Below are 57,671 nucleotides of genomic sequence, written 5' to 3' on the forward strand. Positions count from 1 at the left end.
AAAAGCGACTTTAAAAGCTCAAAATGAAGCATTTGTATATGATGTGGAATATAAAATGGGCAACGGTACAGGAACATGGAAAGAAGCACGTCTAACAGACGAGCTAGTAAGTGTCCTGGAAGTAAAAGGAGCGAAGCTAGTAGATTCAGAGGGTAAAGAAATAAAAACAGGTAAGATGAATATTGAAGGGAACAAAGTAGAATTTGTTTTCGATAAAAAGGATGACAGCTACTTGTATTTAGCTGGACAGACATTCACGTTAAAGATTGATGCAAAAATCAAAGATGGTGTAAAAGCGGAAGAATTAGCGCCATACCTTGAAAAAGATGGCGTGCCAAATACAGGTGAATTACATATCGGTGGCGATAAACCATTGGTTTCAAATGAAGTATATGTAGTTCCACCAACTGAAAAGCAACCAGAACCGGTTAAACCAGAAGAACCAAAACAACCAGAGTCAAAACCAGAACCACAAAAGGTAGAACAGCCTAAGCAAAAAGTATTACCACAAACAAATGAAGAAACAACATTTATTCCATATGTATTGGCAGCGGTCTTCATCCTTACGGGTGTTGGTTTATATCTAATTGGTCGTAAAAGACGCATGAATCAGTAAAATCAGAAAGCATTCTTAGAGTGCTTTCTTTTTTTATATAAAAAATATATACAACAAAGATAGGAAAAGGAGGCATATTGATGGCTAAATCAAGAGGTAAAAATGAGAAACCGCTATATCATGAGGCGGTTTCTTATATTTTAGAAAAGAAAGGTCGTACCTATGAAGAGTGGGAAAGGGAAATTGTAAATGGTATTTGTGTTTCTGTTTTAGCGGGTGAAAACGTTGAATGGAGAAACAAAATGCTAGAACAAGTATCCATTGAAATGATTGCAGCTGATATTGAAAAAAGAAAACAATCTCAAGACAATAAGCAATCAAACAGTAGTCACAGCCAAAGTGACATGAAACCACAAGGGAATTAAGAGAGGGGAAAATAGATTATGGAATTTCTAGATTACTTTTACTTTAGCATCTTACAACATTTAGTTTACAATGACATTTTTGATTCAATTGGAAACATTTTTAAAGCTTGGAGTGGTAGATTGCAAACCATTACTGTTTGGATTGCAGGATTTTGTGTAATTGTTACAGGTATAATGTTTATTTTCGGAGAAGGACCGAGCCGTACAGCTAAGAAGTGGCTTATTTATATTGTTGCAGGTTGTATTATTGTATGGGGTGCAGCGGAATTCGTACAAACAGTACAAGGTGTATCAGGTGGCGGATTCTAAGCCGAAATATCATTCGAAAAGAGCAGGTGAAAATCTGCTCTTTTTATTTTATAGGTGAGAAAGGATGTATGAAATGTATCAAATTCAATTTGCGAACAAACAATCATTCAGTGATATGGTTAAGTTTTTGAAGAAAAACAAAGCAAAACCAGGTAAAGAATTGCCATTATTGGAAGCGGAACGAGTGATCCAGCAATTCCATCAAGAACATAATATGACTGGTATAGTCGTTGTAACGATTGATTCTGAAGAACTGGAATATACGTATGATTTTAGTCTACGTGTAGAAGAAGATCAGTCATTTTCTTTATTAGAGGCGTTTGAGGAAGTGTTGGCGACAGAGGGGGAATCAGATAGAGCAGTAATGATTCGAAACGGATTGGTCCAAACTTATCAAATGGAGCAGAATCCTCCTCAAAAAACTGGTTTCTTTCAAAAGCTATTTGGTTCAGGAAAAAAGAAACAAGAAGAGTCTTCTGTTGCATCTGATGGGTTAGAAGTGGCTGCTACAACACCAGATTTAGATGATTTTGATGAGCAAACAAAGTTTGACGATCAGGTCATTGATAATGAGATAGAAGCTCTTGATAAAGAGGTTGATGAAGTATCTGATGAGGAAGAAGAGGACTATGATGAAAATGAAGAAGAGGATTATGATGAAATAGAAAACGATCTTCCTTCTGGTGTTCAAAAAAGTGAAGAGTCTCAAGGTACTATTCAGAAAAATATTAAAGAAGAGAATATGCAAGTAGAAAAACATGTTCCTCATTCAGAAATCGTCTTTATGGATTATAACCAATATTTAAGTCTACAAGAAGTCGAAAAGAAAAAAGAACGATATGATGATCGTTTTACAGAAGAGTATTTGTTGAGTTTAGTGGGGTTAGGAAAAGAAACAGAAATGACGTCTTTAAAACGGTGCCAAGTACAATATGCAAAACAAATCTTGAATAGTAAAAAATTCATTTTGATCCAGGATCAGTATTATCAGGAGTTAGAAAATGCGACAGATGAACAACGTCTATTTTTAGAGCAAGAATATAAGAAAGCCATTTTAAGAGATTTTGAGAAAGAAGCGGAAGTAGAACTACAGCCTGTATTTAAATCTCTAATACAGAAAATGGTGGTTGAAACGAGCCAGTATAAAGAAAGTGAAGAAAAAGAGGTACAACAGAAGCAAGCTGCATTCAAAGAGAAACAAAACCTAGCTCTAGAAACATTCAAATTAGAGCAGGAAACGAATTATCAAGGATTTGCGTCTCAATTAGAGGAACGTAAAAACACTCTTGTTCAGGCAAAGAAGGACGTTTTACAGAAAGATATGGAGTTACAGAAGAAAAAAGCGTTGTCCGATAAAGTATATGAATTGAAACGAAATACACAAACAGATCTAGTTGATAAGCGAAATGCTATTTTATCTCAACATGTAAATACAATTGAATCCTTAATGCATGAAGCATTTGGATTACAGCAACAAGCATTAAAAGAGATAGAGGTAAATATCAAGGAACAAACACCTAACTGGATGCAAGAAATTAAAGATGAAAAAGAAGCGAAATTGCATGAGAAAGAACTACAAATTAAAGAAAAAGAGCTTTCTTTGGAAGAAAAGAAATTTTTGGAGAAGTCAAAAGGAACTGTAACTGAAAAAGAAATGCAAATTGCTGATCTTCAAGAAAGATTGAAAAAAAGCCAACGAAAGTTAGAAGAGATTGAGACGAAAGTGCAATCGAATATGGGGTTCTATCCAATGTATCAACAACCAATGTATCAACAACCGATGTATCATTCATCTCAACAGAATATGCATGTGCCGGTACAACAAGTTCCAGGAGAAATGGGGACACAACCCGTTAAAAAGAAAAGAAAAGGTTTTATAGGATGGTTATTTAATTAATCGTAAGCATTAATGTATAGTGGGCAAAGCAAATTTTATTCGTAAGTTGGTGATAGATGATGGCTTTGGAATTTTCGAAGAACATTTTTAAAAGAAAAAAGTATTTAAGACATGATTATAAAATTGAAGGGGAAGAATTACCAGGAGAAAAAACAAGGATAAATAAGAAAGCTTTATGTATTTCATTTCTAGTGGTAGTGGTTCCCTTGTTTGCTGTCAATTTTATGGTGAGTTTGTATCAAACGATTGTAACAAGTCTTTCCAAACAAGGAGTGAATGTCAAGATAACTCAAGTGTTGGATGCAGATTGGGTGGAATACGTTTCATTAGAACAAGCCTTTTCTCCTGTACTTTCAATAAAAACATATGGGTTTCTATTGATGTTATTAGGGCTAATTTCCGCATTAGCTTATTCCAAATTTAATTATAAGAGTGATGAAAACGTAGTTTGGGATCAGAAAGGGGATAATCGCACTTTAACGATTCAAGAGATAAAAGACCGTTATCCTGCCATTGCTGAAAGTGGAGAAAGATTTAAAGGATATGGTGGTGTTCCTGTTTCACATTATCAGGACAAATATTATATCGATACAACAACAGTAAATACAGCGATTATTGGTATTTCTCGTTCTGGTAAAGGAGAAATTATTGTAGTTCCATTGATGGATATTTTAAGTAGAGCGCTCATTCAATCTAGTATGGTCGTCAACGATCCCAAGGGCGAACTGTATAGTGCAGCGAAAGCGACCTTAGAAAAACGGGGTTATGATGTTGAAGTCCTCAATATTTTAGAACCATTACAAGGAATGTCCTATAATCCATTACAATTAGCAATTGATGCCTGGGTAAATGGAGATATACAAGAAGCTGTAAAACGAGTTAATACGTTAACGTTCTCCTTATATAATAATCCAAATGCGGGACAGAATTCTTATTTTTACGATACAGCACAGAAGGCTGTGAGTGCTATTATATTGGCTATCATGGAATACTGTGTGAAGAACAATTGTGTTGAAAAGATTACAATGGCAAATGTTTTGCAGATGTTAAATGAATTAGGAGCCTTTAATTATAAAGAAAATCCGGAGACTGATTTATTTTCAAAGAACGCTCTTGATGAATTCTTTGAAAGTCTGCCACAAGGTAACGTTGCGAAAATGCAGTTCGGATCAACGAACTTTGCCGGTGATAATTCAAAGGGTTCTATTTTATCTACTGCCAATGATGGTCTACAGATGTTTGCGGATGAAATGTTTGCAAAAATGACTTCAAAATCTAGTTTGGATTTAAAACAATTAGGATTCCCTAAAAATCTATTCTTCCAATTAGATGATACTTTATTAAATAAACGAGTGACCGTTTCTTTTCACAAGAATAATGATGAAAAGACTGAAATTGCTAGTTATAGATTAAAAGTGAAAGCATTGGGAATGTGTAATTTGAATTTTGATGACACATTAGAAAGTGGAGATTTATTACTGATTCGCTTCCAGGATGACGATACAAAATATCGAGTTTTATATGAATTGGATTTTGAAATAAAAAAAGATGAACAAGGAAATATCGTTTATCAGAAAAAAGAAGGCAATGAAGATAAGCCTGAGTACAAACGGGAAGTTATATTGCGAATGAAAGCTAATACTTTTCCTAAAAAACCAAGAGCGAAAATGATGTACTCTGATAAACCGACCGCAGTCTTTATGATTATCCCTGATTTTGATAAATCAAACCATGCATTAGCCAGTATTTTCATCAAACAATTGTATACAGAGTTATCGATGAATTGTAGTTATAGAAAAGGAGATAAGAAGTGTTTTAGAAGAGTTCACTTTTTACTTGATGAGTTTGGGAATATGCCGCCGATAGAAGATATGGGTGGTATTTTAACCGTATGTGCAGGGCGGAATATGTTATTTAACCTGGTTCTTCAGTCTTATTCTCAAATTGAAAAACTATATGATAAGCAAGCTGAAGAGATTAAGGAAAACTGTCAAAATCACATTTACATTAAGTCAGGTAATGACAAAACACTTGAAGAGCTTTCAAAACGTGCAGGTCATAAAACAATTATGGGAAGGTCTTCAAATGAAGGACATGTTGATTTGGATAATAAAGTGACAAAGAGTGCGGATCAGCAGCGACTTATTCCTCCTGAACGATTACGTGAATTTATCGAGGGAGAAACACTCGTGTTTAGTGAATTATATCGGCGAGATTTAAAGAGAAGAAAAGTAAGACCACGTCCAATATTTAATACACAAGACACGAACATGCCGTTTCGTTGGCAATTCTTATCAAAATTATTCGATACATCGAATGATTTGAATGATATCGATATCCAATCTGAACATACAAGATTAGATTTAACGTCCTTGTATTTAAACTTCATAGATTTTCTTGTGAGTGATGCAGCTCTTCATGAATATCAGAAGAGACTTGCAGCAGATACAGGAAGACAACAAGTAGATAAACAAGAAGAACAGGAAGAAAGTCTCGAAGAGATTATAAGTACACTAATTCTTCAGATTAAAAATAAGAATAATCAAGATGATTCATTAGAAGTTAGAAAACGCCTGGCGATGATGTTAAAAGCGTTTAGGAAAGACCGTAAGATGTTTAAAAAAGAAGAAGTGCAATATGTAATGGAACAAACCTCTAGTGAGGAAATGAAAAAGCAGTTACAAGCATTATTAAGACACCTATAGAAAGGAGATTGTTAGAATTGAAGTCAAAAATACAAAAGTGGAATACAAAACATAAATATTTGTTTGGTATTGTAATGTTGACATTTGTTTTAGTTGGTTCATTTTTTATCGCCTCTCCAACTTATGCCTGGACTTGGAAAGATTTATTTGATTGGGGTTTAGATGAAGAAGAAACGAAACAAGCCATGAAGTTTTTGAATAATGACTGGATTGTGTATTCAACGGTAATTGGTGCTATATGGCAGTCAATGATAGGGGCTTTTATTAAAGGGCTATTGATAATCGTAGGTATGCTGGAAGGATTGATTCCGAAGACTTTTTCTTTGTTTGATGTCCTAAATGATGTGGGGTTAAATCAATTTACACAATCTATGATTAAAGGATTGTTTGTTGGAATCTTTACGTTGATTATTACCTGGTTAGGGATTCGTACCATGATTATGCATAAACCTCCTAAATTTAAGTCGGTCGTGATTAACGTGATTATGATGGTGGTTCTTGTGGGTGGATTAAATGAAATTATGGCGCAAATGCAAAAATTATCAGTGGATTTTTATAATGCATCAACGGAAGGCCAAAAATATGAGGATGGTTTAGCATGGAAGCTAGTAAAAGATAATACAGCTGACATTATGTATTTAAGCCAAAACAGTTTTGATCCAATTAAATCAAAAGATACACTTAAAACGGAAAAGAATGCTTTAACAAAAGAAATGTTTTTAAATGCGAGTTTAGGTGATTTGGTAACGCCTGAGGTTGTAAAGAAAATTGAAGAGAAAATTGATGGAGAAGGTGGTCCCGGAGAAACTAAATTTTTGAAATATAAATTAACAAATGATGGGAAAAGTGAAACTCTAGAAAAAATAGAAGATAGTTCCTTTGATATTTTTAAAAAGGTTACGGATACAGGATACAAACGATATCCAATGAATTCTTTTACGATTATTTGTGCGTTGCTTTCTTTAGGGATTGCCTATGCTTTTACATTATTTGTATTCGTTATAACAATCTTTGAGCTTGTTATGAAAAAAGTAGTTGCGCCACTTGTTTTTATTACAGATATAGAAAGTGGACAAAAAACGAAAATGGTATTGGAGGATATATTTAAAGGATTCTTGTTAATCGCTTTTACAGGAATATCAATGCGAATATATACTATCCTGGTTACTTATGTAGGAAATGCTGATTTAGGTATGGTTCTTTACATCATATCGATGATGGCACTTACTACGTTACTGATAAAAGGTTCTGAATCGATTTTAAGGTACTTTGGTGTAGACGTTGGACTAAAAGATGGAAAGAATCATTTGCTTGGTGCATGGGCTGCCATGAAAGGTGCACAAGGATTAGGAAAAGGTGCAATGAACTTAGGGCGTAATGCGAAGGAAAAGTTACAAGGTAATCAACAGTCTAGAGAGGAAACGCCAAAACGTTCAGAAGGTGATGGTACAGCTTCTGGAGAAGCGGCAGCGACTACTCCGAGTCGAAGTGGTATTGCAAGACGTATAGGTACAGCAACAGGGTATGCAGCGAACCGTGGAGCAGGAGGTATGATGAAAGATGCTGGTAATAAGGCGTTGAGTAGTGCTAATGAGATGTTTGATTCAGGGAAATCAAAAGTATCTGATGCTGCGAACAATGTAAAAGATAATGTGAAAGGAACAGTAAGTGACTTTAAAGAGGGACAGAATCAAGGTCGTCAAACTGCTCAACAACATGCTGATCGTGATACATTGAATCAAATTGGTAAAGATGTCATGCAAAATGCAAATCAAGGAAATGATAAAGCTGCTGATATTCAAAATGCGAACCCTCATACAAGTAAAATGGGTGGAACGGATACAAATGGATCTGAATTAAAAGGTACCAGTGAAGATGTTCAAAAAGATATTAACTTACAAAAGCAATTAAGAGATAATGGGTTAGATATGAATCAAGGTTCAGATACAAACGGTAAACCAGGTACAGAGCAAATGCAAAAAGATATAGCGCTACAAGAGAAAGTGAACAGCACAGGCTCTGCTGAAGCGCCAGGAAAAGAAATGAGACCAGGTACAGAACAAATGCAAAGAGACATCGCACTACAAGAGAAGTTAAATAATAGCGGAAATGCGAATGTCCCAGGAACAGAGAATAGAGCTGGTACAGAGCAAGTTCAGAAAGACATAGCGCTACAAGAGAAGCTAAATAATAGTGGAAAAGCAAATGTCCCAGGAACAGAGAATAGAGCTGGTACAGAGCAAGTTCAGAAAGACATAGCGCTACAAGAGAAGCTAAATAATAGTGGGAAAGCAAATGTCCCAGGAACAGAAAGTAAAGGCGGTACAGAGCAAATACAAAAAGAAGTTGCAATGCAAGAACAATTAAGAAGTAATGGAACAGTGAATCCGCCAGGAACAGATATGAGGGTACAGTCACAAGAAGTTCAAAAAGAAGTGAATGTAAGAGATCATGTGAAAAATGAAGGGGCTGCGGTTAGTCCTGGGAATGATATGAAAGGTACAAATCAAACGATTAATCGAGATGTAGAAGTGAAAAATAATGTGAAAGACGGAGGGACAGTGGATTCTCCAATTAGAGGCACATCACAAACGATTCACAGAGACGTAGAAATGAAGAATAATGTAAAAGATGGTGAAACGGTAGATTCTCCAATTAGAGGCACATCACAAACGATTCACAGAGACGTAGAAGTGAAGAATAATGTAAAAGATGGTGAAACGGTAGATTCGCCAGTTAGAGGAACATCGCAAACGGTTCATAGAGACGTAGAAGTGAAGAATAATATAAATGATGGAGGAACAGTGGATTCTCCAATTAGAGGCACATCACAAACGGTTCATAGAGACGTAGAAGTGAAGAATAATATAAATGATGGAGGAACAGTGGATTCTCCAATTAGAGGCACATCACAAACGGTTCATAGAGATGTTCAAGTAAAAGAACAAGTTCATGAAAATACAGCGTCACAACGCAATGGTGTACCAACATTTAAGCGGAGAGGAACAGCAAAGAGCCGCTTTGATCAATTAAATGATTAAGAAGGACGGTGGTGTTAAAAAATGAGTGGGATAGTCATTCGTAAAAAGAAGAAACAGAAAAAAACATATAAGTATTTATCGGTTCTTCTTATAGGAGCAGGTATTTTGAGTCTGGGCTATCCTTTTATGAAGGATAGCCTTGTTAGTTATATAGCGGAAAGTAAGATGAAAGAAATACAGGCAAATCATCAGGAAGCCCAGGGGAGTCATGAGATTCCCCAAAAGAATCAAGAAGATGGACAAGGTGTAAGTGATGAAGAGAAGAAAGAAAAAGGTCTACAAAAAAAGCAATCAGTGACGAAAGAGAAAGTAACATATAATTTTGAAGATGTAACGCCAATTACAATGAAGGATATTGTAATGGCTGCGAACAAGAAAATGTCTGTAGTAGCAACTATTAAAGTACCTAGTGTGAAAATGAATCTTCCTATCATGGAAGGTGTATCGAATAGCGCTATGTCGGTTGGAGCTGGCACATTAAAGCCGACTCAAGAAATAGGAAAAGGAAACTATGCGATGGCATCGCATCATATGAACAACCCTAAATTATTATTTAGCCCCTTAGATCGTGTGAAAAAAGGGGCTTCTATTTATTTATCAAATGGTCAAGAAACGTATGAGTATGTTGTTGTGGAGAAAAGAATTATTGACGCTAGGGAAGTTGATATCATTGAAGATAAAGAGGGGAAGAACCTGGTTACTCTAATTACATGTAATGCGAATGGTAAAAAGCGATTAATGGTAGTAGGAGAATTGAGAGGATAGGAATCTATTCTCCCTTTTTTCTTAAAAATAAATCTTTATTAAAAGTAAGAAAGGAAGCGGTAGTATGTTGAAGTTAGGAAAAGCTGAAAGAATGGTTGAAGTAGAAACAGAGGAGCTTCAGGAACACGAATTAAATAATGTAAATACTTTGGTAGTTGGTTCACCAGGAACAGGGAAAGATCTTACTGTAACCGTTCCTAATATCCTTTTTGAAGAAAATAAGAATATATTTGTGTTTGATGCAAATAATGAATTGGCTAACCTTCATGCATATAAAGGTTTGGATGAATATAAGGAAAAGCAAGGATACAAGATATGGCGCTATGACCTTATGGAAGAAGGATTGTTGGATAAAATCAAACATATTTTGACGACTCAAGATAGTGAAAAACACTTTGTTCATATCCATTTTAAACAAGAAGTATTCACAGTGTACGATCGCAGGTATAAGGAATTGATAGAACATCAGAATAAGATTAAAGAACTTGTATATCAAGTCACAAGTCAAATTCGTTTGAGTAATGATTATAGAGCAAAAAGAGGGTTTCGTCTTTTTCTTATGAATGCTGATAATTATCATTCAAATAATATATCCGAATGTTTCACTACATTTCCAGCGCATAACATTGGAATAACAATGAGCGTAAGTTCTATAAAAAATGTTGATGAAACACTTTTAGCAAATACTGTTTATCTTGTTTTGAAAGCGCAAAAAGATAAAGCGGAAGCAAATAAGATTGCGAAACAATTAAAATATCATCATCTTAATTGTTATGGGGCAGACTTTACTCCATCTAAATACGGAAACACTTCAATCCCAACGCCTTTAACAGCTGATATGTTACTAGAGTTACCTGATTATATGGCACTAGTATGTAGAAAACCTTTTAAAAGTAACGTAAGATCATGGGATTGTTGGAATCGCTTGGTTGAGACCTATAATGCTACAGAAATATTGAAAGGGGAAGGCTAAAATGACAGGTGCTGAAAATGAATTTCTAAAAGATGTAAAAAGAAAAGATGTTATGAAAAAAGAAATGTTGGCTCTTTATGATACAGGTAAATTAAAGGAGCTTGCTTGTGAAAAGTACGAATCTACAGGTATACATCCTGCAGGTCAAAAAATGAGAAATACTATCATAGAATTCTTAGAGAACAGTGAGTATAAAGAATTAATGTTAACTTATGAAAAGTGGAAGGAGTTTGCGGAAAACTATGATACATGGATGGAATGTAGAAAAGAATTAATTGAAAAAATTTTATGTTGGTATGATCAAGGTGTAATACTAGCAGTTCATAATAGTTTTTTAGAAATAAAAGAGTTGAAATTACATCCTTATAGTGTAAGAGAATTTATAAAGAACGAACTAGAAAATAGAAGTATAAAAGGAATAGAAGAATTTTATAGCATATGTGTTCAGGTAAGAACATCCCAAGTAATAGATAACTGGTTAAATTATCGCCCAAAGATATCTATAATTGATGAAAATACAAGTGAGGCAGAAAAAGAGATCATTCTCGGCAGAAGCAATCCTATTAAATTTTAAAAGAAGTAGTTCAGTGAACTGCTTCTTTTTTTTATTAGAAAGGAGAGAAGAACATGGGCTTATTAGAGAAAGAAGATGTTCAATCACCTAAGGAAAAAATATTACGGTTGATTGATGCAGAAGGAATAGTAGTAGAAGAGAGTTTTAATTTATCAATAGCTCGTCCTTTTTTGGCGTCTCATTTAATGGAGACGACTTATTCATACGAAAATGGAAAAATAGATAGTGTGTATACAATTCTAGTTCCAAAATTTACGGATTTAACAGAAAAAGAACAGGCAATAGATTTATCTTTTGTTTTGGCACTTTATCGATTACGGAAAGAGAAGCGATGGACAAAATTATTTGTGCTGAATTCTTTCGTATTAACTAAGTTGGCGTGGAAGAAAGCGGAAAAAATTTGTAAAGAAAATGGCATCATTCCAGAGGTGGAAAAGTTTTTGAAGTTATTTAGGAGTAAAGATTGGGACTTCGAAGAGCGAAAAAAACTCGTTTTATATGAATCTTTGATTCCATTTAAAACACTGTATACATGGTTAAAGAGCGTTGTAAAAATATATTTATTTAGTTGGATATTCGTTTTGTTTATATGGGCACTTCACTCATCAGGAGCAATAATGTATTTTCCTTTTTCTAATAATTTGTTTGGAGGGATTGAACAAATGAATGGGCATGATATTGCAGCGATGTCCAGTTCACTATTTATGATGGGAATAACTTTCTATATTTTTATGTCTGTCTTAGGAAGATGTTTTATTGATTGGAGAAATAAATAGGGAATAGTAGAGGTGATTATAGTGAGATTTAATAACGAACAGCAAGAAATGTTTGATGTAGGTGTTGAGCTGTATGAAGGGTATGAAAGAACAGAATTAACAGGTGCTGAGCCATTCTTCGTTGCTGCAAGAAAACAATTATATAAATCAGTTTTAGCATTAGTGGTTTTGACTGAAGAAGAGATTATAAGCACAAGATTTCAAGTAGTTGGTGGTTACGAGGAGCTACTGGCTACTCTACCAGAGGGGCATCCTGCTAGAACGTATTATAAAGGGGTTCAAAATTTAACCCCTAGCATTAAAGCTAGTGTAACGTGTGATTTTAAAATTACACTGAGGCAGTTTTTGAGTTTGATGGATGAAATGCATGAAAAATATAAGATTGATAATAAAAAAGATTAATAGATACAAAGATAGATAGATATCCTGGTGAGGTGAATGTAGAAAGTGAAACGGAATCCTAAAAATACCAAACAAGAAATTAAGCTAACGTTTTTCTACTTATTTGATTTGGGAATAATCGCAGGTATAATGATACTTGCATCGTATTTGTCAAAAATTCTTTTACTCGGTGCTGTGGCTAAAGTTTCATTGTATATTGTGGCGGCTGTTTTAGGTGTCTTTTTATGTATAAGACCTTTTAGTAGCCCTACCAATCGTAATATGAAAGTTATAAAGGATATGTTTAAAATGGATAGAAGGAAATTCGATGCAATAGAAATAACAGAAATCAATAGCATTACACAACAAAATAGTAGAAGTCGAAAAAGAGTAGGATAAAATCCTGCTCTTTTTTTATATAGAAAGGGAAGATGGGTATGCAGAATGGTACGGCAAGGAAAAAAGAAAAGAAAGAAAATATAATTTTTACGGTTTTACCATTTCTTTCACCAGAAAGGAAAGAAACTACATCTGTATTAGATGCCATTCAATATAAAAGAATGGATCGAAAAACAGGAGCGGTTATTGATGTAAGAGATCAATATCAAGCGTTTTTAAAAGTGAAAACGACAGATTTGTTATCCATGCATCAAGATGATTTAACGAGAGTTATGAGCCGACTAACAACTTTATCTAGAGTCTATCATGAACCTTTCAAAGTCATAGGGATGACATATTTGTCCGAAACAACAGAACAACAGGCGTATTGGAAGCGTATGGCGTTACGCTATCGTTCCAGAATGAATAATGGGAATGTAACAGAGGAACAAATACGGCTGCTTAGATACCGTTATAAATTGGCTAATGAGAATTTAATGCGTGTTATATGGGTAGAAAAGAATTTGGAAGAATTCTCTTTCTTTTTTGTGGTCTATGGGAAAAGTGAAAGAGAAATTCAGAAGAATATTGCAGATATGATCCGCTATGGCGGTAGAGAGTTAGAATTGAAGAGATTAAGTATCAAAGAAACGGAAGAATTAATATATAAATTGCACAATATGGAATCGGAAATGTAATAAAGAAAGGAGGAGAAAAATGAGTAAACAACAATCTATAAAACTACAAACAGGAGATAAAGGGATATACCTGGGTATACATTCAAAAATAAACCCTTTAGTAATTGTTCCATCTGATATAGCGAAAGAAGATGCACATGTTAATGGCTTTATGTTAGGAAAGATGGGGAAAGGTAGAAAATTCACATTAAGGGGCGAAAGACAACATGGTTAAGTTATCAAAGAAAGAACAAGAAAGGTATAAAGCAGAAGGATATGATTTGAATTTTATTTCAAGGGTGCAGCCGCAAGGTGGCATTAAATTTAATGAGCGCTATATTGCTACAGGTGATTGCTATGTAGCTTGTTTATATGTGTATTCTTTAGCGGAAGATATTAGTCCATTATGGTTAACGCAGTTATTAAATCATAAGAACACAGTCTCTTCCATGGATATTGCGACAGCTAATAAAGAAGAAATATTAAAGGATATTAATCGTTCTATTGGTGAATTAAAAGATCGTGGGGAATCAGAACGAAAAGCGACAGACCGTGATGATGCGTATTGGGAATTAGATAATTTAGTTAGCTTTGCCCGTTCGATTTCACAAAAAGGTGAGGTCGTTAAGTTAGTAAAAACTCGAATCTTTTTCTATGATTCAGTAATGGAACAATTAGAAAAGAGAATACAAGATATTAAGAAAGAGATTGCAGGGAATAATTACAAGTCTCAAGTTTTTGTGTTTAAGCAAAAAGAAGATTGGATTTCATTGTTTGCGAGTTATGATGTACAACGGGAGTATTTTAATGTGTCAGTTGGTAATCCAGTTCCTTCTGAAAATATTGGTTATGGTGTTCCGTTCCATCATCAAGCCCTAAAAGATCCACGTGGGATTTACTTTGGACAAACTTCAACAGGGGGAGCTTTTATATTAGATCCTTTCTTTTCTACACCAACAAGAAAATTCTTTAATGGGTTTGTACTAGGTAAGATGGGATTTGGGAAATCTACACTACTAAAACAATTATTAGAGGGATTAGTTGCGAAAGATTGTTTTATTAGAGGGTTTGATAAAGCCGGGGATTACTATGAAATCGTAAAAGAACAAGGTGGAAGATATGTAGATTTAAGTGGTGGAGAAGCAGAATTTGAAGAAAAAGATCCAAGGCTTGGTGAAGAAATTGAAACAGGATTAATCAATCCATTAGAGATATTTGCGACGATCACAAATAAAGCGGGAACGAAAGTGCTTGAAAGTAAGTCGTTTCAAAACCATTTGTCAAAAGTATCTAATATGTTGCGCTTTTTGAATAAGGAGCTTACAGATACGGCTCTTACAGAGTTCCGCAAGCATTTAAGAGCATTCTATGATAAGTGTAATTTAACACCAGCTAAAGGGCGGAAGATTACAGGGTTAGATCCAAAATCTTATCCGATTATGGAAGAGTTTTATCGTTATCTACATACAGTTCAGTTAGATACAAATGCAACTCCTGAACGTATACGTGATTTTGAGAGAATCAAAAGTCAAGTTGAGGAAATGATTGATCCGAACGCTTATGGAGAAATGTTTAATGGCCATACAACATTCGCTAATTTTGAAGATGAACAAATTGTATTCTTTGATATTGATGGCATTTCAAAATATGATAAGCCTGTTTTTCACTGTCAATTGTTTACGGCATTAACGTTTATTTGGAGTCATGCATTAAAAAATGGGCGTCGAATGAAGTATTTGGATGAAGTAAAAAAGGTATCGATTGAAGACCTTCGATACTTCATGGTTATTTTGGATGAGTGCCATAATGTAATCAATTCAGAAAATGAATTTGCGAATAAATATGTTTTAGAGTTCCAAAGGGAGATGCGTAAGTTTAAAGCAGGTATCTTTTTTGCGACACAATCACCAGGGGATATGTTGCCACCAGAAGGAGTACAATTAACTTCAGCAACATTAAAATCTATTTTTGAGTTAACACAGTATAAAATCTTTTTGAATATGGATAGCTCGGTGTTAAATGTATTGCGTAAGGCAATTGGAACAACATTTACTGAATCTGATTATGAAAAAATGCCTACATTAGAGCAAGGTAACGCAATTGTACAAATTAGTGGTAGTGAAACATATAACGTTATGTTTGATCCAGATAAAGAGCAATTAGAACGCTTTAGAGGTGGTCAATAAAATGAACGATGCTGGTAATTCTATGTTAGAGATGAACAGAAAATTTAAGAAAGCCAAACGTTGGAAATGGATTGCGGGTTTGATAGGTAGCTCAACAGGACTTTTAGTTCTAGGAGCTATCTTTTTTTTGGTCATGTTAATAGGAGTTATTTCTAGTGGGAATCAAAGTTCTACAGGAGGAGGAACTGCTACAGGTGGAGTTGCAACAAACACGAACTTGCCACCGGAAGTGATGAGATGGAAAGACATGGTTGAAAAAGAATGTCAGGCACAAGGTGTACCTGAGTTAGTTCCTTATGTGTTAGCAATTATTATGGTAGAAAGTAATGGTATTTCGGAAAAACTACCTGATATTATGCAGTCAAGTGAATCGCAAGGATGGAAGATGAATACAATTTCTAACCCGAAAGATTCCATTTATTATGGGGTTATGCATTTAAAGGGCGCATTTGACGATGCGAAATTGTTGGGAATTAATGATTTACTAGCTATTGTACAGACATATAACTTTGGACGTAATTATGTACATTGGTTAGCTGCAAACAATAAAACACATTCCTTAGAAACTGCTGATAATTATTCTTTAACAGTTGTTGCACCTGCTGGTGGTAATAGGAATGGCACAACAATTGGATACAATCAACCTGTAGCATTTGCATATAACGGTGGTTATCGTTACATCAATGGCGGTAACTTTTACTATGCTGAAATGGTAAAACAGTACCTAAGTTTTAGTGCAGGAGGAAGTATTCCTGAAGGTTCAGATTTCTTTAAAGGGCTTATGAATGAAGCTGTAAAATACAATGGTAATCCGTATGTATGGGGTGGTAAAAGTGCATCGCAAGGATTTGATTGCAGCGGTTTAACATATTGGTCATATAAAACAATGGGAATTAACATTCCGATGTCTGCAACAACACAGTACGATTTTACACAGCCAGTAGAGTTAAAAGATGCTAGACCAGGAGATTTAATTTTCTTCAGAGGGACATATGGTGGACCAAATCATGTGAGTCATGTTGGAATCTATATTGATCCAAATACGATGTATGATTCCAACAGTAGTGGGATTGGCTATCACACATGGAGTAGCGCATATTGGATGCAACACTTCGCAGGAATTAGAAGAGTACAATAATAAAATTAAAAATTGGAGTGAATAAAATGAATAACTTTACGAAAATTGTCATGGGATTACTAGTAGTTTCCATCGCTTATAACGTGTATTTTGGAATGGAAACAAAAAAAGAAATGGATAATTTTAATGTGAAATTGAAAACGCAAGCTGAAGATAAAGAGAAGACAATTCAAACATTAGAAAATAAATTAGATCAAGCGAAAAGAAAAATGGCTGAAGAAAATAAACCCAAAACAGAAGAAGAAAAACAAGCACCTGTAAATCTTGAAAAGCAATATAAAGATATAACGAATCAATTTATACATGCATACCTCGATTTTTCTGTGAAAAATAAGGATGAAAGAAGAAACAATTTATTAAAGATGACAGAGCAATCTTTAGTAGATCGTATTGCACCAAATACGGAAGATGGTGGTGATCCTGGTTTTAAATCGAAAGTAAATGAAACAGTAATGTTCATTGATAATTCAAATGATATCAATCAAAAATGTTCAGTATTAGTAGATGTGAAATACACAATTGAAGCATTAGAAAATGGAAAAACAGATGTTCATAACTTTATGAAGGTCACATTAGAAAAGAAAGATAACGCAATAAAAGTAGTGGATGTAAGCGTATATCCAGTTAAATAAAGATTGATATAGAAAGGAAACGAGACATGAATCATGCGTATAGATGAAGAGGAATTAAGTCATTTAAAAGCCAGACATGATTATTCGGTAGACGGTGTGTATTTAATTTTAAAGTTGCGAAAGAAAAAAAGAATCTATGAAGAAGTGATTTGTGATTGGTTTGATTACAATAAAGGAACGAATTTTAAATGGTTATTAGTACGTCATTATAACCCAAGAAGTAAAATTCCGAAGTACACAAATTACAAGTTAGATAACATACAAGAGGATGTAAAAATCGTGAAAAAGGCGAATGAAAGAAAGGGTAAGGTCTATGTTTCTTAAAAATAAAGAAAGAAAAGATAAACGAAAATCGCCCAATGCCATTCGAAATATATATGGAATAACGCTATGTAGTTTCTTCGTAGTGTTATTTTTCATTTGTATTTCTCCATTGTTGCGTGGTGCGAATTATGAATTTGAGGAACGGAAATTAAACGAATACCAATTGTTAACGAACGATGTAAAGGCTGCAATTGTTAAGAAAGAATACAATCCAGAAAATAAAACATTACGAATTGATTATGCATTTAAGTCAGATAGTAATAACTCAAAATCATTAAGTAATTTGGATTATAAAGTAGAAAATCGATACATTAAGCAAGAAACAAATGATGTGAAAACAAAAGTAATTCGACCAAGTGATGATTATATAGTCGTTATTAGTACGAACGTTCCAGAAGATTTCGGTGTGATCGCTTCAACGATTAAGCCTGAATATATACATCCAGAATTAGAAAATGATCCAGCCGATTTAAAAGAAAAAGGAATGAAAACATACATTAAAGAAAGTCCAAAAATGTTGAATGAGAAGCTGAAAGTTCAAACTATTACTGCGTATGAAGAGGAATATATTGAACGAACACAAGATATTTTAGACAAAGATATTAAAGAATTAGAGAAAAAAATTCAGCTGAAAACTTCAGCAAACAAACAAATAGCTACGAACAATGAGAAGATAAAAGGCGAAATGGACTTCCAAACAGAAGGTGAAAAAGGAACAACAGGAAACGAAATGAAAGCAAATGAAACGACAATTAATACAAACAAAAAGGAAATTGAAACGTTAAAAGAAGAAATCAAATTAAAAGAAAAGAAGATTGATTTACTAGATGAAAAGAAAAAAACGGTAGATAAAAAGTAAAAAAGGTGAATTCAAAACGCATACAAAACACATACAAACACATACAAAACATATACAAATCACCTTTAAACGCATACAAAACACATACAAATGTGATATCGGAGATATCACATGAATTTATAAAGAAACCCAATAGGCACAGCCTATTTCATCACTTTGGCCACAAAGTGATATCGGGTTTCCTTATGCTCTTTTTATTATTCTAGGGGTTATCTACTAGGATGGGAATTTACTGCAACATAATGGTTAACGAATTTGATCTTAAGAGTTGAGAGAGGAAGATGAAAATGAGTGCAGTATTTAATAAACCGGCTTTATTTACGAAAGTGATTACGCCACCACAAGAGGAGTTCGAAGGTTCAAAAATTAAACCATCAAATTATTTGATACAAAATGCAGATGGAGATAATTTCTTATTGTTTAGAGAAATTAAGAAAGATGAAATTGAAGTTTTTGAGGGTGAGCGAATAATAGAATATGACGGTAAAAGTTACATGATGATTGCAAATTTGCCAGATGAAGAACATGCAATGGCAGCTATTAGATCATATTGGAGAGCAATAAAAGAACTTTGTCAATTGACTGATGACAAACAATCATGTCCTGACTTTCATGATATGTATGTAGAAGAGGCGAAGGAAAAAAATAAAAAGATTGCATACTCATACTCATTTAACTGGTTTGGTTTTACTTACAATGGTTTAAAATCGGATTTTGGTTTTGATGTTACGATTAAGTTTAATACATTTGACTTTGAAGATGCTCGTATTGATGGTGTAACGGATTGTTTATCTGTAATAATTGATTTGCAAGAGGAAAAGTTAATTGTTGAAATTGATAGTAATCCTCTATTTGAAAGTGTTGAAGTTATTGAGTTTTTTATTGATGATACAAACAGTAAATTCTATAAGAAATTAGGCGTAGAAGAAGGAGAAGCACTTATTAAAGAGTATTGCAAACAAGCGAAAGCTAATGAAATTCCTCACATTGAATTAACAGGATCAGCTATAGCGTTTAAATATGTGGATTAATTATAGGGAAATGAAAAGTTCTAAGTAGATTCAAAATGGAGAGCAACAAAAGAGCTTAATCAATTTATTGATTAAGCTCTTTTGTCATTTTAAGTGAATGAAAGAGAAGTGGAAGAACTAAAAAATTAGAATAGGAAAGGATGAGTTATATGTATTGTGAAGAGGAACTTTTTAAAAAAGTTATAGTACCACCGGAAGAAGAATTTAAAGATTTAAAAATTAAACCAGCAAGCTATTTAATTCAACATTTAGGGCTTGAGAATTTTCTTTTACGCAGAGAATTAGAAGCAGGTGAAGATGTTTATCAAGAAGATGACATTATTGTTTATGAAGGAAAAACGTACGTATGGTTAACTAACTTTCCGTCCGAAGAAGATGCAATGAGGGTTATTCGTTTGAATTGGGATGCAATAAAGCAGCTTAACAAATTTGAACAATCGGGGAGTTATATTCAATGATTCTTTGTGACCAGTGCCAAACATATATAAAGAAAAGAATTGTAAAGGCAATAATGAAAATTGCTGTTGCTCCTGGGATTGATTTGAATCTATGTGACGAGCATTTTAAAGAATGGCTCAAAAATTCTCCTGAGGATAACGAGCTATTTTCTAAGGTTGAAGAGTAGAAAATAAGGAAGAAACTTTAAAGAAGGTGTCATGATGGGAATTCATATTAGGAATGCAGATCCTTTCTATATGGGAAAGATATAAAATAGATGCAAGCGTAACAAAAGAGATTAATTCGGTAATGAATTAATCTCTTTTGTTGTGAATAGGGGTGAAAATATGAATGTACTAGTCCGAGGTATTGAGCCAGCTTATATTAAAGAGATTGATAGAAGATGCGAATTAATTAGTACGAAGTTAAATAGAAATTATTCCCGTCAAGAGTATTTAAGAAACTTAATTCAAAATGAAGTAGAACGTTCTTTGTTTGAGTTTAAACAAGATCAGTTCGATACCGCTATTAAAAATTTAAGTATAACTTTGGAGAGACAAACAAATATGTTGCAAGAGTATATAGGTTCAAATCATGAATTGATTCAGGTAATAGCAGAAAAGTAAAAGGAGGATAAAGTAATTGGCTAGAGATCGATATGAACAATTATTTCAGTTTAGAGGAAATAAAGTACACGATGATATTGTGAAGACATATCATAAAAAGTTTCCTCAGTTTTCTAAGGAAGCCGATGTGTTTCGACACGCAATTGTACTGTTAGATGAAGAGATGAGAAAGCAGGATGGACAAGATGATTTGTCTGTTTTAATAAACAAGGTAGCTTTATTAGAAAAAGCAGAGAACAAATCCAGGATGCAAATGGATGTGCTAATACTTTTGATTTTAGAATTACTTTCTCGTTCAGGAAGTGATTTAACATGGGATGATGCAGAACAAGAAATTCGAGATCGGATAGGTTCGGCTGTTACGAAAAAGTCAGAAGTGCGAAATGTAAAAGCAAAGAAACAAGAAAAAGTAGAGAATCATTTTGAGAATAAATTAACGATTAACACAAATAAAGAAGAAGTATTTAATTCTATTCCCACTGAATCGAAGGGGAATATAGCTCTCATTTCAGATAAAGATAAGATTACATTACGAAATGGGATTCCACATAAGAGCGTATGGGTTGATGGTACAGAATACTTTGATGAAATATCTTGGGATCAAATACCTGAACATAGGATTTCTGAATTGGCATAAATGATTGGCGTGAAATGTGAGGGATTAAGTAATGGCTAAACCACCAGGGATAATTTTAACTTCTCAATATACGATACCAAATGCAAAAAGTTTCACGACTTATATTGATTATTGTACGAGAGAGAAAGCACTTTTAAAGACAGATAGAGAATTAACTCCTACTGAATTAAGAGAATTACATCGAGTACAAGAAGCTAAGTATCATGTAGATATGGAAGTTGGAGTCGTACATTCTTCCGGGAAAAATAAAAAAAAATCAGATAAAGAAGGGGAAGCAAAAGTGATTTTGTCTTCCCCTGAATTATTTCAGTCCTCTCAGGACTTTGAAAAATACGTTTCATATATGGGAAGAAGCTATGCACTGAAAAGCAAAAAAAAAATCTCATTAAGTGAAAAAGAAGAATTGGATTTGTTAGAAAAACATATGGCAGATCTTACTCCTGATAAACAAATGGGGGATGGTAAGAAGGAAATTCTTTCAGGTGTTTTCTCAAAAAACAAATCTATTATTACACAAAAAGATTTGTCTGATATTAAAGAAATAGTAGGAGAAGCACAAAAAAATGGCTCGGTTTATTATCAAGATGTTATTTCATTTGATACAGACTTTTTAATTCAAAACAAGTTGTATGATCCACATACTGACACATTAGATGAAAATCGAATTCAAAATGCAAGTCGTAAAATGATGGGACAATTGTTTAAAGATGAACACATTGAAGAGAATAATGGGTTTTGGTTCGCTTCTATTCATCGTAATACGAAACATATTCATATTCACTTTGGTACAGTCGAACATGAGAATAGACGGCAATTGGTTACAACTGAAATAGATGGTTTTGTTTACTACGAACCAAAAGGAAAACGAAAACAAAAAACATTAGATAATATGAAGTCAACATTTGCACATTCTTTAGTGGATCGTACGAATGAGTTAAGCAGAATTTCTACTTTAAGAAATGACTTGGTTCAAGAAATAAAAGGAGAATTAAAAGAATCACGAGAGAAAAAACAGCCAAAAGATGTTGTTTTACTACGTGAAATTTATGCAGGATTACCGAGTAATAAAAAAGATTGGGCTTATGGGAGTAAACGAATGCCTGAAGAAACAAGAAATAAAATCGATCAATTAACAAGCCTATTAATGAAAGATAATCCTATTTTCAAGGAATATAAAGAATCTGTAAAGAATGAGTCTGAGTTTCAAAAAGGTTTATATGGTGATACGGCACGGGACAATAAAGACTATGAAAAGAATCAAATAAGAGATGTGTATAAGCGGATGGGTAATTCTTTATTGAAAGAATTGAAGAAAAAGAAACCTTATGATGAGAATCCTATGTATCGATTTCAACAAAAAAATGAGCAGATAAAGAGCAAGTATGAAAATGAAAAGAGACAAGGAGATAGCGAAAATAAAAGTTTTTCAAAGTATAAACCACCTGTTTTAAGTAAGAAGGATATCCGAAATATAGAGAAACTAATAGACGATGATTTACATAAATGGCGTGCAGAAAGAGATTATGAACGTGTACAACAGCAAATAGCAAGAGAACAAGAAATGGATTATTAAATGTAAAAAGTGTCATAGCGATATGACGCTTTTTATTTTAGGAAGAAGGTTTAATAATGGATAGAAAAGCAATTGGAAAACGAATTAAACAAATTAAAAATTCTCATATTCCACCTTTAAGCTATGTTGAATTAGGGGAAAAGCTGAGAAATAAAGATGGCAATCCAATTTCGAAAGGAACAGTAGATTCCTGAGGGAAGGGGTTTGGGGATTCCGAAGCATGAAGTTATTAAGCAGATTGCACTTATAGGTGGTGTAACAACAGAATGGATTTATACAGGTGAAAATATGCCGAAGTTACTTTGTGTGGATTGTCAGGAGAAATTAATGATTGAAACCAATAACATTTTAGTGTGCCCACAATGCTGTGTGAATTATGAATTAGTTAAACAATGGTTGAGAGATAAATATTAGAAAATAGAAATAACAAAGGAGAAGAGAAAAGATGAAAATGACATATAAAACACCAACCGTTAGAGAATTAAAACAAACCCTGAAATCACTTTTACCAGAAGCAAAGGAATTTGAAGTGGAACTTTCCATGGATGGGAATGCACCAGCAACATTATATACAGGTGCAGAGGTAATGAGTTTAGAATGCATTCTTGAATTAGTTGAGAAACAAGGTTTTAAAGTGAATGATATTGACGGTTGTAATTCAGAGGTAGGGCTTAGAGAGTGTATAGGAATTACCTTGAATAAACCTTTCATTCATGACAAGACAAAGGAAAGTATTGAGGGCATTTTTATTTTAGGAAATCGCTATGAGAAAGAGCTAACGGGTATTCTTTACAGTTTCTTAATTCGTGCAGAAAAAAATTATCCTAATGTTCCTAGAACCATTGATATTGATTTTTCAGTTGATATTGTGGCGGAAAATATAGAAATTGCAAAAACTAGTTTTTTTGAAAAAATAAATTCGTTCAATTTTCCATCAAAGGAAGAAGAAATTCGATTTATTCCGGTGACTTATGATGGAGAATGGGTAGAAATGGAACCGGAAGAGGACGAGGATGAAATAAGGTTTCAAATTGAAGAGTTAACTTTAGAAAAAATAAATAAAATGTTTTTAACCGTAGAAAAGGTATATGAAATATATAAAGAGGCAGATAAGGAATTGCTTATAAAGAAATAATGAGATAGGGGTTTTATTCATGAATACGAAAGTATATTATTCAATCGTTTCAAGTGTGAGATTTAGCCGTAACGAGGAAAATAGGAGATTGATAGAAAATTACATAAAGACAGGAGAACCAAATTTTTTAATAAGAGAGGATGATTATGGAGAGTGCTTTGAGGTTGATTTTGAAAAAACTATAAATGAAGATGTTAATGAGAATTGGTTACTAGAAAACATAAAGGAGTTTGCTAAAAAATATAAAATTACGGAATTTGAAGTGTGGAAAAAATATGAGGGGAATTCTGTTTTTGACAAAGGGTTTGGTATTACTGTAGAGGGTACAATGGATGGCCCAATCATTAAGTTAAAAGAATCGTATTCAGGAACGATAGTTGATTGGAACTTCTCCTGGATCAAGGGTCAAAGAACTTACGAAAAAATATATTTTTAAATTTCGTTTTAATACTAGAAAGGTAGTGTAAAAATGTCTCAAAAAAGTTTATATATGATTGTCCGTGTAGATCAAGTACAGAAGAAGGTTCACCTACAAAAGAATTTGTTTTATAAGCAAGTCGTAGTGAACGTTTCTGAAGAAGATGCAGCAATGTATGAAGGATTATTGGAGGAAACATCAGCAAATGAGAGCTTGCCATTTGTTGAATATGATGAAGAACGAGGTGTGATTGGATAATGGCTTACAAAAAGAAAAACTTTACACCTAAGACAAAAGAGCAAATTCAAGAAGAAACAAAAGAAGTTATGGATAAAGTTCTGGCGGATATTACAAAATACTATACGTCACCAGAAGATATGTTAGAGTTGGCTAATTTCATGTCTAAATTTAGTGATTATTCTCCTAGGAACATGCAATTAATTAAATCTCAGTTCGAACATTCTTATGCATGTGCAAATTATAAAACATTTAAAGATGCAGGTTTTCATGTGAATAAGGGTGAAAAGGCTATGAAAGTATTTCATCCTTATATGAAAGAATTTGTAAGAGATCCGCAAACAAAGGCAGTCATTCCTTTGAAAAATTTAACAGAAGAACAGAAAAGACAAGTGGAAAAGGGTGAGCTGAAGGTACAAAAACAAACAACTTATTATTTAAAAGCTACAGCGTTTGATATTTCGCAAACGAATGCTAAACCTGAAGACTTGCCTAAAATATTTCCTAATCGACAGTTCAACTTTGAAGTGACGGACGAAAATAAAGAACTATTGAAGTTGGGGATTAAAGCCCTGGCGGAAAAAGAGAATATTAAAATTAAGATGATGGGGGATAGAGATGCATTAATAGATGAATTAGGAAATATTCACGGTTCGTATGTTCAGACTATCGATGGTTCTCGCTCTGAGATTGTTATGAACACTCGAAATACTGAAACAACAGAATTATCTGTATCTATACATGAATTAGCACATGCAAAGTTACACAATGTAAAGGTAGATCATTCTGATCATACACCTACAAAAGAATTCGAAGCGGAGTTAACTTCTTATGTTGTATGTAAGCATTATGGTATGGATACTAGTGAAGTAACTGTCCCTTACATTGCTCAATGGACAAAAAATGGACAGGATATAGAAGAGAAAGATAAATCTATAATGCGTGTTCATGAAACAGCAAGTAGCTTTATTAATACCATTGATCAGAAGATTTCTGAACTACAAAGGGAAATGGAAAAGAACATGGAGCAAAGCAAAGGAGAAATCGATGATGTATATTTAGTGCGCTATGGCGCTTTAACGAGTACTGAAGAGGAAATTGTAACTGTGCATGATTTACGTGAAAGAGCAGGTAGAGATAAATCTTATAATGATGTAGAAAACGCTAAGTCTCTAAATGATAAAGAGTATATTGAAGAGTTCAATAAAGTAAATAAAGTAAATTGTATTGCGTTAAATCATAATGAAATTAAGAAACCTATGGTTGTTATCCAATGGTCTGAAGCGGATTTAGAAACAAACAAAGCAATTCCTTTTGGTGAAGCAAATGAAATGATAAGTAAACGAATTGCAGAAATAGATATTGAATCTGAAAAAGCAAGGGAGAAAGGTGAATTTGTTCCTTATGATAAAACTCGCTATCATTTAATTTTACCAAAAGAAATGGATAAAGATTTTCAGCGAATGGAAGTAATCACAATGGATCGATTAGATTTAGGCGATGGCGGATATAAGTCTCCGTATGAGCAAATATTAGATGAAAAAGGATATTTATCAGATGAAGTAAAACGAGCGTTGAAACAAGAAAAAAATAGTTATAATGAACAAACAATAGGTCAATCTAGTCCTGAAAAGCTAAGAGCAGTAGATCATACTGTGATTGGTGAGAATCAACAGGACAAGGTTGACCATTTTTCTTCTAAAGAAACAGAACAAGATGAAGATACGGCTGCTATTGATAAGCAAGAAGCAAGAAGAATGGCACGAATGGTATACATGCAGCAGATGGAGAGATGAAAATAATTAAAGAGGATGAATACAAAAATGGAGAAACACGTTATTAGACTTCATAATAATAAACATGATGCACATTTGATTTTTCATGCAACACCTACAAGAGCACAAGAATTTTATGATCATCAATGGTATATTACGCAAAGTGAAACTGTAATTGGAGTGCCAATTAAAGATGAATGCTATGAAATGCTTATATTAACAACTGAATTAATAAAAGAGGAGGGGTATGATGGTTTATACCTATATTGTAAACGCACTGATAAAAGAACAGGAAAAGAAAGTAATACAGAATTAATAAGACTATACTCTAATGTAAATAAAATTATTGATTCTGATACTATTTTTGATCATATAAAGGAATATGATGAACACGGTATGATTACACCAATTATTAATCAGTAAAAGCACACCTGAAATTTGAAAGGGTGTGTTTTTATTTTGTATCACTAATCGATAAGGAGAAGAGAAAATAATGGATACCTTTGAAGTAGTAACGGACATTTAGCAAAATTTTATCTACAGAAAATGAAAAAAGTGAGGGTGCAGCTGTTGATAATAGGAAAATGATGGCACGTAGGGCGTATATGCAACAATTGGAACGATAAATTCAAGATTCCAAAAGAATGGTGTTAAAAGGAAAGGGAGGAGATTGAGGAATGGCTTCTAACGATTATTTAGATGCGAAAGAAGAAACTAAAGAATTTATGCAAATGGTTCTTAATGATATCAAACGATATTACTCTTCGGTTGAGGGGATGTTGGAGTTAGCTGAATTTATGGATAGATTTAGTAACTATTCAGCTAGAAATATGCAGGTGATTAAATCGCAATTTCCAGAAGCCTATGCTTGTGCAAATTATAAAGCATTTAAAACGGCTGGATTTTCTTTGAAAGATGGGGAAAAAGAAATGAAAGTATTTCATCCTCGCATAAAAGAATATGTGAGAGATCCCGAAACGAAGAAAGAAGTTCTTGTTAAAGATTTAACAGTAGAACAACAAGAACAAGTGAAGACAGGAAAGTTAAAAGTAAAGAAAGATATAAGCTATTATTTAAAAGAAACAGCTTTAGATATTTCGCAAACAAATGCTAACATTGAAGATTTGAAGAAAATATTTCCGAATCGTCAATTTAACTTTGAAGTATCGGATGAAAATAAAGGTTTATTGATAACTGGCCTTCAGACGTTGGTTGAAAAAGAAAAACTTGTGAGTAGGGCGTTAGAACACAATGCTTATGAGTTAGAAATCAATTCTTTAGATGTAGTTATTCGTGAATTAGTACATGAGAGTTTACATGATAAAAAAGGGAAACAAAGTGAAGAGACTCAAAATAGGGATTTTGAAACTCAATTAGCTTCATATATTGTTTGTAATCATTATGGGATAGATATGAATGAAGCTATTGTTCCTTCCATTGATCAATGGATACAAAGTGATCAAGAATTGGAACAGAAAGACGCATCCGTTATGCGTGTACACGAAACCGCAAGAACTTTTATTAATACAGTAGATCAGAAAGTATCTGAATTACAACGAGACATAGAAAAAGAGTTACAGACAGATAAGTTAGGAATAAACAACGATAATGAACAAATAAGAAATTCATCTAATCCTGAAAATCTAATAGAAGAAGAACATAGTGTAAGCGATGAAGAGAAACAGGAAAAGGTTGACCTTCCTCTTTCTCAACTAGAAATTCTAAAAAGCATACAGGAAAAGACAGAACGCTCTGTTTCTGAAAAAATGGGGTTGGATTTAGGTAACCATTGGAACTATGTCTCAGAACAGGCAGGGTTGAATTCGAAAAATCGTTGGGAAGATTATGAAATTCAACTATCAGAAGATGGTCGAGTTTTAGAGGATATTCGCCCTAATATGATTTTGAGTCTGGGTGAATTACACACTATCGTGAATAAGTTTGGGACAAAAGAAGAATCTGAGAATTTAGACGTAATTACAAAAAAACTCGAACCATATTATGAGGCGGAATTGTTGGAAGAGGAATTTTTCAATACACATATTGCAAAAGTTTCAGTAGATCGACAACAAAATATGAAAATAGAATGTGCATCTGAATATGTGAAAGATAATCATGATAACTTCGATTTTAATCATTCAGTATCTGAAGCAATTGATCGTATTAATCAGTCTATTATGGAATCGCATAAGGAAGTAGTATTGCAGCAAGAAACAAATATCAATAATGAACAAATAAGAGGTCAATCTAATCCTGAAAAACTGATAACAGTGGAATTTACTGTGAACGGTGAAGAGAAACAGGGTGAGGTTGACCTTTTTGTATCTAAAAATATAGAGGGGAATGAAGATAAAAGCATGAGTAATCACATTGAGAATGTACCAGGGGAAAACAAACATCTAGTGACAATTGAGGTACTAGATAAAAATATAAAGAATGAAGAAGTAGCGAGTATACACATGATGGATGCAGATACAAAAGAATTTTATGATTTATCGGTTTGGCATGTTGATGAATCAAATCGTAATGATTTATATATTGCTCCAATGGAGCAAAACGGTGAAAGAGATACTGTCTATTTAGAGGACGTTTTAAAGCATGATGTATATGAAAAAGTCCAAGATGCCATTTTTGATGGAAAAGGACATCAGTCCTTTGTTATACACCAAGAGAATGCGAAAGTTAACCTGGATGAGCTTGTAAAAGGGGAACGATATGGCAAGTTAGTTGAAAAGGTGGAGCAAAAAGATTTTAACTTCAAAGACAAAGAGGTAGAGATATATAAAGAAATGAAAAAAGAAGGATACGAGCCGATTAAAGTGATAGAGAAACAACTTGAAGATTCAGGCCTTGTTCATGTTCCATCAAGTGGAAGCAATAAGGAAGACGTATATCGAATGGGAGATGCAAGAACGATAGAAACTGAAAGAAGTGGAGGTACTAATGTGGTGAAAGAAGATAAAGATACACCAGATGTTGATAAAAGATATGTAGGGACTGAAAAAGTATATTCGAAAGAAAATAAACAGGTAGATCAAGGGAAAGAACAAGACCGTGAACAAGCAAGAAGACGGTATATCATGCAACAAATGGGTGGAAGAGATTATTAATTCGTATGGAAAGTAGTGTAGAACATGCAATATAGAACACATTTAACAACAAGTATGGTGGTAGCATTACCTGTCTTGACTTTTACAGATGCATTGACTGTAACTAACATTGCAGCTGTAGGTTTAGGCGCTTTACTACCTGATATAGATGAACCAAATTCTTTTATTGGTCAAAGAACCAGGGGTGTATCGGACCTGATTCATGCAGTATTTGATCATAGAGGAATGACACATTCACTTGTAGGGATAGCATTTATATCTACTTTGATGCTTTTACTAGCCAATGTGACCACCCTCTCATTTACAACCGCATTATGTTTGGTTTTTGGGTACTGTCTTCACATTATCGAGGACAGTTTTTCTGTGAGTGGAGTAAAGTGGTTACTTCCATTTTCTAAAAAGCGTTATCAAAGTGGATTCCATGTCATATCCTATCGTACCGGTGGATGGGCTGAGATGGGTGTATTTCTTATTAGCGTGATTATTTTGGCTGTTGAAATGAAATGGTTCGGTATGAAGCATTTGAAAATTCCTGACGAAAATATCTTAGCTGTAGTTTTAGATACAATAAATAGTTTTATACGAAATTTGAAATGAATCATCAGAAATTAGGAAAAGGACTGTGTATACATACACAGTTTTTTTTATTTTATCGGAGGGGTTATCGTGGATCACAAAAAACAGGATGTAAAAAAATATACAGAGGAAGAAATAAAAAAAGCGGAAGCGTTAGATATTGTAGATTATTGTATGCAAAATGATATCCCTGTAAAGAGCGATAGTGAGCGTTATTACCGTTTGGCTGAACATGATAGTCTAATCATCGATAGAAAGAAAAATCAGTTCTACTGGAATAGTAAGGGTGTTAACGGGAATATCATTAATTTTGTACAGGAAGTAGAAGGGGCTTCATTTCCAGGAGCGATGCAGCGGCTACTTGAAGGTGAAAATGATTATGAAAAAACTTCAGATATTACATTTGTAACAGAGCCATATGATTATGAAAGTTTTTCTCAAAAAGAAGTACCTCATTTTGACAGAGCAAGGGAATACCTGGTGAATGATAGGAAAATCGATCCTCAAGTTGTAGATGCATTGCATAATAAAGGTTTGATTAAGCAAGATAAGTACAATAATGTTCTGTTTCAATGGAAAGATCGTGAGACTGGAGAAGTAATGGGGTGTTCTGAGCAAGGTGTTGTGAAATCAGACAAATACAAGCGTGGAACATGGAAGATGATTCAAAAAAATTCGACTCCTAATTATGGATTTAATGTGTTGAATGGTGAGCCGAGGAATTTAAAATACTTTGAATCATCTGTAGACCTTTTAAGCTACGCTTCGTTGCATAAACAAGATCTACAAGATACGCATTTAGTTAGTATGGAAGGACTAAAACCACAAGTTGTATTTAACTATTACATGAAGAGCTGTGAAAGAATCGGTGATGTTCCTGACAGCCTTTCGCTTTGCGTTGATAATGATAAAGCAGGAAGAAACTTTGTAGATAGATTGAAGTATTTCCGATATGAAAAAAATGATGGAAGTATAGTTGCTTTTAAACCTGAATTCCCTAAAGCTCCTTCAGAAGAACAAAAGTGGGATTGGAATGATGAGTGTAAGCATGTAGCGAAACAGCGGGATCAAGAGAGGCAGGTAGCTTATTTGCGGCATATGAGTAGAGAAAGATAAATTATAAAAGTATAAAATTATAAAAGTATAAAATTATAATTTTATAAAAAATAATCAAGGTCGATATTGAATTATTTAGCGATATTATGTATAATCTAAGTATGAAAGACATGGAGCAGTTTTTCGGAGTGCGCTCGGCTAAATAAATAAACCGATACAAGACACGGAGCGGTTTTTCGGAATGCGCTCGGCTAAATAAAAAACCGATAATGATGGATTTTAAAAGCACTTACTTTGCTGTAAGTGCTTTTTTGTTTGAATTAGTTCAATATAGTGAGATTCAATATTGTAATATCACAGGTTATACGATATAGGTTTTTTTATGCTAAGGCACTTACTTTTGTAAGTGCCTTTTTTATTTGAAAGGGAGACAATTATGGAAACAGGTGATTATGTAAAAATTAGTGATCGATATTTTAAGGATAATCCGAATTTAAAAGAGAGATTGTACAATAAAGAAGAGCGCAGAATGTATATAGGGGTTGTAGTAAAACTTTCGGACCAATTAAATGTTTGTGTTCCTTTTCGTACAAAAGCACCAAATAATAATCGTGTAGTAGAGCATGGTACTTTTTCCATACCTTCAGAAACGAGACCGAATGCTTGTTTAGACTTAACAAAAGCTTTGATAATAAATAATGAGAGTTATTTAAGTGTCTTGCAGAAAGAAAGGGTTGCAATCCCCACTGTGCAGAAGGCTAAAATCAATGAGAATATTGATGAACTTGATAAGATGTTAAGGGGATATATAAAAGGATATAAAAAAGATTATAAAGAAAACATACGTAGACCTGAAAGAAGGAGAGATCCTTTATATCAATTTAGTACTTTGCAAAATTATCATAAAGAGCTTGGAATGATAAAAGAACAGGAGAAGTCAATAGAACAAGCAAGAAGAATGGCATATATGCGCCAAATGGGGCGTGAAAGATAAGGTTTATTGAGAGCAGCATAGTGTTATATGTTGTTCTTTTTGTTTTATAACAATATTTCATATGGATTAAAGGAGTGTATGAGTATGACAATTAAATTAGAGGAATCCTTAGTACCATTAGTGAATAATTTAAAAGCGATTTTTTTGGAAAGAGCAAATCGTGATTGTGTAATTGTTGATATAAAAAATAACAAGGACTTACAGGAAGAACTATGGGAAGCGTTTGCTAATATGGTGTTAACTACTGAAATAGATTTATTTAATCCAAACATGCATGAATTTTTAAACTTAATTCTTCCCCATATTGCGTTTAATGTGGATTCTTTAGTAGGTTTTGAAAAAACGGTCAATGAATTAAAAGAGATTTTGGCTAAATATAATACTAAATTTGAGGTGAAGCAATATCTTCCTTGGAAAGGACAAAATCTAATTGTACATTTAGGTACACCAATACTAGGAAGTGAATTTCAAGTTAGAGAAGTCGTAAAAACTTTTTGTGAAACAAATTTATATGAGCCAGTTGGAATAGACTCTTTATCATTTAAACCAACTAAAGAATCTTATTATGATTTAGGATTCTATGGTGATGAAAAGTATAAGGAAATTCCATGTTGTGAAAAGTGGCTAAAAAAACTAAATGAACATATAGAATTCAGAAATGATACTTTGGTTTTCCCTTGTGAAAAAGTGAAAGATTTAGGAGATAGGGAATTAATTCGAAGTGAAAATGAATAGTAAAGTTAAGAGCAGCATAGCGATATGTTGCTCTTTTTTTGTTTGGGAAGGGGTGGCATAGCGCCATAAATGATTATTGAAAATTTAAAAGCTACTTTGACTTTATAAAAAGTCGAACAAGACTTATACCATATAAAATATAGGATAAAGGAGATTGACTTAAAAATGGAATACACATTAATTATTGCAGAAAAACCGTCGCAGGCAAAAGCATATTCGGAGGCTTTCCCGAAAGTAGAAAAGAAGGATGGGCATTTTTATGTACCACCTTGTTCATTAATGCCAGAAGGGGCGAATATTACCTGGGCGTATGGTCATTTAGTTGAATTGAAATCACCTCAAGATTATAAAGAAGAATGGGAAAAGTGGGATCTATCCCAACTACCTATTTTACCTGAGAGATATGAATATAAAGTATCGGCTGATAAGAAAAAGCAATTTAATATCGTGAAGAAATTAATGAAGGAAGCTAGCGTAATATGTAACTCATGCGATATAGATCGCGAGGGTGAAGCAATTGCGAGATTAATCATTCAGGAAGCAGGTTGTTCTTCTAAGCCAATAAAACGCCTTTGGATAAACAGCTTAGTAGTCGATGAAATCAAAAAAGGATTTCAAAATTTGAAGCCAGGTTCGGATTATGAAAGTATGTTTGCTGAAGCACAAGCTCGTCAAATTAGTGATTGGATTATAGGCATGAACGCTAGTCGATTATATACACTTCTGTTGCGTCAGAAAGGTGTTCAAGGGGCTTATAGCGTGGGACGTGTGCAGACGCCCGTGTTATGCCTGATTAATCAACGACAACAAGATATTAAGAACTTCAAACCGTCACCGTTTTTCGAGTTGGAAGCACAATTCAAGGCGATGAATGGTACGTATAAAGGACGATATAAAGATAGATTTAAAACAAAAGACGAATTAACGATGTTATTAAAGCAACACCAACTTTCTGAGAGCGGAAGTCAACAAGGAGCGGTTAAATCGGTGGAAGTGCATCCTAAAAAACAAGAAGCACCGAAACTGTTTTCTCTTTCTTCCTTACAAGCTTTGGTCAACAAAAAATATAAGTATTCACCAGCTGATGTTCTAAAGGGGATTCAGGAGTTATATGAAGCAAAATTAGTAACATACCCTCGTACAGATTGTCCTTATATTACTGAAGGTGAATTTGAGTATTTGAAAAATAATTTGAGTGGTTATCAGTCGATTGCAGGAGTGAGCTTTCAACCTCGTTCATTAGAGCCTAATAAACGTTATGTCGATAATAAGAAAGTTCAAGAGCATTATGCCATTGTTGCGACAAAGAATATTCCTTCTAAGAACACAATAAATCAACTGACAGAAAAACAGCGCAATCTGTACATGGAAGTGTTGAAAAGTGTATTAAGTATGTTCCATACGCCTTATGAATATGAAGAAACAGTAATTACAACAGATATGAATGGATTGCTTTTCACAACGAAAGGGAAGGCAGAAAAAGCATTGGGATGGAAAGAACTTTATGTAACAGATAAGATAGAGGAAGAAGACAAGGAAGAACAAGAATCCCTTTTACCAGTAGTGAAACAAGGGGAATTTGTCCAGGGTCAATTAAAAACAAAAGAAGGCATGACGACAGCGCCTAAGCCTTATACAGAAGGACAATTAATAACGATGATGAAAACTTGTGGGTCTTCCGTGGAAGACGAAGAGAGCAAGGGGATTCTCAAAGAAGTAGAAGGTTTGGGGACGGAAGCAACTCGTAGTGGAATCATAGAAACGCTGAAAAAACAGGCATATATAGAAGTGAAGCGGAACAAAGTATCTGTTACACCAAAAGGGGAAATCCTTTGCCAAGCCGTGCGAGGAACTTTGTTGGCAAAACCCGACATGACGGCACAATGGGAAGGATATTTGCGGAAAATAGGGAAGAAACAAGGGTCTAAAGATGTGTTTGTAGCGAAGACAGGGGAATTCACGAAACAATTAATAGAAAATGCTACAAAATCATTAGATCAGCTTCAAATCGATAGCAAAATCCATGAGATGAAAGAAAAAGATTCAGTGGGAAAATGTCCGAAATGTGGGAAAGAAATTGTGAATCGTAAAACGTTTTATGGTTGCAACGGATATAAAGAGGGTTGTAAGTTCTCAATACCAGGAGAGTTTTTAGGAAAGAAAATAAGTGAAACGAACGCTAAAAAGTTATTAGAAGGAAAGAAAACAGGACTTATTAAAGGGATGAAGGGGAAATCAGGTAAGGAATTCGATGCTTATCTGAAGCTGAATTCTAGTGGGAGGATTGAACTTGAATTTGCTAAGAAATAACCAGGTTAGGGTTTTAGGAAAAGAGAAAGAATCAATCTTGAAAACAAATGCTATTTTTCAAAAAGTTAAATGGATCGTACTTGCGGCTGGACTTGCAGTTTTGTCTAGCCTGTTTTTTTCTTATATAAAAGAGTTGTTATCAATCGGAGTTGGCAACGTAGCAACCACGAATCAAAGGATCGAGGTGAATCCTTTACATATTTTAGTACCTTTGTTGATAGCACCTATAGTAGAAGAGTGGTTTTTCCGTAAGAAATTAACCAATCTATTCAACAAAAGATTGAGCAGAATAGAAGCGATTCTCTTTGCCAATGGATTATTTGCTTTCGTTCATTTAGATTGGTTCTTCTTCCCTTACTTTGTGAATGGGTGTTTATATGCATGGAGTTATGAAAAGACAAAAAGTTTGAAAGTACCGATGTTAGCGCATATCTTATATAACTTATTTGTATTTTTGATGACAAGCTATCTAGTAAATTAGTATGGTGTTACAGTAAGAGACTAGAAAAATATATTAAGGTAATCAAAGTGACATAGCGATATGTCGCTTTTTTTACGTTTATAAAATTATAATTTTATACTTTTATAACTTTATAACTTTATAACTTTATAATTTTATAATTTTATAAAATTATACTTTACTAGAGAATGTGGTTGGTTTAAAATCAAGTTATGGATGTAATTGGATACTGTAATTTCAAGGAGGGTTTATCATGGAAGAGTATGAGCATGAGTATGCATGTGAATATTGTGGAGCTGGATTTAGTGAAGAGGGATTATACAATAACGAAACTTGTGATGATTGTGCGGTAGAACACGGACTTTTAGATTAAAAGAAATATATTGTTTTTCAACCTACACTATAGCTAAGTGATAATGAGTTAAGGCTATAGTGTTCAACTTAAAGGAGTGGGAAAATGTCGAAAATTATACTTATGGTGTTAGCAACTGTCTGTGGAATCATAGGATATATTATCAGATTGCCTAAAGAAAATCTAAGAAAAGACAAATGGAACGTTGTATTAGGATTAGGGCTAGTTGTATTAAGTTTATGGGGTATCTTTGGTGTAGCTTATTTCATAGTGATTAATTGGAACTAGATGAAAAGATACTTAGGTTAGCAAAACAATAGATGCAACTTCAAATGGGAAGAGAAGATTTTAATCAAATTTGAATTTTATAGAAGAGTGGAGGAGGTAGGGACGGTGTGTTAAATATCTTTAACACATAAGCATTTGTACCTGTGAATTTTGTAAAGAAATTGGTGGGTGAAGAAAATCCCCACTGAATAAATTTTGAGGTGGGAGTTTTATCACTGTTAATAGCGGAAGAAAGGTTGTTTTCCCAACATCAGTAGAACCTGAATAGCAACAGTAAAGGCCTTTAAAAGTCGAGAGATAAAACCCTTATCAATGCTTTGAAAAAATGTACTAAATTCAAATAAAGTTATTTAATAAGGAAGGAAGAGATGATCGATGAATTACATGTTATGGAGTGAGTATGGTGAAGATTCAGGAATACTTGATGATTATGAAGACACATTGAATGAATGGAAAGACAGAATTATTAAGCAAAAGAGAAAGGATAGAATTGAAGTACTTGCTTTTGATGAAAGCAAAGGAGAAACTCCGGATGATGCTAAGTTTATCCTTTGGCTTTCTGTACATAAGGATGAAAATGGTGAACTGTTTTGGAAGGAAAAAACAAGTATAAAACTTGAATATGTAACCCCTGTACGCAATTTTAAAAATGATTAATTTTTAGATAACAAAGCTAAGTAAATTTAAACAAAAGCGTAAGCTAATAAAATTTGAATTTTGTAGAAAAGAGGAGATGGAGCAATTGAATAATAATCAAAAGCTTTATGAAGTGAAGATAGAAAAAAATGTAGATAAAACATCACTAGAACCTTATGAATTTACTATTAGAATTCAGTATACAGATGAAGCATTTCAAGAACGTATGAAAAATGTATTAGAAAAATCACCTATAGTGCTGTGTATTCAAGATAGGGGGATTTTATCTAGTTTAATAACTAAAAGTAAACAGAAGGTTTTCTTTGGCGACTGGGAAGAAATTAAAGAACTAAATAGGAATTCGCTTAGAAATACAATCGAAATATTCAACTTAAAAAATGACAAAAATACATTTTGTTATAAAAAATGTGAAAATGGTGAAGAAGAAATTCATTTGATACAAAAAGCTCTTGGGAAATTTCTGGAAAACGAGAGTAAAGTGTATAAATCTATTTAAGAAATTAGATGTATAAACAAAAGATAGATAATAACGTTGATTTTTAATAAAAGCGTTATAATGACACCGCTTATGACAGCTGTTGCTGTTAACAATATGCTAGATTCTAATAGTGAGTTAGATAGTGGATGTGTAAGAGAAGATCAATTAAGTGAATCGAGTTACTGTAGTAGTAGTTCGGATTATAACTCTGATTGATGGATGGGTTTGTAATTTGAATCATATTATTTATTTTGATTGTAAATATGGAAGGGGACACAGCAATGAAACAAAAACAATTTAATCCAGTGAAAAAACAGAATAAATGGAAGAAACCTTTTATGGCAATGGCGACAGTAGCAGTACTAGGAGCAGGGATTTTTAGTGTGAAAGCTCCTATGATAAGTTCAAACGTTGTGTATGCGGATAGTGAAACATACAGAGTGACAGCTTCATCACTAAATGTTCGAAGTGGAGCGAGTCCAAGTACAAAAAGCTTAGGATTTGTATATAAAGATCAAACTCTATCGGTAATTGGTCAGGAAGCAAATGGATGGTACAAGATTAATTTCAAGGGGCAAACAGGCTATGTGAGTGGGGCTTATGTGGAAAAAACAGGCTCTTCTACAAACCAAAATACAGATGCGCCAGTTGGGAAAAGGACAATTTTTATTGATCCAGGGCATCAAAGAAAAGGGGATTTATCTAAAGAGCGAGTATCACCATCATCTAATGAAACGAAATATAAAGTGACTTATGGAGCATCGGGTGTCGCAACGAAAAAGCCTGAGTATCAATTAACTTTGGAAACTAGTTTGATTTTAAAAGAGGAACTAGAAAAACGAGGTTTCCACGTTATGATGACTCGTACAACAAATGATGTGAATGTTAGTAACATTCAAAGGGCAGAAATGGCTAATAATGCAAATGCGAGCCTAACGGTACGAGTACATGCTGATGGTAGTGATGATAATTCGAGTGTAAAAGGATTTTCTATTTTAACACCTGAAAACACACAGGATACAAGAGGGATTTATCAAGATAGTTTAAAAGCTTCACAAACAATTTTAAATAACGTAAGGAATGGTGGCATAAATATTCATGGTAATGGAATCTTTAAGCGTAGCGATATGACGGGATTCAACTGGTCAAAAACGCCAGTAGTATTACTTGAAATAGGATTCATGTCAAATCCTACGGAAGACCGTTTACTTTCTGATCCAGCATACCAAAGAAGGTTAATGGCATTAACGGCAGATGGGATTTCTAAGTACTTCCCAAGAGATGAAATGAAGAAAGATGATATAACAGGTGGATGGTATGAGAATCATATTCGTGAATTAAATAAAAAAGGAGTTATGGTTGGGGATGGAAATGGTACATATTGGCCAGATCGTTTAGTAACAAGAGCGGAATTTGCGACATTAATTTCTAATGCCCTGAAATTACCACCGGGGAATGCAGGTTTCTATGATTTAAATGAAGCACATCCTACTTTGTGGGAGGGAATTAAGCGTACAGGAAGTGCAGGTATCGTTAAAGGTAGAGGGAATGGTATGTTTGATCCTAATAGCCCTATTAAACGTGATGAAGCGGCGATTATGATAGATAATGCATTGCGATATAAACAGATTGTAGGGCAAGTTGTGGATACACCATTCTCAGATCTAAATCATGCATATGATAAACAAGCGGTACAGCGCCTATATGGATTAGGAGTTGTAAAAGGGAATGGAAATAATCAATTTCTACCAAAAGGAACAGCAACTCGTGGAGAGGCAGCGGCTTTAATTAATCAAATGTTACAAGTTTAGATTGATATTTAGATGATGTGAAAAGCGACATAGCGATATGTCGCTTTTTTATGTGCAATTTGAGTTAGATACGATACTTTATCTTTTCAATTAATGACTTCTATTGTAGGTAAGTTGTCTTAACTCCTCCTTACGGTAATCCCTTTGTGAATTATTATATTTAAATGTATAATTGTATAAAGAGTTGTAAATTTTAGAATTGAGGTATCAATCATGAGAAGTTTAGGTTCATTAGTAATTTCTACTATATGCTCAGTAATCCTTATAATTTGGAACGGCTTTACCTTCTATGACAAATTCACAACTGGAAATACATATTTTTGGATTAGCGGCATCATAGGTATACTATTTCTTCTGTTCTTTATTAGAGACATGCGAGACATCATCAAGAAGAATTATAGAACTTCCACAGACTAGGTGTACAGAGATAATAAAGTTGTTCAATTTACAATAAAGTCATTTCTTTAAACACTAGAGAAATGACTTTATTAATTGTTTCGCTAAGATTGTAAAGAATTGTACTTAAGCCAACGTGGCAGTTTAGTTGAATGGAAGTGTTATAATATTATTAAAATTCAAGAAATGAAGGGTGAAAAATGAAGAGTATTAAAAGATTGGTTCAAGTCATCTTAGTAAGTACATCATTCCTAATTCTTAGTGGATGTTATTTCCCTAAAGATCAACTGAATCAACCAATACAAGAATATTTAAAAACAAACTATGGAATACAAGATGAGTTTTCTGTTATTCGGACAGATAATAATTGGCTTAATGGGATTGACCATCAAACTTATGTAGAAATTAAAAAGCCATATCGTACTTATCCGTTCCTAATGATTGAAAGAGGTACTTTGAAAATTTTAGAAGATGATAGTGACGATATCTATCTCGAACAATTCATTGGTGCATATATTGAGCAACATCCAGAAGTAGTTCAAGTAATGAAACAGATCATAAAAAAATATGGGTTAGTAAAATATCCTAATGAAGCTGTCCCAGAAGAAAATGGTCCTATTCGTATATTTCCTTACGACAACATCGAGTTAAATATAAGTAATTCTCAAGAGCTACTTGATGATTTTAAAAAGACTCAAAAGATTGATACTACTGGACTTTTACCTACATTAATACCAAGTGACCCCCGACGTGAAAATTATAATAGCAGGTATGTAGGTGTGGTGAATTTTCTATTTGAATTTGACATGAATAAAAATAAACACCCTATTCCAAAGGCCAAAGATCTAATTGAGGACTTTCAAAAAAGTGGGGTTTTAACAAAAGGGATATACAACATAGATATGTTAGTAGATGATTCAAATCCAGATCATTTTGTGGGATGGGAATATAATAATGTAGCTTTGTTTGAAGTCGATGAAAATGGTAAATATACCATAATTGCTACTCCTAAATATGATGATTTAGATAGAACTTACTATTATGGTGATTACGCAGCTGAAAAAAATATAAAATAGAACGATAGGTTAGTTGAAGAAGCGATGTGCTTATTATCTTCCACAATCGGGCGCGATTGTGGAGCAACATAGATAGGAAATGATCAAACTTTTTTATAAAAGAATGAACCAACTGAAAATATTAAGAGCGTGTTTTGATCAATCTTTTTTTCAAAACACGCTCTTTTCTATGATTGTTTATCAAGGTTATTAGTATCAATTTGATCAAACTTTGTTTCAAAGCTACAGTATAAACATTTAAAAGTATGGAATTATCAGTTGATTACCATAATGAGGTTGGAATTGTATGTCCATGGTATTTTTATGTTTTTTAATGGAGATTAAAGATACAGTAGGGATAGTTGATAAATATACCAAGTCTTTATTTTGATCAAAATAAAGGCTTGGTATATGGTAAACAAGTAAGGATCATATGGGGATTATAGTCAAATTTAATTTCAAACTAACAACTACTTTAAAATCGATGGGAAATTTAGTGTTTTGGATACCCTATATTAAATACCGAAAAACAATCTAAATATCCCGAATCCCATCATGAACGTCCCACATAATAATGGAAGAATATGCTTCTTTTTTGATTTCTCGTACACCCTGATTCCTCCATTTATAAAATTCACTCCAATTACCAAGAAAAAAATATTGAAATATAACTCATTTAAACCTGATGGAATGACTAATAAAAATACAATTACTAAAGTTGTATAATGAATCCACTTATTAGTTTTTTGATCCATTAAATCTCCTCCTTCAACCTATTAAATATATTATAAAATAATTATGGGAATATTACAAAAAAATGGTAGATTTAAGCTTATGATGTATTGTATAATAGTTTCAAAGGGAGGAAAAAAAATGAAAATTAAGAAAATATTAACAGGAGCTACAGTTTCTGCCATGCTTTTGGCAAGTTTTTCATCTATTGCGAGTGCAGAAGAAAATAACGGTAATGATATTTCTGCGAAGAATGATTCGATTCAGGTGATCAATACTACCATCTCACCGGAATCTCTTCTTTCAAATTCATCAGTATCTGATGATGATATTGGGGATAGTGGAACGTATACCTTTGAAGGGATTGATTATCAATATGAGTTTAAAGAAGATTTAACGAAAGGTATTAGAGAGTTCACCTTCGGTGAGGGAGAAGATAGATATGAAATCATTTACGATATGAATAAAGGTGAAGTAACTGCAAACGGAGAATTGGTTGTAAATAATGTCGTTACTAGATCATATTCAGTAAAAGATATGCCGCAACGTGCTGTTGTTATCGGAACAGATTATGGTGGGGGAGTTTACAATTACACAGGCTATGATGAAGGTTCGTTTAATACATTAGCCGCATCAGCTACTGTATTAGCTGGAGCTATCGCTGCGACAATTTTCAAGAAGAATCCAGGCGCAGCAGCATTAATAACAACAGCAGCGGGGATCATATCAGCGTTCCAATCAAATTACTTTACACTACACTGGAACAGATATTCTTATAGGAGCACAAAGAACACAGGGTATTATCAAACTAGCTATAACTTCTATAGGGATGCAGCGCATCAAAGACACATAAATAGCGTTAAACATTATCACGGTTTCATTAATTAATTCTACTTGTAAGTTTTATTCTGGACGGTTATTTGTTTAATACATATAACTATCTTTATGTATAATTTTGTTCAAGTGAGATTGTCAAAGCTTGATGCTAAAACTAATAGTTTAATTGAATAAGGTATTTGGTATTTGTTTAGGTTATAGAAGGAATATTTTAAACTATTAAAAGAAACCGTTTTGAGAATTGATCAAAATGGTTTCTTTTTTGTTTGTAAGTTGTTCACTTTAGAATTGTTATTTAGTTATCAGGGATTCTTTTTCCATCTTAGTTTACATGCCTGGAAAAACACTTGGAAAAATTCTTCATTATATAAAGGTAAGTCTGATAGATCTACTTTATATCCATTAAATAATGACTGTCCAGCCTTAACCAATGGTAGGGTTGTTCCAGTAAGTGCGCCAGGATTTACTCCTTTAATATCCTCTTCAGGAGATAGTAATTCACCTAATTACGAAGTTTTGGAAATTATCAACCAATTTCACCTAATATTTAGAAATACCTTCACTTTAAGTGGTGTGAATATTCTGTAATTTATTTATCAATTTACAGAGAGACTAGTATCCTTATATAATTTAATGAATTATGGTAATATTTAGAAAAATATAGATGTTTGAGGAGGACGTAGTGAAATGAGCACAGGTGTTTTCACGCATGAAGTAATTATGCAACAACTCAACGATTTTTATCAAATGATGTTAGCACAGCAATTGATAAAAGCAACTGAATTGAAAAAAGAAATAGATAAGAAAATAGAATACATTAAGCATGCAAAAGAAGAAGAGAAACAAAATCAAAACTTATTATTATATTATTCTTTGCTAGATTTCAAATACAGATTACTAACTGATCGAGTAAGCATTCGAAAAGATAGCTTTGATGCAATTGATACTATTGATGAAACAACAGATACACTCACAGCTTATTATTATCATTCTTTTAAAGCAGAACATGCTTTGATGTTTAGTAACTACAATGAAGCTAGAAGACAATATGAAGAAGCTGAAAGGTTATTAGAACATGTTTCTGATGAATTAGAGCATGCGGAGTTTAATCAGAAGTATGCTGTGTTACATCATCATATTTCTAATATGCTAACATCGATTGAATACGCAAATAAAGCAAAAGAAATCTTCGAAAAACACGCTGGATATGAAGTGAAAGTTGCCTCTTGTGAAAACACGTTAGGAACAGCCTGTATATTCTTAAAACAATTTGAAAAAGCTGAAGAACATTTGAATCGATCGATTGATATTTTACAAAAATATAATGAAGAAAAATTAATTTTAGTAGTAAGAAATAATTTGGGATTGTTATATGCAACACAAAAATTATCTAAATTAGCAATTCGTCATTTATCAGAAGTGACAGAGAAAATTCCAACTCATTTTAAAGCATTATTCTTGCAAGCACGTGAGCATTATAAGTTAGAAGAAACAAATACTGCACAAGAACTAATTAATAAAGGGTTAACAGTTTGTGAAGAAGTAGGAAATGAAGAGTATCTATATCATTTCAATATTCTACGTTCTCTTAATGAAAATGAATCAATTGAACTCGTAGAAGAAGAAGTGAAAAAAGGTATTTTTTACTTCAAAAAACAGGATTTATGGGACTTCGTAGAAGAATATGCAGAAGTATTAGCTGTAAGATTCCGTAAATTAAATGAGCATGAAAAAGTTAGTGATTATTTTGATGTATGCCACGAAGCAAAACAAAAATTACTAAGTAAAGGGGCACTGAAATGATGAAGAAAATTGTGTTAGCAACGCTAGGATTAGTAATAACATTAGTGGTTGGTTTAAATAGTGAAGGTGATACACAACATGCTCTGAAAAAAGAAGAAATTATACAATATTCACATGCTGATCATTTTTAATTAATACAAACAAAAGAGACCTCATTTTTGAGGTCTCTTTTGTTATAGGCTATTTGTTGGGATCTTTTTTTATCATTTGAATTTGAAAGATGTCACTGTCTTTTATGCCCAGGACTCGCATTTCTTCTTTTAATGAGCGCCAGGGTTCAATTTTGATAGATTTAGTGGTTGTTCGATCTCGTAAGGTATATTCGTGTATATAATAAAATTCCTCGCTTTTTCTCATGTGAATCCTTTGTTCCTCCTTTAAATAATCAAAAATCCGTAGGTATATAAAAATTACACATTAAGTAATTGTTTCTAATCTGTATTCACTTTGGTTTTCTTATAGTAATCGTAATATCTTTCTAAGGATAAGTAAGATTTAAATCCGATTTGCTGCATGATTTGTTCAGGGGTGTTTCTCTGTTTGATTTTCCTTAAAACAAAGGTGTTCCGAAAATGTTGGGAAGAAATTCCCTTTCGAAGATTAGCACGTTTCACTTCTAATCGTATCATCTTTTGTATAGATATTTCGGTTAAGTTTTTAGGTGCATCATCATCATAGCTCCAATGATATGTGCCACGAGTGAAATCGAATGCAACAAATAATGGATCGCTGCTGTGATACTTAGGACGAACAGGCTCAGGAATGGTTTTATAATAATCATATAAATGTAATTTGTCTTCTTCTTTCAAATGGATGGTACGATTTATTTTTGAGTCTTCAGGAATAGATAACGTGGTACTTTCAAAATGAACATGTTTCATTTGCAAAGAAACGAGTTCCTGTAAAGATAATCCGTAGTCAAGGAGTAATGTAACGATAGAAACATTTCGTTCTAAGATCATCGGGCGTGTAGTTCTCTGTTTTTCAGTTAGCCCCTCTAAGGAAGAAACGACTTCTTTTAGACGTTTTTCTTCTTTAGAAGATATAAAGTCTTTATCTCTTAATGAACGGTCTGGTTGTTCTATTTGTATTACACTTTCTATCGGACTAGGTAAATCCAATGACTCATAAAGTCGATTCAGGGCAATATAAATACGGTGTATAGTTTTATCTGAATAGTGACGTTCTTCTTTTAGATAATGGAAAAAATCTTTAAAGTCTCTTTTGTTTAGGGATTCCCATATATTTTCATCAATGACCCGATCAGTATTTTCTAACCAGGATAAAAAGTGTTTTACATCATATAAGTACCTTTTGATTGTTGAAGCTTTTCTTCCTCTTTCTAATAAAAAATTGGAAAAGTCTTGCGTTGTTTTTTCTGAAATTGTATTGGACATATATTTAATCACCTATTCCAGTAAATTTTGAGTGACCTCTAATCTCGCTTTTCTAATTTCTTCTATTAATAATGCTGCAATCATTTTGTATCTTCATATCTTTTAACTACGCTGTAGAATGTAGTACTAGGAAGATTGGATTTTTTCATAGCGGTTCTTGCTGTGATTTCCCCTTCTTTCCATTCTTTATAAGCTTCTTTAAATTCTTGTGTAATTTCAGTTTGGGGTCTACCTAAATGTTTCCCTTTAGCTTTCGCTAGAGCAATTCCTTCAGCTTGACGTTTTTTAATATCATGACGTTCTTTTTCGGCAAAGGCAGATAGAATAGTTGTAGTTGCCTTTTGGATTGCTCTTTGAATGACATCATTTGTAGCGTCGCCGTTATACGTTACGTTTATAAAAGATTCATTTAAAAACTGTAAATTTATTTTTTGCTCCTCATAATATTTAAATTCATCTAAAACATCATTCATAGTTCTTCCAAGCCTTGTCAATGAATCGAATACTATCGTATCACCTGTGCGAGCCATACGTTTCATTGTTTGATAGTATTCTCTATCCATATTACTTCCTGTTTTCTTATCGATAAAAATATCTCGTTCGTCAATTCCGATATTTTTCATATTTACAATTTGCCGTTCTTCGTTCTGATCCTTACTTGATACACGAACATATCCAAACTTCTTAGTAGTCATAATGATTGCAACCTTCCTAAAAAAAGAATCTTTTGTTTTTTGAATCTATTTGATTACTATTATACCAAAAAGTGTACCGAAAGGTATTGTGTATTTATAGAATGTACTGAAATTATAAAATAGACCTTTTGGAATGATTAATTTATTGTTTTTGCCTGTGTACGGAAAGGTATACCTTTTGGAAGGGGATAGATATGTAAAATTTAACATTTTGTTCATTGAACTTGTATGAATGCGTATATTATAATTTTAATAGAATGAATTATTTGAATTGAAAGAGGGGTTTTGATGTTTAGTAGCAAGAAGGATAGAATTAAAGATTATTTAGAAGATGAAGGATATAAGGTTAAAGAATATCTATACCAGGATGGAGATTGGTATCACTTTAAAGTAAATGAGGGATGGGGGAGAGTTTTGGTAATAAGGGTGAAAGAAACAGTTGGTTTTTTTTCAGGGGCATGGAGTTATTTGATAGAAAAATTATAGTAAAGTTTAATCCTGAATTTTTAAAAAATGAGGAGGAAGATAAATTGGGAAGAAATGATGTATGTTTTTGTGGGAGTGGCAAAAAACAGAAAAAGTGTCATTCAAATGTAGAACAGGAAAGTTACGTTGCTAATCTGTATGAAAAGTATTTTGAAATAGACAATATCATTTCAGAATATAGGGATATTCATAAAGGGTTTGAGAACCACCCATGCGGGAAAGGATGCTATAACTGTTGTTATGATGTATTCTCCATTTCTATGTTGGAATTTGAAATATTATTAGAAGAATTACGCAATATTGGTTTAGAATTTGCCGAGAGAATATTTGAAAAATCTCTGGAAGATTTAGAGGTACTGAGAATAAGTAATCCTGATTTATATAATAGGTTAGAAGAAGATGTAACTTTACAACAAGATGCAGCTTTTAAAGATGTTAATCTCTATTCAAAAACGGAGAGATTCCCGTTTTCTTGTCCAATGTTAGATGATAGCAAAGGGAGTTGTTTGGTATATAATAAAAGACCTATGATTTGTAGACTTTTTGGTACTACGCATGATTCGTTTTCACTTATGTTAGATAGTAGAGATGAGTCTTTGGTTTGTGAGCATATTCCTAGTGCGCAAGCTAATGTGTTACAAACACCTGAGGTTGAAAATTCTGATTTTAGGATAAATGAAATGTTGGAAACGAGATATTCAGGCGAAGTATTGTTACCGAGAGAATATCCGATCGTGTATTGGTTTAAAGTGTATCGTGATAAAAATTTGAAGAAGGGTAGACCTGTTTATTCTTCTCTAGTTCCGTCTTTCTATTATAAGAAACCAGGAAGTATTACACTTGCAGAATTGATGCCTTAAATGTTACTTGTAAGTAACGTGTGGTGTAATAAGTCGTTACTTATAAGTAACGGATGGGGTGTTTGGAATTGCTGTTTACATTAGACGAAATTATGACACCGAAAGAGGCTAGTAAGCGGTGGGGGATTAAACAAGATGCTTTACGTATGAAATTGAAGAGAATAAAAGATAGTAATGTATATGAAATGCTAATTAATGAAGGGAAATTAAAGTATTATAAACACGAAAATAATGAACGTGGTGAATGGATTATAACAGTAGAAGCAATGAATGTACTTTTCCCTAAAAATAACAAAATTTGAAAGTTCATTGAAAAAGAAAAGAATTTATTTTGATTAACCTGTTTACAAAACACTCTTTCAAAGCGACAAAATTTGACATTCTTATTTAAAAGGATTAATATATCCTATAACAACGTTGTAGCGAATATTCAGAGTGTGGAATAGCGAGGGAAAGGACACACCTTTAAATCCTATTCTAATAGCCTAAGACGGAAGGGAAATACCCTCGACTCTTAGGCTATTTCTCGTTTAATGCATCATTGTATAGTTTGGGGGTGCGAATATGGAATGGCTTGCTTTGTGTATGGGGAGTTTATCTTTTTTACTTGTTTATCAAGAGATGGAAAAAAACAAAAAGTTAGAAAAGAGAATCCAAGAATTGGAGAACAAGATTCAATCGTAAGATAATCTTAGTTATTTAAGAAAAGTTTGACAATTAATAAAGTTGTTTAAATATAGCCAGTCATAATTTTCAGCATATCACCGCCAGTGGAATTGAAAGGTTTATAGTTTTATTTTACAATATTTATAATGAGTTTATTAAGTGGGGGATAAATTATGCCGGTAAGTGATTATTTTTCTACATTTTGTTCTAATCTAAGAATGAGCAGTGTTACCGTTAGTAATATACAGTATCGCTACAAGCAAATAACCAAACGAATTAATATAAATTACTGGGATAGTACATCTGAGACAGCTCATAGTTTATATGTAGGGTCTTATGGTCGAGGTACTGAAATATGGACTAGCGATATTGATATGATTGTTCAATTGCCTTATCATATATATACAAAATATGATAATTATAGTAGCAATGGTCAGTCTGCTTTATTGCAAGATGTAAAAGCTACGTTACAAAAAACATACAGCACTTCGCATTTAAAAGGTGATGGGCAAGTCATAGGAATTAATTTTACGGATGGAATCAATTTTGAAATAGTACCCTCCTTTATTAATAAAAATGACAGTTATACATATCCAGATACTAACAATGGCGGGACATGGAAAATCACTGATCCAAGGAACGAAATTAGTGCTATGGATATTCGAAATAGCGATGCAAACAAAAATTTAAAAAGACTATGCAGAATGGCACGAGCATGGAAAGCCAAATGTAATGTTCCAATGAGTGGGGTTTTAATAGATACCCTAGCCTATAGATTCATTAATGAATGGGCGTATAAAGATAAATCATATCTTTATTATGACTATATGAGTAGAGACTTTTTTAAGTTTCTTAAGGATATAGATAAAACTAAAACGTACTGGTTAGCGCCAGGTAGTAATCGTTACGTTTGGAAGGATGGTAATTTTCAAACTAAAGCATCTACAGCGTATAATCTTTCTCTAGAAGCCATTGAGCATGAAACAAAAAATCGTCCTTACTCAGCTAAACAAAAATGGAGGGAAATTTATGGAACGAAATTCCCCAATTAGTCACGGTTATAAGTTGGAATCACAGATTAGGGAAGCCTATGGGCGTGTAGTTTATACATTTACTTGCCATAATAAAATGATTCAACGACTTTTATCAAAAAATAATAATATCAAATTTTGGCAGATTGCATTATCAGCTTTAACCACAGGAAGTTTCTTAATAACTATTTTATTTAGTGAGGCACTTGCAGGTTTTGTAGGGGCTGTTATTTCTGTGACGCTGTTGATACTAAATGCCTATACCAAAGATTTCGAATTGGTCGAAACAGCTCAAGCGCATCAGAAGGCTGCTGATGCATTATGGAGAATAAGAGAAGAATATGTTTCGTTACTCACAGATTTTGATTTACTTGAAGCGTCAGAAATAATAAAACGAAGAGATGATTTACAAAATAGGACAGCGGAAATCTATGATCAATCACCAAGAACAGATGCTAAAAGCTATAAGGAAGCACAAAAGGTATTAAAAACTGAAGAAGAACAGACTTTTTCGGAGAAGGAAATTGATGTGATGCTTCCAAACTCTATTAGAAGAGAAAATAGAAAATAAAAAAGTTCCCTCATCATTGTCCCGTTTGAAATATTGTTGTTTTTTAGTTCGGTAAAGTGTTTTTCATTAAAGATTAAACAACTTTATTTTAAGCCCTGTCCTAAAATTAGGACAGGGTTATGCGTGTTTGAGGATTTAAAATCAAATAACTTTATTGTTGTTATCTATCTTTAAAATTCAGTTGTTTTATCAGCACTTAAATATAATACGGCTTATTCTTAAGTGACATCTTTTTCTAGTAATGTTTTAGGTAATTCCTTTTCACCAGATACATCAAACTTTACTTCTCCACCCACTTTATAAATTCGTTCAACGATAGGTATCTTTGTCGTGATTTGTAGTACGTTCGTTTTTCTTATTCTTGCTTGTTCAAAATGAATAACATTCATACTGTATTCTCCTTTTTGATATTAATTATGTAATTTACAATCAACAATGTCATCCAGGTCAAAGTTATTTCGAAAACGGAATGCATCGGTAGTGATTATTGTTTTTTTATGCAGGTCAATCTTTTGGATATCCATTATTTCATGATATATACAGCCATCTTTGTAGTACCATAGATTTACTTCTTGCTTTGTATGTATCGCTTCATTTAATGTTCTACCTATTTCTTCTATTTGTTGCTCGTCTAACACTGGCTTTTCTACCTTTAATTGTTCTTTAATAATCTGTTTAATCCCCTCAAATTGTTCAGGCATTGCAGAAAATGGACTGAACTTTACCATGCCTCGTCCTCTTGGTATATTTGTATGATTCATGCTCGATGTCCTCCCAATAAACTATTTCGGAATTTTGAAGTCCCTTCTGGCGTATAAGATACCGCTCTTAAAATGCTGTTTTTCCCAAAACGAGTACGTATTTCATCTAAGGCTTTTGTTAATTTCACTTGTTGTTCTCGTTTATTTACATCATCAAAGAGGGACAGTTGATCTTCCCCTTCTTCTACTAAATTAGTCAAAGTAACGCTTATGCTCCGTATTGGTTCTCCTGTATGCATTTGTACTAAATACTTCAAGCAAATAATATATATTTCCATCGTTAAACCAGTTGGTCTTTGCAAACTAATTGATTTCCGAATACCGCCTGAATAGTCTTTGCTATATCCTACTGACAATTGGACAGTCCTTGCTAGTTTATTTTGTGTCCTCATTCGATAGCAAACTTCTTCAATCTGTTCCAAAAGAATAATTGGAACCTCCTGGATATGATAATCACGCATTAACACCTGGCTTTTCGCTATTGAAGTTGATTTAGGAATATGTCTCTCAGAAATGCGGCTATAATCTATACCCCAGCTGTGTAAATGGAGTTCCGTTCCTATGACAGATCCGAAGGTTTGCTTGAGATATTTAAGTGGATAATGAGCTAAATCTTCAATTGTATGTATACCTTTTCGTTGTAATTTTTCTTCTGTTTTAGACGAGATTCCATAGAATTTACTTAATGGACGAACTGGCCATAATTTTGTTTGTACATCTGTATAAGTCCAACTATCAATTCTGTTTGGATGTTTTTTAGACGATAAGTCAAGACATAACTTACTCATTAAAGGTGATACTCCAATTCCTACTGCACATGTAATGCGAGATTTTTGATAAATTTCTTGCTGGAATTTATATGCGAATTCATAAGGGTCATTTGAAAATAAGTGAAGACTAGCGGTCATATCCATTAGGAATTCGTCGATGCTCATCTGAAAAAAATCAGAAGGTGCTACATATTGCAGGGCTAACTTTGAAATATAATTGGAACATTTTATATACGTTTCCATCATTGGATTAACAATAAGAATATCAGGTCTTTTGGGAATCTCATATAAGCGTTTATATTTCCTTCCCTGTTCTTCGCCTAATTTTTTAAGCGGAGGTGTAGCTGCTAAAACAACTGAACCTGGGCGTTTCACATCTCCTACGACAGCTAATTTTGTTTTTAAAGGGTCATACCCCATTTTGATGCTACTTACTGAAGCGTAGTAGCTGACAAGATCTATACACATAACAATACGATTCGGTAAATGGGAATAGTCATACATCTTGTATTCCTCCTTAATATACAAAGAACTTACGTTCTTATTATATACGAACTTATGTTCTTTATGAAGAGGTTTATAAATATTATTTATGAAGTAAAGTTATGCCGGAGAAAAACATGGTGAAATCATATTGATGGTATTTGAACGACAAAAATCAGCAAAGACAGTACGAGCTTCGTCGATTGATTATTAAAGGTATTAGTCCTCATTTATGGAATTTTTCTTATAGGAGGTGGCGTAGCGCTATGGCAGAAATGGAGATAGTATACACCGCTAATGAGGTTTATAATCGTTTAGGAGTGAGCGGCAGCACGCTTAGAAAGTATTCAGATATTCTTGAGCGTGAAGGATATGATGCAAAAAAGAATAGTCGAGGAAGAAGAGAATATACAGAGTTTGATGTGTTACTTATTGAAAAGTTAGTAGAGTTGAGTAAGCAGGATGGTATGACCTTAGAAAAAGCAGCAAAAATGATTGTAAAGCAATTTGGAATCGATAATAAGAAGGAAGAAAGCCAGGGGACAGATGCAATACCTTATCAAATGCAGTATCAATTTCAACAACAATATAGCGCTATGATAGAAGAAATTAATAAGGTGCAGCAAGCGAACTTGTTAGAAATGGAGAAGAGACTAGGCGATCGTATAGATCAAAGGAATAAGCTAATTGAAGATGATATGAAAGATAGGAAGGAAGGTGAAGAAAGGATAGAAAAAAGGTTAGAGCAAAGAGATGAAAACCTTATGAGAGTGATTAGAGAAATTCAAGATGCGAAACGTACTATTGTATCAGCACAGGAAGAAGTAGCGGCAGCGAGGTTAAAAAAGAAGTTTTCGTGGAGGTTTTGGAAATGAGTACATTCAATCATGAATGTACTCTAAATTGCTTTATAATAGGGATTCAGATAGAAGGGGGAGAAGATTACCATTTTTATATTTTTATAAACTTATAAGATTATAAAAATATAAAAGTATAAATTTATAATCTTATAAGTTTATATCCCTATTCTAATATTAGAACTATGTTTGGTGTTGCTGGCTATAGAATGGTGCCAGTTGTCTACAAATAATAAAGATGATTAAAAAATAATATAGTTGTTTAAAAATGATAATAAAATCGTTTAATAATCGTACTGTGACATTTACTCATAAAAATATTTTCATTGTCTCTTCCGAAAAAGTGTTTACAAAGTTATCACTTTTAAAGGAGATGTTATAAATGGAAAAATTCATCGTAAACTATCATACTGGTGTCACAGAAGAAATTGAAGTTAATGATTTAAACGAAGCAAAGGAAGTTGCCAAAGAAGGTATTGCCTACACTCAAGAAAAAATCACAATCGAAACTTTAGATGGCGAAGTTATCACAACGGCATATTGGTACGGAGTACCCCCTCAAGAGGATGACGATGTACTTGAAAATGTTGGTGGTGGATTTTACCAAAAATGGAGTGATGGATTGGGGGAGTAATTCCCCCTCTCGTTGGTTTAAAAGAATTTGCTGAGATACTTGGCTGGGATAAAGCTCGTTTAAGCACAAAGTATTCTCGACAACGAGGTGGGAAAAAAGTAAGACCATTACTACCTGAACCAATTCAAACCCTCGCTTCGACGCCTATTTGGACACTAAAACAAGCTAAAAAATACAAAGCTATAATTGATGGAAAGTCTGCTGAATAAATTGTAGTGATAAAGAAATATTACAGGAAGAGATTGTAGCATTTATTTGCTACAATCATTTTTGTTTTCGTTTAATTGTTATATAATTTTATATAGCGTTATCAATAATTTCACATACCGTAGTTTGAATAGATTTTAGTGATTGACACAATAATCTTTAGAGTGCTACGTTTTAATGGCAAAATCAATAAGAGGTTTATAGTTTATATATAATGAGATAAGGTGTCTGAATACATTTAGAGAAAGGAAAGCTCTCTTCTTACATACTTTAAAATTCAATATTTAGATAAACTAATGATATGAACCACACATTTAGAAGGGAAGAAAGCAAGATGTTTAAAAAAATTATACCGGTTGGGGCTTCGGTTTTAGGGGCTGGCCTTCTACTAACAGCTTGTAGTAGTGGGGAAAAAGAGAAAACAAATACAGCAAAGGCAAATGACAAGAATGAAATAAAACAATCCATTCATTTACCGTATATAGCAGAGATTCCAACAATGGATGTAACAAGGGCGACTGATGGAGAATCAATGAATGTTATGCGTAACGTGTTTGAGGGATTATATACGCTTGGAGAGGGTAATAAACCGATTCCTGGTGTGGCAAAAATATATGATGTGAGCGAAGATAAAAAAACATACACATTCCATCTCAGAGAGGATGCGAAATGGTCAAATGGAACGCCAGTGACCGCAGAGGATTTTGTGTTTTCTTGGAAACGTGCTGTGAACCCTGATACAGCGGCAGAATATGCATTCCTGTTCTTTGATATAAAAAATGCAAAAAAAATTAATAGCAAAGAATTATCTGTAGATGAATTAGGGGTAAAAGCGATTGATAAAAAAACGTTAGAAGTCCATTTGGAGCAGCCAGTCCCTTATTTTGTGAGTTTAACAGCATTTCCAACGTTCTTACCGATTAACGAAAGGTATTTTGAAGAGCAAGGAAAACAATATGGTTTAGAAACAAATTATATGATTTATAATGGTGCGTTTAAGCTAGATAAATGGAAACATGAACAAAGTTTCCAACTAAAAAAGAATCCTACTTATTGGGATGCTAAGACGGTTAAATTAGATGAAATTAATTTTGATATTGTAAAAGATAAGTCTACAGAAGTGAATTTGTATGAATCTGGGCAAATTGATCGTGTAGGATTAACAGGTGAATTTGTTGATAAATATAAAGACAGTAAAGAATTTGATACAAGAGAAGAAATGACGGTGCAATTCTTACGATTCAATCAAAAGAATGAAGTATTGCAAAATAAACATGTACGCTTAGCTATAAGTGAAGCGATGAATAAAAAAGTGTTTGTAGATACGTTATTAAATAATGGATCTAGTCCAGCTTATGGTTTGATTCCTGGAAAATTCGCATTGAGTCCAGACGGCAAGGATTTCCGTGAAGAGAATGGAAGTCTAGTAAAGGATGATGTGAAAACAGCACAAGAGAATTGGGAAAAAGCAAAGCAGGAATTAGGAAAAGACCAAGTAACACTAGAATTGCTTACGAGTGATAATGCAATAGCAAAGAAAAATGCAGAATATCTAAAAGGTGAATTAGAAAAGAACTTAGAAGGATTAACAGTGAATATAAAGGCACAACCACGTCAACAACAAATAAAATTACTGTTAAGTAGTGATTATGACATAGCTGTAGATGCCTGGGGACCCGATATTGCTGATCCAATTACATTTTTAGATTTATTTACGACAGACAGTACATACAATTTTGATAAGTATTCGAATAAGGAATATGACGATCTAATTCATAAAGTGAAAAATGAGCTAGCAGCTGACGAAACAGCACGTTGGGAAGCGATGAAACGAGCAGAGAGAGTCTTGTTAGAAGACGGTGTGGTAGCTCCTTTCTATCAACTGGGTCGTTCATACTTACAACGTTCTTCTATTAAAGGACTTGTAACGAATGATTTTGGCGGAGAATTTAACTTTAAATGGACTGAAGTTAAATACTAAAATGCAGAGTTGCACCGCCAGGCGGGGAATTCTGTTAGTATTCCTGTAATCTATGTGATTGCTAGACGGTTGAAATAGTAGAGGGATGTATTATTTTCTGATATCATATTTATATACTATTTTATGGATAAGAGACATGTGAATAGCCATCTGAATAAATTGAGATTGGGGTTTAAGATTTCAAACAAGCTAGCTCAATTTAGGAGGTGAAAATATGTTATTATCAATTTTTCTAGGAAGCGTTTGCTTACTAGAAGAAAGTAAAATAGTAGAAGTAGCAGGTAAATTTTTGATTTTAATTTCTACTTTTTTCATAATGGTAGGGTTACCATTATGAAAAAAGACACACTCTCTGGAGTGTGTCTTTTTTTAGGACTTGTTTTAAATCTACATTTTTTTGTACAAACAACTCTTTAAATAGTATAATGAAGTTGGTGTTTTGCAAAGGTAAGTAATACTTCCTTTCGTTTAGTTTTTATAGATAGAGTGTAAGGGTAGGATCTTGCACTCTATTTTATTCTGCTCTCCTACAAGTCTTCTTATATAATCAGATGCGATTTGCACTAAACAGATTGTTAAATCCTGATTCAAGTAATTATATAGTTGTAGCTGTCTTCTCGTATAAATTTGCTGTTTTGGTGTGAATGTTTTTATCATATCAATTACAGTATCGTATTCGAAAAAGAAGTATCTATCGTTTGCTTCAATAACAAATACATCATTTTTGACAGGATGATTTTCGAAAAAAATATCAAAGAAAGAAACAGGCTTTTTATTTTCTTTTGCAGCGTTCATATTCCAATTCTCCTTTTATAGTAGGGTTACTTGTCAGTAGATGATAAAATTTCAATGATCTGTGGGACTTTAGGATTGCTTATGTAATAATACACTTCTAAACCTCTTCTATCAGATCCTAAAATTTTCCCTTTCATTTTAGATAGATGCTGTGAAACAGTTGGTTGTGGCATTTGTAGAATATTAACTATCTCAGCAACATTAAGTATTTTATTAGACAATAGGGTTAATACAATTCGGATACGTGATGGATGTGCTAGGATTTTTAACATTTCTATACTTTCATCAGATACTTTAAGTAGATGTTTTTGAGTGTTATTCATTGATATTTCTCCTTTTTATATGTTTATTTTTTTTGATAAAGTTCTATATTGTTATTGAATATTCCCACTTGCTTCCTTTTAGTTGAAAGGTATCTAGCAAGTCATCTATTCGGTAATAACGAGTTTCTTTGTATGGTGAAGTTGTTGCGAAGTACATATACTTATTCCCTTTCTGTATAAATTCAATTTGTTCACCTCCCCCAAATGAAAAAGCCTCAGACATTAGCTTTTTACAGCGTAGGATAATCTCTAATTCATTTTCTATATTCACAGCAATTCCTCCAGGTTTTATATTACAGGAGCTGTGTCGCAGCATAAGTTGCTAAGCTAATAACCATGATAATCCCAATGATAGAAGTGAATAGTGCAAAGAGTCTAAGGGCGATATAATATAAGGAGTAGGAACCAATTACGATTGCTATTATAAAGAAAATTATTAGAGCCAGCGTTCCAATTGTATGTAGAGAAATTACATTTAAAAATACTAAACCTATGACGACTAAACCTATAATACCAAGGGTTCTCATGGTTATCACTCCTTTACATTAATTATAAAGTTATAGATTTATAAAATTATAATTTTATAAAATGGTGTTTTTATAAAGGTATAAAACTTTTGTTTTATACCTTTCCACCCAATTTTTGTATCTCTAATACTTGTTTTATTGAGTTCTTAATTAATTTCTGTTGTGTTGGTGATAAATTAGAAATATATTCTTCAACGATCATAGTAACAGCTTCGTATTTATTTATATCTTGCATTGTTGCAATTGTAGCAATGGCAGTGTGCGTTTCTAACGAGACTCTTAATGATTTTGGATACTCACCAGAATAACCTTTCTTCTTAGGAGATTTAAAAATTTTATCAGGGCGAGAGCGATCTTGTTTTTCTTTATTTTCAGGTTCAATTGTAACTGATCCTTGTGTTGTCTTTTCTCTTTCTAATCTTTCTTGTTCTTTTCTTATTCTATCTTTTTCTTCTTGTTCTTTTCTTAGTCTTTCTTTTTCTTCTCGATCTTTTCTAAAGCCGATTTTGTT

67 protein-coding genes and 3 pseudogenes (1 of these 70 running past the window's edge) are annotated in these 57,671 nt (G+C 33.2%); 58 read left to right on the top strand and 12 right to left on the bottom strand.

Annotated features, from left to right (window positions below):
* From MKX77_RS29990 to MKX77_RS30215, 46 genes and pseudogenes are all read left to right on the top strand, one after another.
* The coding region (locus tag MKX77_RS29990; RefSeq protein WP_341308662.1) for an isopeptide-forming domain-containing fimbrial protein at positions 1-616 on the top strand (616 nt) is incomplete at its 5' end.
* An 80-nt stretch (positions 617-696) separates the two neighbouring features.
* On the top strand, positions 697-981 hold the full coding sequence (locus MKX77_RS29995) for a hypothetical protein (protein WP_341308663.1): 285 nt from the start codon (positions 697-699) through the stop codon (positions 979-981).
* Positions 982-999: 18 nt separating this feature from the next.
* Positions 1,000-1,290 (top strand): TrbC/VirB2 family protein, encoded by a 291-nt coding sequence (locus tag MKX77_RS30000; protein ID WP_341308664.1) that lies wholly within the window; start codon positions 1,000-1,002, stop codon positions 1,288-1,290.
* Between the two features lie 73 nt (positions 1,291-1,363).
* Complete coding sequence (locus MKX77_RS30005; protein WP_341308665.1) at positions 1,364-3,187, top strand: hypothetical protein; 1,824 nt, start codon at positions 1,364-1,366, stop codon at positions 3,185-3,187.
* Between the two features lie 59 nt (positions 3,188-3,246).
* Positions 3,247-5,892: a VirD4-like conjugal transfer protein, CD1115 family gene (locus MKX77_RS30010; protein ID WP_341308666.1), complete on the top strand. Its 2,646-nt coding sequence runs from the start codon at positions 3,247-3,249 to the stop codon at positions 5,890-5,892.
* A 17-nt stretch (positions 5,893-5,909) separates the two neighbouring features.
* Positions 5,910-8,933 carry a pLS20_p028 family conjugation system transmembrane protein gene (locus MKX77_RS30015; RefSeq protein WP_341308667.1) on the top strand — a complete coding sequence of 1,008 codons (3,024 nt, stop codon included), beginning with the start codon at positions 5,910-5,912 and terminating at the stop codon, positions 8,931-8,933.
* Positions 8,934-8,954: 21 nt separating this feature from the next.
* Positions 8,955-9,698: a class A sortase gene (locus MKX77_RS30020; RefSeq protein ID WP_341308668.1), complete on the top strand. Its 744-nt coding sequence runs from the start codon at positions 8,955-8,957 to the stop codon at positions 9,696-9,698.
* Between the two features lie 64 nt (positions 9,699-9,762).
* Entirely contained in the window at positions 9,763-10,671 is a 909-nt protein-coding gene (locus tag MKX77_RS30025) for a type IV secretory system conjugative DNA transfer family protein (RefSeq protein WP_341308669.1), read from the top strand.
* Position 10,672: 1 nt separating this feature from the next.
* A complete protein-coding gene (locus MKX77_RS30030) occupies positions 10,673-11,245 on the top strand; it encodes a hypothetical protein (protein ID WP_341308670.1) in 573 nt (190 codons plus the stop codon).
* 53 nt (positions 11,246-11,298) lie between these two features.
* The gene (locus MKX77_RS30035; protein WP_341308671.1) at positions 11,299-12,021 is read left to right on the top strand and encodes a hypothetical protein; all 723 of its coding nucleotides are present in this window, start codon (positions 11,299-11,301) and stop codon (positions 12,019-12,021) included.
* A gap of 21 nt (positions 12,022-12,042) precedes the next feature.
* Positions 12,043-12,423 carry a hypothetical protein gene (locus tag MKX77_RS30040; protein WP_341308672.1) on the top strand — a complete coding sequence of 127 codons (381 nt, stop codon included), beginning with the start codon at positions 12,043-12,045 and terminating at the stop codon, positions 12,421-12,423.
* A gap of 45 nt (positions 12,424-12,468) precedes the next feature.
* Positions 12,469-12,801: a DUF5592 family protein gene (locus tag MKX77_RS30045; protein ID WP_341308673.1), complete on the top strand. Its 333-nt coding sequence runs from the start codon at positions 12,469-12,471 to the stop codon at positions 12,799-12,801.
* Positions 12,802-12,839: 38 nt separating this feature from the next.
* A complete protein-coding gene (locus MKX77_RS30050; RefSeq protein ID WP_341308674.1) occupies positions 12,840-13,478 on the top strand; it encodes a hypothetical protein in 639 nt (212 codons plus the stop codon).
* A 19-nt stretch (positions 13,479-13,497) separates the two neighbouring features.
* The gene (locus MKX77_RS30055; protein ID WP_341308675.1) at positions 13,498-13,692 is read left to right on the top strand and encodes a hypothetical protein; all 195 of its coding nucleotides are present in this window, start codon (positions 13,498-13,500) and stop codon (positions 13,690-13,692) included.
* Positions 13,685-15,643: a VirB4 family type IV secretion system protein gene (locus tag MKX77_RS30060; protein WP_341308676.1), complete on the top strand. Its 1,959-nt coding sequence runs from the start codon at positions 13,685-13,687 to the stop codon at positions 15,641-15,643. The genes MKX77_RS30055 and MKX77_RS30060 overlap by 8 nt, the downstream gene beginning before the upstream one ends.
* 1 nt (position 15,644) lies before the next feature.
* Positions 15,645-16,781, top strand: a complete 1,137-nt coding sequence (locus MKX77_RS30065; RefSeq protein ID WP_341308677.1) for a bifunctional lytic transglycosylase/C40 family peptidase — start codon at positions 15,645-15,647, stop codon at positions 16,779-16,781.
* Positions 16,782-16,807: 26 nt separating this feature from the next.
* The gene (locus MKX77_RS30070) at positions 16,808-17,413 is read left to right on the top strand and encodes a hypothetical protein (protein ID WP_341308678.1); all 606 of its coding nucleotides are present in this window, start codon (positions 16,808-16,810) and stop codon (positions 17,411-17,413) included.
* 33 nt (positions 17,414-17,446) lie between these two features.
* The gene (locus tag MKX77_RS30075; protein ID WP_341308679.1) at positions 17,447-17,737 is read left to right on the top strand and encodes a DUF5513 family protein; all 291 of its coding nucleotides are present in this window, start codon (positions 17,447-17,449) and stop codon (positions 17,735-17,737) included.
* Entirely contained in the window at positions 17,727-18,596 is an 870-nt protein-coding gene (locus tag MKX77_RS30080) for a hypothetical protein (RefSeq protein ID WP_341308680.1), read from the top strand. The genes MKX77_RS30075 and MKX77_RS30080 overlap by 11 nt, the downstream gene beginning before the upstream one ends.
* A 287-nt stretch (positions 18,597-18,883) precedes the next feature.
* Positions 18,884-19,627 (top strand): hypothetical protein, encoded by a 744-nt coding sequence (locus MKX77_RS30085; protein WP_341308681.1) that lies wholly within the window; start codon positions 18,884-18,886, stop codon positions 19,625-19,627.
* 149 nt (positions 19,628-19,776) lie between these two features.
* Positions 19,777-20,085 carry a hypothetical protein gene (locus tag MKX77_RS30090; RefSeq protein WP_341308682.1) on the top strand — a complete coding sequence of 103 codons (309 nt, stop codon included), beginning with the start codon at positions 19,777-19,779 and terminating at the stop codon, positions 20,083-20,085.
* Positions 20,082-20,252 (top strand): hypothetical protein, encoded by a 171-nt coding sequence (locus MKX77_RS30095; protein WP_341308683.1) that lies wholly within the window; start codon positions 20,082-20,084, stop codon positions 20,250-20,252. The genes MKX77_RS30090 and MKX77_RS30095 overlap by 4 nt, the downstream gene beginning before the upstream one ends.
* Before the next feature lie 160 nt (positions 20,253-20,412).
* Positions 20,413-20,691 carry a hypothetical protein gene (locus tag MKX77_RS30100; protein WP_341308684.1) on the top strand — a complete coding sequence of 93 codons (279 nt, stop codon included), beginning with the start codon at positions 20,413-20,415 and terminating at the stop codon, positions 20,689-20,691.
* A 16-nt stretch (positions 20,692-20,707) separates the two neighbouring features.
* On the top strand, positions 20,708-21,328 hold the full coding sequence (locus MKX77_RS30105; protein WP_341308685.1) for a hypothetical protein: 621 nt from the start codon (positions 20,708-20,710) through the stop codon (positions 21,326-21,328).
* Between the two features lie 31 nt (positions 21,329-21,359).
* Complete coding sequence (gene mobP2 / locus MKX77_RS30110) at positions 21,360-22,901, top strand: MobP2 family relaxase (protein WP_341308686.1); 1,542 nt, start codon at positions 21,360-21,362, stop codon at positions 22,899-22,901.
* Between the two features lie 56 nt (positions 22,902-22,957).
* Complete coding sequence (locus MKX77_RS30115) at positions 22,958-23,095, top strand: hypothetical protein (RefSeq protein WP_341308687.1); 138 nt, start codon at positions 22,958-22,960, stop codon at positions 23,093-23,095.
* 10 nt (positions 23,096-23,105) lie between these two features.
* A complete protein-coding gene (locus tag MKX77_RS30120; RefSeq protein WP_341308688.1) occupies positions 23,106-23,315 on the top strand; it encodes a hypothetical protein in 210 nt (69 codons plus the stop codon).
* Between the two features lie 31 nt (positions 23,316-23,346).
* The gene (locus MKX77_RS30125) at positions 23,347-24,036 is read left to right on the top strand and encodes a hypothetical protein (protein ID WP_341308689.1); all 690 of its coding nucleotides are present in this window, start codon (positions 23,347-23,349) and stop codon (positions 24,034-24,036) included.
* Positions 24,037-24,055: 19 nt separating this feature from the next.
* Entirely contained in the window at positions 24,056-24,472 is a 417-nt protein-coding gene (locus MKX77_RS30130) for a DUF5514 family protein (RefSeq protein WP_341308690.1), read from the top strand.
* A gap of 33 nt (positions 24,473-24,505) precedes the next feature.
* Positions 24,506-24,712 carry a DUF5511 family protein gene (locus MKX77_RS30135; protein ID WP_341308691.1) on the top strand — a complete coding sequence of 69 codons (207 nt, stop codon included), beginning with the start codon at positions 24,506-24,508 and terminating at the stop codon, positions 24,710-24,712.
* The gene (locus MKX77_RS30140) at positions 24,712-26,487 is read left to right on the top strand and encodes an LPD25 domain-containing protein (RefSeq protein WP_341308692.1); all 1,776 of its coding nucleotides are present in this window, start codon (positions 24,712-24,714) and stop codon (positions 26,485-26,487) included. Before MKX77_RS30135 ends, MKX77_RS30140 begins: the two co-directional genes overlap by 1 nt.
* A 27-nt stretch (positions 26,488-26,514) precedes the next feature.
* A complete protein-coding gene (locus tag MKX77_RS30145) occupies positions 26,515-26,889 on the top strand; it encodes a hypothetical protein (RefSeq protein WP_341308693.1) in 375 nt (124 codons plus the stop codon).
* Between the two features lie 254 nt (positions 26,890-27,143).
* On the top strand, positions 27,144-29,576 hold the full coding sequence (locus MKX77_RS30150) for an ArdC-like ssDNA-binding domain-containing protein (RefSeq protein WP_341308694.1): 2,433 nt from the start codon (positions 27,144-27,146) through the stop codon (positions 29,574-29,576).
* Positions 29,577-29,600: 24 nt separating this feature from the next.
* Complete coding sequence (locus tag MKX77_RS30155; RefSeq protein ID WP_341308695.1) at positions 29,601-30,173, top strand: metal-dependent hydrolase; 573 nt, start codon at positions 29,601-29,603, stop codon at positions 30,171-30,173.
* Between the two features lie 69 nt (positions 30,174-30,242).
* On the top strand, positions 30,243-31,268 hold the full coding sequence (locus MKX77_RS30160; RefSeq protein WP_341308696.1) for a DUF3991 and TOPRIM domain-containing protein: 1,026 nt from the start codon (positions 30,243-30,245) through the stop codon (positions 31,266-31,268).
* Positions 31,269-31,644: 376 nt separating this feature from the next.
* Positions 31,645-32,202 carry a hypothetical protein gene (locus MKX77_RS30165; protein ID WP_341308697.1) on the top strand — a complete coding sequence of 186 codons (558 nt, stop codon included), beginning with the start codon at positions 31,645-31,647 and terminating at the stop codon, positions 32,200-32,202.
* Positions 32,203-32,286: 84 nt separating this feature from the next.
* Positions 32,287-32,937 (top strand): hypothetical protein, encoded by a 651-nt coding sequence (locus MKX77_RS30170; protein WP_341308698.1) that lies wholly within the window; start codon positions 32,287-32,289, stop codon positions 32,935-32,937.
* Between the two features lie 165 nt (positions 32,938-33,102).
* A complete protein-coding gene (locus tag MKX77_RS30175) occupies positions 33,103-35,247 on the top strand; it encodes a type IA DNA topoisomerase (protein ID WP_341308699.1) in 2,145 nt (714 codons plus the stop codon).
* A gap of 37 nt (positions 35,248-35,284) precedes the next feature.
* Positions 35,285-35,728, top strand: coding sequence for a CPBP family intramembrane glutamic endopeptidase (locus MKX77_RS30180; RefSeq protein WP_341308734.1), 444 nt, complete (start codon positions 35,285-35,287; stop codon positions 35,726-35,728).
* 994 nt (positions 35,729-36,722) lie between these two features.
* The gene (locus MKX77_RS30185; RefSeq protein WP_341308700.1) at positions 36,723-37,004 is read left to right on the top strand and encodes a hypothetical protein; all 282 of its coding nucleotides are present in this window, start codon (positions 36,723-36,725) and stop codon (positions 37,002-37,004) included.
* A gap of 85 nt (positions 37,005-37,089) precedes the next feature.
* Positions 37,090-37,500 (top strand): hypothetical protein, encoded by a 411-nt coding sequence (locus MKX77_RS30190; RefSeq protein ID WP_341308701.1) that lies wholly within the window; start codon positions 37,090-37,092, stop codon positions 37,498-37,500.
* A gap of 60 nt (positions 37,501-37,560) precedes the next feature.
* The gene (locus tag MKX77_RS30195) at positions 37,561-37,698 is read left to right on the top strand and encodes a hypothetical protein (RefSeq protein ID WP_341308702.1); all 138 of its coding nucleotides are present in this window, start codon (positions 37,561-37,563) and stop codon (positions 37,696-37,698) included.
* A 179-nt stretch (positions 37,699-37,877) separates the two neighbouring features.
* Positions 37,878-38,735, top strand: a pseudogene (locus tag MKX77_RS30200) (N-acetylmuramoyl-L-alanine amidase); the annotation flags it as partial.
* A 27-nt stretch (positions 38,736-38,762) separates the two neighbouring features.
* Positions 38,763-39,293, top strand: a pseudogene (locus tag MKX77_RS30205) (S-layer homology domain-containing protein); the annotation flags it as partial.
* Positions 39,294-39,506: 213 nt separating this feature from the next.
* Positions 39,507-39,710 (top strand): hypothetical protein, encoded by a 204-nt coding sequence (locus MKX77_RS30210; RefSeq protein WP_080013813.1) that lies wholly within the window; start codon positions 39,507-39,509, stop codon positions 39,708-39,710.
* A gap of 179 nt (positions 39,711-39,889) precedes the next feature.
* A complete protein-coding gene (locus MKX77_RS30215; RefSeq protein WP_341308703.1) occupies positions 39,890-40,765 on the top strand; it encodes a hypothetical protein in 876 nt (291 codons plus the stop codon).
* A 494-nt stretch (positions 40,766-41,259) separates the two neighbouring features.
* Here the strand turns inward: MKX77_RS30215 and MKX77_RS30220 are convergent, their stop codons facing one another.
* The gene (locus tag MKX77_RS30220; RefSeq protein ID WP_002198634.1) at positions 41,260-41,499 is read right to left on the bottom strand and encodes a hypothetical protein; all 240 of its coding nucleotides are present in this window, start codon (positions 41,497-41,499) and stop codon (positions 41,260-41,262) included.
* Positions 41,500-41,617: 118 nt separating this feature from the next.
* Here MKX77_RS30220 and MKX77_RS30225 point away from each other — a divergent pair, with 118 nt between their 5' ends.
* Complete coding sequence (locus MKX77_RS30225; protein WP_341308704.1) at positions 41,618-42,364, top strand: hypothetical protein; 747 nt, start codon at positions 41,618-41,620, stop codon at positions 42,362-42,364.
* Between the two features lie 251 nt (positions 42,365-42,615).
* Here MKX77_RS30225 and MKX77_RS30230 read toward each other — a convergent pair.
* Positions 42,616-42,819: pseudogene (locus MKX77_RS30230) on the bottom strand (hypothetical protein); the annotation flags it as partial.
* A 181-nt stretch (positions 42,820-43,000) separates the two neighbouring features.
* Here MKX77_RS30230 and MKX77_RS30235 point away from each other — a divergent pair.
* Together MKX77_RS30235 and MKX77_RS30240 are read left to right on the top strand one after the other, a co-directional pair.
* Complete coding sequence (locus tag MKX77_RS30235) at positions 43,001-44,116, top strand: tetratricopeptide repeat protein (protein WP_341308705.1); 1,116 nt, start codon at positions 43,001-43,003, stop codon at positions 44,114-44,116.
* On the top strand, positions 44,113-44,247 hold the full coding sequence (locus tag MKX77_RS30240; RefSeq protein WP_286097038.1) for a hypothetical protein: 135 nt from the start codon (positions 44,113-44,115) through the stop codon (positions 44,245-44,247). The genes MKX77_RS30235 and MKX77_RS30240 overlap by 4 nt, the downstream gene beginning before the upstream one ends.
* A gap of 300 nt (positions 44,248-44,547) precedes the next feature.
* Here the strand turns inward: MKX77_RS30240 and MKX77_RS30245 are convergent, their stop codons facing one another.
* Together MKX77_RS30245 and MKX77_RS30250 are read right to left on the bottom strand one after the other, a co-directional pair.
* The gene (locus MKX77_RS30245; protein WP_341308706.1) at positions 44,548-45,513 is read right to left on the bottom strand and encodes a tyrosine-type recombinase/integrase; all 966 of its coding nucleotides are present in this window, start codon (positions 45,511-45,513) and stop codon (positions 44,548-44,550) included.
* Between the two features lie 80 nt (positions 45,514-45,593).
* On the bottom strand, positions 45,594-46,208 hold the full coding sequence (locus MKX77_RS30250) for a recombinase family protein (RefSeq protein ID WP_341308707.1): 615 nt from the start codon (positions 46,206-46,208) through the stop codon (positions 45,594-45,596).
* A 288-nt stretch (positions 46,209-46,496) separates the two neighbouring features.
* Between MKX77_RS30250 and MKX77_RS30255 the strand changes: the two genes are divergently transcribed.
* The 5 genes from MKX77_RS30255 (at position 46,497) to MKX77_RS30275 (ending at position 49,822) form a co-directional block, all read left to right on the top strand.
* Positions 46,497-46,694, top strand: a complete 198-nt coding sequence (locus MKX77_RS30255; protein WP_341308708.1) for a hypothetical protein — start codon at positions 46,497-46,499, stop codon at positions 46,692-46,694.
* Complete coding sequence (locus MKX77_RS30260; protein ID WP_341308709.1) at positions 46,667-47,554, top strand: YkgJ family cysteine cluster protein; 888 nt, start codon at positions 46,667-46,669, stop codon at positions 47,552-47,554. Before MKX77_RS30255 ends, MKX77_RS30260 begins: the two co-directional genes overlap by 28 nt.
* 68 nt (positions 47,555-47,622) lie before the next feature.
* On the top strand, positions 47,623-47,856 hold the full coding sequence (locus MKX77_RS30265) for a helix-turn-helix domain-containing protein (protein ID WP_341308710.1): 234 nt from the start codon (positions 47,623-47,625) through the stop codon (positions 47,854-47,856).
* Between the two features lie 537 nt (positions 47,857-48,393).
* Complete coding sequence (locus tag MKX77_RS30270) at positions 48,394-49,272, top strand: SMODS domain-containing nucleotidyltransferase (protein ID WP_341308711.1); 879 nt, start codon at positions 48,394-48,396, stop codon at positions 49,270-49,272.
* Positions 49,250-49,822, top strand: a complete 573-nt coding sequence (locus MKX77_RS30275) for an SLATT domain-containing protein (RefSeq protein ID WP_341308712.1) — start codon at positions 49,250-49,252, stop codon at positions 49,820-49,822. Before MKX77_RS30270 ends, MKX77_RS30275 begins: the two co-directional genes overlap by 23 nt.
* A gap of 218 nt (positions 49,823-50,040) precedes the next feature.
* Here MKX77_RS30275 and MKX77_RS30280 read toward each other — a convergent pair whose 3' ends face one another.
* Genes MKX77_RS30280 through MKX77_RS30290 form a run of 3 tightly spaced genes read right to left on the bottom strand, consistent with a single transcriptional unit; the run spans position 50,041 to position 51,857 of the window.
* Positions 50,041-50,211, bottom strand: coding sequence for a hypothetical protein (locus MKX77_RS30280; RefSeq protein ID WP_341308713.1), 171 nt, complete (start codon positions 50,209-50,211; stop codon positions 50,041-50,043).
* 21 nt (positions 50,212-50,232) lie between these two features.
* Positions 50,233-50,583 (bottom strand): YolD-like family protein, encoded by a 351-nt coding sequence (locus MKX77_RS30285; RefSeq protein ID WP_341308714.1) that lies wholly within the window; start codon positions 50,581-50,583, stop codon positions 50,233-50,235.
* A complete protein-coding gene (locus MKX77_RS30290; RefSeq protein ID WP_341308715.1) occupies positions 50,580-51,857 on the bottom strand; it encodes a Y-family DNA polymerase in 1,278 nt (425 codons plus the stop codon). Before MKX77_RS30290 ends, MKX77_RS30285 begins: the two co-directional genes overlap by 4 nt.
* A 245-nt stretch (positions 51,858-52,102) precedes the next feature.
* Here MKX77_RS30290 and MKX77_RS30295 point away from each other — a divergent pair, with 245 nt between their 5' ends.
* The 4 genes from MKX77_RS30295 (at position 52,103) to MKX77_RS30310 (ending at position 55,852) form a co-directional block, all read left to right on the top strand.
* Positions 52,103-52,711 (top strand): DUF3967 domain-containing protein, encoded by a 609-nt coding sequence (locus tag MKX77_RS30295; RefSeq protein ID WP_341308716.1) that lies wholly within the window; start codon positions 52,103-52,105, stop codon positions 52,709-52,711.
* A gap of 364 nt (positions 52,712-53,075) precedes the next feature.
* Positions 53,076-53,327 carry a hypothetical protein gene (locus tag MKX77_RS30300; RefSeq protein ID WP_341308717.1) on the top strand — a complete coding sequence of 84 codons (252 nt, stop codon included), beginning with the start codon at positions 53,076-53,078 and terminating at the stop codon, positions 53,325-53,327.
* A 541-nt stretch (positions 53,328-53,868) separates the two neighbouring features.
* On the top strand, positions 53,869-55,515 hold the full coding sequence (locus MKX77_RS30305) for a peptide ABC transporter substrate-binding protein (protein WP_341308718.1): 1,647 nt from the start codon (positions 53,869-53,871) through the stop codon (positions 55,513-55,515).
* Positions 55,516-55,729: 214 nt separating this feature from the next.
* Positions 55,730-55,852: a hypothetical protein gene (locus MKX77_RS30310; RefSeq protein WP_341308719.1), complete on the top strand. Its 123-nt coding sequence runs from the start codon at positions 55,730-55,732 to the stop codon at positions 55,850-55,852.
* A 131-nt stretch (positions 55,853-55,983) separates the two neighbouring features.
* Here the strand turns inward: MKX77_RS30310 and MKX77_RS30315 are convergent, their stop codons facing one another.
* From MKX77_RS30315 to MKX77_RS30335, 5 genes are all read right to left on the bottom strand, one after another.
* Entirely contained in the window at positions 55,984-56,310 is a 327-nt protein-coding gene (locus MKX77_RS30315; protein WP_341308720.1) for a hypothetical protein, read from the bottom strand.
* A 26-nt stretch (positions 56,311-56,336) separates the two neighbouring features.
* Positions 56,337-56,633, bottom strand: coding sequence for an ArsR/SmtB family transcription factor (locus MKX77_RS30320; protein ID WP_341308721.1), 297 nt, complete (start codon positions 56,631-56,633; stop codon positions 56,337-56,339).
* Between the two features lie 43 nt (positions 56,634-56,676).
* A complete protein-coding gene (locus tag MKX77_RS30325) occupies positions 56,677-56,904 on the bottom strand; it encodes a hypothetical protein (RefSeq protein WP_341308722.1) in 228 nt (75 codons plus the stop codon).
* A 22-nt stretch (positions 56,905-56,926) separates the two neighbouring features.
* Entirely contained in the window at positions 56,927-57,160 is a 234-nt protein-coding gene (locus MKX77_RS30330) for a hypothetical protein (RefSeq protein WP_341308723.1), read from the bottom strand.
* 94 nt (positions 57,161-57,254) lie between these two features.
* Positions 57,255-57,671: the 3' portion of a hypothetical protein gene (locus MKX77_RS30335; RefSeq protein WP_341308724.1), read on the bottom strand. The gene runs 15 nt beyond the window's last position; only the last 417 of its 432 coding nucleotides appear in the window; its start codon lies off the right edge, out of view; it ends in the stop codon at positions 57,255-57,257.

Source organism: Bacillus sp. FSL R9-9410, from assembly GCF_038050385.1.
In the GTDB taxonomy this organism is placed as follows: domain Bacteria; phylum Bacillota; class Bacilli; order Bacillales; family Bacillaceae_G; genus Bacillus_A; species Bacillus_A cereus_U.

Bases quoted from the DNA above. Each gene is read 5' to 3' on its own strand.
- MKX77_RS29995 (WP_341308663.1), top strand. From the start codon at position 697: ATGGCTAAATCAAGAGGTAAAAATGAGAAACCGCTATATCATGAGGCG.
- MKX77_RS30000 (WP_341308664.1), top strand. From the start codon at position 1,000: ATGGAATTTCTAGATTACTTTTACTTTAGCATCTTACAACATTTAGTT.
- MKX77_RS30005 (WP_341308665.1), top strand. From the start codon at position 1,364: ATGTATCAAATTCAATTTGCGAACAAACAATCATTCAGTGATATGGTT.
- MKX77_RS30010 (WP_341308666.1), top strand. From the start codon at position 3,247: ATGGCTTTGGAATTTTCGAAGAACATTTTTAAAAGAAAAAAGTATTTA.
- MKX77_RS30020 (WP_341308668.1), top strand. From the start codon at position 8,955: ATGAGTGGGATAGTCATTCGTAAAAAGAAGAAACAGAAAAAAACATAT.
- MKX77_RS30025 (WP_341308669.1), top strand. From the start codon at position 9,763: ATGTTGAAGTTAGGAAAAGCTGAAAGAATGGTTGAAGTAGAAACAGAG.
- MKX77_RS30030 (WP_341308670.1), top strand. From the start codon at position 10,673: ATGACAGGTGCTGAAAATGAATTTCTAAAAGATGTAAAAAGAAAAGAT.
- MKX77_RS30035 (WP_341308671.1), top strand. From the start codon at position 11,299: ATGGGCTTATTAGAGAAAGAAGATGTTCAATCACCTAAGGAAAAAATA.
- MKX77_RS30050 (WP_341308674.1), top strand. From the start codon at position 12,840: ATGCAGAATGGTACGGCAAGGAAAAAAGAAAAGAAAGAAAATATAATT.
- MKX77_RS30055 (WP_341308675.1), top strand. From the start codon at position 13,498: ATGAGTAAACAACAATCTATAAAACTACAAACAGGAGATAAAGGGATA.
- MKX77_RS30060 (WP_341308676.1), top strand. From the start codon at position 13,685: ATGGTTAAGTTATCAAAGAAAGAACAAGAAAGGTATAAAGCAGAAGGA.
- MKX77_RS30065 (WP_341308677.1), top strand. From the start codon at position 15,645: ATGAACGATGCTGGTAATTCTATGTTAGAGATGAACAGAAAATTTAAG.
- MKX77_RS30070 (WP_341308678.1), top strand. From the start codon at position 16,808: ATGAATAACTTTACGAAAATTGTCATGGGATTACTAGTAGTTTCCATC.
- MKX77_RS30075 (WP_341308679.1), top strand. From the start codon at position 17,447: ATGCGTATAGATGAAGAGGAATTAAGTCATTTAAAAGCCAGACATGAT.
- MKX77_RS30080 (WP_341308680.1), top strand. From the start codon at position 17,727: ATGTTTCTTAAAAATAAAGAAAGAAAAGATAAACGAAAATCGCCCAAT.
- MKX77_RS30085 (WP_341308681.1), top strand. From the start codon at position 18,884: ATGAGTGCAGTATTTAATAAACCGGCTTTATTTACGAAAGTGATTACG.
- MKX77_RS30090 (WP_341308682.1), top strand. From the start codon at position 19,777: ATGTATTGTGAAGAGGAACTTTTTAAAAAAGTTATAGTACCACCGGAA.
- MKX77_RS30095 (WP_341308683.1), top strand. From the start codon at position 20,082: ATGATTCTTTGTGACCAGTGCCAAACATATATAAAGAAAAGAATTGTA.
- MKX77_RS30100 (WP_341308684.1), top strand. From the start codon at position 20,413: ATGAATGTACTAGTCCGAGGTATTGAGCCAGCTTATATTAAAGAGATT.
- mobP2 (WP_341308686.1), top strand. From the start codon at position 21,360: ATGGCTAAACCACCAGGGATAATTTTAACTTCTCAATATACGATACCA.
- MKX77_RS30115 (WP_341308687.1), top strand. From the start codon at position 22,958: ATGGATAGAAAAGCAATTGGAAAACGAATTAAACAAATTAAAAATTCT.
- MKX77_RS30125 (WP_341308689.1), top strand. From the start codon at position 23,347: ATGAAAATGACATATAAAACACCAACCGTTAGAGAATTAAAACAAACC.
- MKX77_RS30130 (WP_341308690.1), top strand. From the start codon at position 24,056: ATGAATACGAAAGTATATTATTCAATCGTTTCAAGTGTGAGATTTAGC.
- MKX77_RS30135 (WP_341308691.1), top strand. From the start codon at position 24,506: ATGTCTCAAAAAAGTTTATATATGATTGTCCGTGTAGATCAAGTACAG.
- MKX77_RS30140 (WP_341308692.1), top strand. From the start codon at position 24,712: ATGGCTTACAAAAAGAAAAACTTTACACCTAAGACAAAAGAGCAAATT.
- MKX77_RS30145 (WP_341308693.1), top strand. From the start codon at position 26,515: ATGGAGAAACACGTTATTAGACTTCATAATAATAAACATGATGCACAT.
- MKX77_RS30150 (WP_341308694.1), top strand. From the start codon at position 27,144: ATGGCTTCTAACGATTATTTAGATGCGAAAGAAGAAACTAAAGAATTT.
- MKX77_RS30155 (WP_341308695.1), top strand. From the start codon at position 29,601: ATGCAATATAGAACACATTTAACAACAAGTATGGTGGTAGCATTACCT.
- MKX77_RS30165 (WP_341308697.1), top strand. From the start codon at position 31,645: ATGGAAACAGGTGATTATGTAAAAATTAGTGATCGATATTTTAAGGAT.
- MKX77_RS30170 (WP_341308698.1), top strand. From the start codon at position 32,287: ATGACAATTAAATTAGAGGAATCCTTAGTACCATTAGTGAATAATTTA.
- MKX77_RS30175 (WP_341308699.1), top strand. From the start codon at position 33,103: ATGGAATACACATTAATTATTGCAGAAAAACCGTCGCAGGCAAAAGCA.
- MKX77_RS30185 (WP_341308700.1), top strand. From the start codon at position 36,723: ATGAATTACATGTTATGGAGTGAGTATGGTGAAGATTCAGGAATACTT.
- MKX77_RS30195 (WP_341308702.1), top strand. From the start codon at position 37,561: ATGACACCGCTTATGACAGCTGTTGCTGTTAACAATATGCTAGATTCT.
- MKX77_RS30210 (WP_080013813.1), top strand. From the start codon at position 39,507: ATGAGAAGTTTAGGTTCATTAGTAATTTCTACTATATGCTCAGTAATC.
- MKX77_RS30215 (WP_341308703.1), top strand. From the start codon at position 39,890: ATGAAGAGTATTAAAAGATTGGTTCAAGTCATCTTAGTAAGTACATCA.
- MKX77_RS30220 (WP_002198634.1), bottom strand. From the start codon at position 41,499: ATGGATCAAAAAACTAATAAGTGGATTCATTATACAACTTTAGTAATT.
- MKX77_RS30225 (WP_341308704.1), top strand. From the start codon at position 41,618: ATGAAAATTAAGAAAATATTAACAGGAGCTACAGTTTCTGCCATGCTT.
- MKX77_RS30235 (WP_341308705.1), top strand. From the start codon at position 43,001: ATGAGCACAGGTGTTTTCACGCATGAAGTAATTATGCAACAACTCAAC.
- MKX77_RS30240 (WP_286097038.1), top strand. From the start codon at position 44,113: ATGATGAAGAAAATTGTGTTAGCAACGCTAGGATTAGTAATAACATTA.
- MKX77_RS30245 (WP_341308706.1), bottom strand. From the start codon at position 45,513: ATGTCCAATACAATTTCAGAAAAAACAACGCAAGACTTTTCCAATTTT.
- MKX77_RS30250 (WP_341308707.1), bottom strand. From the start codon at position 46,208: ATGACTACTAAGAAGTTTGGATATGTTCGTGTATCAAGTAAGGATCAG.
- MKX77_RS30255 (WP_341308708.1), top strand. From the start codon at position 46,497: ATGTTTAGTAGCAAGAAGGATAGAATTAAAGATTATTTAGAAGATGAA.
- MKX77_RS30260 (WP_341308709.1), top strand. From the start codon at position 46,667: ATGGAGTTATTTGATAGAAAAATTATAGTAAAGTTTAATCCTGAATTT.
- MKX77_RS30270 (WP_341308711.1), top strand. From the start codon at position 48,394: ATGCCGGTAAGTGATTATTTTTCTACATTTTGTTCTAATCTAAGAATG.
- MKX77_RS30275 (WP_341308712.1), top strand. From the start codon at position 49,250: ATGGAACGAAATTCCCCAATTAGTCACGGTTATAAGTTGGAATCACAG.
- MKX77_RS30280 (WP_341308713.1), bottom strand. From the start codon at position 50,211: ATGAATGTTATTCATTTTGAACAAGCAAGAATAAGAAAAACGAACGTA.
- MKX77_RS30285 (WP_341308714.1), bottom strand. From the start codon at position 50,583: ATGAATCATACAAATATACCAAGAGGACGAGGCATGGTAAAGTTCAGT.
- MKX77_RS30290 (WP_341308715.1), bottom strand. From the start codon at position 51,857: ATGTATGACTATTCCCATTTACCGAATCGTATTGTTATGTGTATAGAT.
- MKX77_RS30295 (WP_341308716.1), top strand. From the start codon at position 52,103: ATGGCAGAAATGGAGATAGTATACACCGCTAATGAGGTTTATAATCGT.
- MKX77_RS30300 (WP_341308717.1), top strand. From the start codon at position 53,076: ATGGAAAAATTCATCGTAAACTATCATACTGGTGTCACAGAAGAAATT.
- MKX77_RS30305 (WP_341308718.1), top strand. From the start codon at position 53,869: ATGTTTAAAAAAATTATACCGGTTGGGGCTTCGGTTTTAGGGGCTGGC.
- MKX77_RS30310 (WP_341308719.1), top strand. From the start codon at position 55,730: ATGTTATTATCAATTTTTCTAGGAAGCGTTTGCTTACTAGAAGAAAGT.
- MKX77_RS30315 (WP_341308720.1), bottom strand. From the start codon at position 56,310: ATGAACGCTGCAAAAGAAAATAAAAAGCCTGTTTCTTTCTTTGATATT.
- MKX77_RS30320 (WP_341308721.1), bottom strand. From the start codon at position 56,633: ATGAATAACACTCAAAAACATCTACTTAAAGTATCTGATGAAAGTATA.
- MKX77_RS30330 (WP_341308723.1), bottom strand. From the start codon at position 57,160: ATGAGAACCCTTGGTATTATAGGTTTAGTCGTCATAGGTTTAGTATTT.